Raw genomic sequence first — 56,373 nt, 5'->3', positions numbered from 1 at the left:
ATGCTGGAACGCCTCGGCCTGGAGCTCGCCCGCCTGGACACCGGCTTCGCCGCCACCGAGGTCAACGTGATCTCCAGCGGCCTGCACGGGCTGCGGATGGTCTTCGACGTCATGCCGACCGAGGGCGAGGAGGCGGTCGCCAACATCGCGGCCCGCCTGCACGCGTTGCCCACCGCGCTGCGGCAGTACCGCCGGACCCTTCTCGAGGGCGCCGAGAAGGACCTGGTTAGCGCCCGGGCCCAGTTGCTCGCCGTGGCCGAGCAGTGCGACGCCTGGACCGACCCGGCCCGCGACGACTTCTTCGGCGGGCTGGCCGGCCGGCTGACGGCGTCCGGCGCGCTGGCCACCGAACTGCGGCTCGGCGCGGAGGCGGCCCGGACCGCCACCGCCGAGTTCGGCGCGTTCCTCCGCGACGAGCTGGCTCCGCGCGGACGCGAGAAGGAGGCCGCCGGCCTGGAGCGCTACACCCTGGCCTCGCAGTATTTCCTCGGTGCCCGGGTGGACCTGCTGGAGACCTATCTCTGGGGCTTCGACGAGCTGGACCGGCTGGAGCGCGAGATGCGGGCGGTCTCCGCGGTGATCGCCGGGCCGGGGGCGGGCCTCGATCAGGCCGTCGCGACGCTGGACGCCGATCCGGCCCGCAACATCGCGGGCAAGGAGGCGTTCCGGGACTGGATGCAGGCGCTGTCGGACCGGGCGGTCAGCGAGCTGAACGGCACCCACTTCGACATCGAGCCGCCGGCCCGCAAGCTGGAGTGCTGCCTCACCCCGACCAGCGACGGCGGCATCTATTACACCGGGCCGAGCGAGGACTTCTCCCGTCCGGGGCGGATGTGGTGGGCGGTGCCGGAGGGCCAGGAGGTCTTCTCGACCTGGCGTGAGGTGACGACCGTCTATCACGAGGGCGTTCCCGGTCACCATCTGCAGGTCAGCCAGACCCTGCTGCGCGCCGACACGCTGAACCGGTGGCAGCGGCTGCTGTGCTGGTGCTCCGGGCACGGTGAGGGCTGGGCGCTGTACGCGGAACGCCTGATGGACGAGCTCGGCTACCTCATCGATCCGGGTGACCGGCTCGGCATGCTGGACGGGCAGGCGCTCCGCGCGGCGCGGGTGATCGTCGACATCGGCATGCACCTCGAACTGGAGATCCCGAAGGACAACCCGTTCGGCTTCCATCCGGGCGGCCGGTGGACGCCGGAGCTGGGCTGGGAGTTCCTGCGGGCGCACACCCGGATGCCCGAGGAGGTGCTCCGCTTCGAGTGGAAGCGGTACCTGGGCTGGCCCGGGCAGGCACCGTCATACAAGGTCGGCGAGCGGATCTGGATGCAGGCGCGGGACGAGGCGAAGCTTCGTAAAGGCAGTGATTTCGACCTCAAGACGTTCCACCGCGACGCCCTGAACCTGGGATCGCTGGGCCTCGACCCGCTCCGTAAGGCGCTGGCCCGAATTTGAGTCAATCAGCCTCTCCGTGCTGAAAACGGGACGGAGAGGCTTTCCGTTGCGTGTCGATGCTCTTGCTCTGCGTAGTTCTTTGTCTCTGTGCAATTACATCGACACGGAGCGTGAATGGCGGTTCGGCCAGATGTAACAAATCCGAAGTAGAAGTCATATTCACGTCCCGTCGCCTGCCGGATACGATCCACCGCGGCGCTCGCTCCTTTGTTCCGACAGCCGCGTGGACTGGGCCTTCCCCCCGATCACCCAGGCCCTGCGCAGCCGTACAGCCGAGTCGGCGGCGCCGCGTATCCCCCGATCAGCCGAGACAACTCTGACCCTTGGAAAGGGGTTTTCTGAGGTTCTCTCGGATAGATTGACCCGGATCGGTGCGCCCGCATGGCTACTGTCCGTAGCCCCCAATGGCCCATCGCGTGTGCATGGCGGAGGACGAAAGCAATGTCAGTCTCGGTGAACAGCCGGCGAACCCGTTTACGCTCCGCCATCGCGGTGGTGCTGACGGTTCTCGTCGTGCTGCCGACCGCAGCCCTGTTCCTGCGTGTTCTGGACGACAACTCGGAACAGCGCAACAACACGGAGCTGGCGCGCCAAGGCGTCGAGTACCTGTCCGGACTCGGCCCGCTGGTCAGCGCACTCGCCGAATCACAGTCCTCGGCCCTGCAGGGCGTCTACGCGGAGCCGGCCTCGCTGACCGCCGCCGTGGCGCGCGTGCAGGACCTCGACTCACGGCTGGGTGAGGACCTCGACACCACGCAGCGGTGGAACGGTCTGAAGGAGAAGATCGCGTCGCTGCCCAACGTCAAGGGCGACTCCGCGACCGTCTTCGAGGCCCACGTCGAGGCCGCCGACCTGACCCTGGAGCTGTACGGCGCGGTTCGCGAGAACTCCCTGCTGAACCGGGACGAGGCCAACGACATCTGGTACCTCCAGGAGGCCGTCGCGGTCGACATGCCGACGGCGGTGACCCGGTCGAGCCGGATGGGCGACATGGCGAGCCTGACCGCCGCCGCGCGGACCCGCCAGAAGGCCGCCCTGACCACCCAGTTCGGGCACGAGGTCCTGATGGTGCAGGAGGCCGCCGACGACCTGACCGACAACCTGCAGGCCGCGGCCAACGACACCACCAGCGCGACGCTGAGCGGCAACCTGGTCACCAACCTCGACGCGTTCCGGCGCGGCATCGAGGCCGCCAACCGTGGCGCCAACTTTGGTGGCCCGCCGAACGTGTCGGCGATGGTGACCGCGCAGAGCCAGCTCCAGACCGCTCTGCGGGCGCTCTCCGGCGTCGTGCTGACCGAGCTGGACGGCCTGCTCAGCGATCGCATCGACTCGCTCAACTACCGCCGGGCGGAGTCCTGGGGGCTGCTCGCCGTCGCGATCGCTTTGATCGCGGTGGCCACGTACTGGACGCGGGTCCGGGCCGCCGAGACCCGTGACTCGATCGCCGCCGGTAGCGACGCCCCGCGCGACGTCTCGGTGCAGAGCGACCGGGACCGCGACGGTGCCGGCGCCATCCCGGGTTCGCCCGGCGCCTACGGCGGCATCCCACACGACGCGGCCCGCCCGAACTACGGCGAGATCCCCAACTACGGTGGCGGCGCGACCCGGCAGGAGCGTTCCGGTGCTCTTCGGTAAGTTCCGCATCCTGGGCAAGCTCGCCCTGCTGGTGCTCGTGCCGCTGCTCGGTGTCGTCGGCCTCAGTGTGCCGGTCATCCTCGAGCGCATCGACGCCGCCCGCGCCGCCCAGGAAACCTCCGACACGGTCCAGATGGCCGCCCAGGTCAGCTCGGCGCTCATCGAGCTCCAGGAGGAACGGCTGCTCTCGGTCGGCTTCCTGCTGGGCCTGGTGGACCGCCCGACCCTGGTGGTGCAGAGCGCCGAGGCCGCCGACTCGGTGGCCGAGCTCGCCGACATGGAACAGGACGTCCCGCAGGAGCTGAGCCGGGCCATCGCCCGGGCCACGACGCTGGCCAGCACCCGGCAGAACGTGCTGAACCGGGCGGTGCAGCCGCCGACGGTCGTGGAGGACTTCACCGGCGTGATCACACCGCTGATCGACGGTCTGGGCCTGTCGGTCAGCGCCGACCTCACCACCGGCATCGGCCGTCAGGTCTACGCGCTGGATCGCGCCATGCGCTCCGACGACCTGATCAGCCAGGCGACCTGCCACCTGGCCGCCGCCGCGGTCACCGCAGCGGCCAACCCGCAGGGAGCGGGCCTGCTGCTGGGCGCCTTCAACGCGACGTTCAGCCAGATCCAGTCGATCATTCTGACGTCCCAGGTGTACTTCACCGACGCGCAGTACAGCCTCTACATCAACACCCAGGACGCGTTCGCCTTCCGGGTGGGCGCGCAGTTCCAGAGCACGCTGGCCGCGGACCCGATCCGGGCGCTGCGGTCGCTGGACATCAAGACGCTGTTCCCGTCGCTGCAGTCGGTGACGGTCCTGGGTAGCTTCGTCGAGAAGCGCGTGGCCCAGGACGTGAACAACTCGGTGACCGACAACCGGGAGAGCGCCGTCCGGCAGGCGCTCCTGATCGGTGGCGGCACCTTCCTGCTGCTGATCCTGGTGATCACGCTGAGCATCTTCATGGCCCGCGCGGTCGCCCGGCCGCTGCGCCGTCTGACCGTCTCCGCCGACCGCATCGCCCGGGCCGCCGAGTCCGAGCTCGAGCGCGTGGCCGACGACGAGCAGGAGGCCGCGGTACGACCGATCCGCCTCGACCCGGTCGACGTCGAGGCCCAGGACGAGATCGGCGACCTGGCCCGCGCGTTCGACCGCGTGCAGACCACCGCCGCCCGGCTGGTGGAACGCCAGGTGGCCGGCCGCCGTAACGTCGCCCAGATGTTCGGTCACGTCGGCCGGCGCACCCAGAACCTGGTCGGCCGCCAGCTGTCCCTGATCGACAGCCTGGAGCGCCGGGAGACCGACAGCGACCGCCTGCGCGAGCTCTACCGACTGGACCACATGTCCAGCCGTCTGCGCCGGAACGCGTCCGCGCTGGTCGTGCTCTCCGGTGGCGCCGGCGCGAACGAGCACATGGCGCCGCTGCCCCTGCAGGACGTCGTCCGTCTCGCCCTCGGTGAGATCGAGGACTACACCCGTGTCGAGGTGGAGGTGCCGGAGGACATCGTCGTGGTGCCGGCCGTCCTGGCCGACCTGACGCTGCTCCTCGCCGAGCTGCTGGAGAACGCCACGTCGTTCTCCCCGCCGCACACCAACGTCACCGTCACCGCCGACGAGCTGCGCGGCGGCGCCCGCCTCGCGATCATCGACCGGGGCCTCGGCCTGGCGCCCGAGCGTCTCGCCGAGGAGAACGCCCGGCTGACCCGCCGTGAGCGCCTGGACCTGGCGCCCACCGAGGTGCTCGGCCTGTTCGTGGTCGGCCGGCTCGCCCGCCGGCACGGCATCGAGGTCACCCTGACCGACACCCCCGACGGGGGTCTGACGGCCTGGATCGACCTCAACCCGTCGCACCTGATCGCCCGGGTGGAGAACCTCGCCGCGGTCCAGCCGCCCGGTTATCCGGCGGGTGTGCCGGCCGGCATGCCCACCTCGCCGGTCACGCCGCAGATCCACGCCTCGGACTACGCACCGGCCTACTCCGGCGCGCTGCGCGGCAACACCACCGAGATGGCGATCGCCAGTGCCGGGGTCCGCTCGGTGCCGGGCAGCCAGCAGCCGTTCGACCCGAACGTGCTGAGCCGCGCCACCCAGACCCTGGAGTCGGGCAACTCCTGGAACGCGTTCGCGCCGTCCGCCGCTCCGGCGACGGAGAGTGCGCCGGCCCCGGACCCGTACGCCGATCAGCCGGTCTACGACGCCGAGCCGGTCTGGTCACCGGGCCCCGCCTACCAGGAGCCCGCCGCGCCGCTCTACCCGCAGGCCGGTTCCTACGGCGAGCCGGCGGTCGCGCAGGACATGGGCATCCCGGTGGCCGGCCGGATCCCGGCCGCGCTGCCGGAACTCCCGTCCGCGCCGTCCGCGGGCAACGGCTGGAGTGCCGAGCCGTCGGCCGGCAACGGCTGGAGCGCCGAGCCGGTCCAGGCTTCCTGGGACACCCCGGTTCCGGTGGAGGCCCCGGCGACGCCGGCCGGCCGGTCCGAGGCACCGGTGATCCCGCAGCAGCGGACCGGCGACGACTACGGCTATCCGGCGGAGAGCACGGATTCGGCGCAGCGCCCGTCCACTGCGGCGCCGTTGCGCCGGCGGGTGCCGGGTAGCCAGTTGCCGGCCGAGGCCGGACCGCAGCAGCACGCCGTGGCGCCTTCGCAGGACGACGCGCTCGCTGCCCGGGCCGCGTTCGACGCCTTCGAGGCGGGTGTCAGCCGCGCGCAGTACGACGCCACCGACACCAGCGTCTCGATGCCGGCTCCGGTCAGCCCCTCGCAGTGGAGCACCCCGGCCCCGGAACCGGCCCGGTGGAACGTGCCGGAGCCGGCGCAGTGGAACGAACCGGCGCCGCCCACACCTCCCGCTCCGCCGGCATCGGCCGGTGGTGCCCCGTTGACCCGGCGCGTTCCCGGCGCAACCCTGCCGCGGGACGAGCCGCACCGTCCGACTCCGCCCCCGGCTCCGGCTCCGGCTCAGCTGGACCCGGAGGCCGCCCGAGCCCTGATGGATCAGTTCGAGTACGGAGTCGCGCTCGCACTGAATGAAAGTCAGCCACAACACGAGGGACAACCGCGATGACTTCCCCCTACTCCACCGCGCAAAGTCAGCTCAGCGCCGAAGCCAAGACCTTCAACTGGCTGCTGGACTCGTTCACCTCCGGTACAGCGGGCGTGATCGAGGCCATCGCGGTGTCCTCCGACGGTCTGCTGATGGCCATGTCGGCGATCAAGGACAGGCCCAACGCCGAGCGCCTCGCGGCGGTCGTGTCCGGCCTGACCAGCCTCGCCGGTGGCGCCGCCAGCTGGTACAGGCTGGGCGCCCTCAACCGGGTCATCATCGACATGGCTGACGGATATCTGCTGGTCACGGCGATCAGCGCCGGCTCGGTGCTCGGCGTCATCGCGGACCGCTCGGCCAACCTGGGCACCCTCGCGTACGAGATGACGCTCTTCGCCACCCGCGCCGGTGGCGCGCTCAGCCCGCGCCTGATCGCCGAGTTGAAGAACGCCGTCCAGCAATGACCTACCCGGACCCCGACGAACCGGTGCCTCCGGCGCGGCCCGGAGTCCGGCCCTTCCTGCAGTCCGGTCCGCAGCACTCGACCGGCGGTTACACCCCCACCGGGGAGAACCCGCCGGTCGAGCAGCCGACCAACAGTTTGCGCCCGTTCGTCATCACGTCCGGGCGAACCGATGGAGGCGACCCCGACATCGGTATGGAAACTCAGGTGACGGTGGTGCCCGGCGCCCCACCGTCGCGGTTGTCTCCGGAAACCAGGGCGATCGTGGCTCTCTGCGAGGAGAGTCCGATCTCGGTGGCCGAGATTTCCGCTCGGTTGCGCCTGCATCTGGGTGTCTGCCGAATCCTCGTCGGCGACCTGCGCGCCGCCGGCCAACTGGACGTCCACGTGCTGGACAACGACACACCTGACCCCGAGACCATCATGCGAGTGATCCGTGGACTTCGATCCATCAGCTGACCGCGTCGTCGGCACCGCGCGGGTGCCGGGAGGTACGGCGCCCAAGAAGGCGCCGGTCCCGGTAAAGATCATCGTGGCCGGCGGCTTCGGCGTCGGCAAGACCACGACGGTCGGCGCCATCTCCGAGATCGCGCCTCTCACCACCGAGGCCGAGATGACCTCGGAGTCGGTGGGCATCGACGACCCCGGCCAGCGGACCATGAAGACCGGCACCACAGTGGCGATGGACTTCGGTGTCCTGACCATCGACCAGACGCTGAAGCTGTACATCTTCGGGACGCCCGGTCAGACCCGGTTCGCCTTCATGTGGGACGACCTGGTGCGGGGTGCCCTCGGCGCCCTGGTGGTGGTGGACACCAACCGGATCGACGACTGCTATCCGGCGGTCGACTACTTCGAGCGGCAGGGGTTGCCGTTCGTGGTCGGGGTGAACACCTTCAACGGCCAGATGGGCTACAGCCTGGACGAAGTGCGCTGGGCTCTCGCAGTGCGGGAAGATGTACCGGTCATCTCGTTCGACGCCCGCTTCCGCGGATCCGTCCGGGACGCGCTGCTCGTGGTCCTGGACCAGGCACTCGACAAGGCGATCCGGATGAAGTCGTCGTAAGGTGTCGCATCGGGTCGCCCGGTGACGGTTTCCAAACCCGCACCGCTGAGTGCAGAGTGGGGATACCGGGCGACCGCGTGAGAAGAGGACGGTGACGTGCGAGGCGGACTGGACGACGCGCTCGACAAGCTCGCCCGGCGGGACGAGCTGCGGCGGCGCGCCACCGGCGACTCCCCCGGCACGCCGCCGGCGGTGACCGAGCTGGTCGAGGCGATCGCGGCCGTGGTCTCCCGCCACCCGCATCTGAACGTCACGGTCGGCGTCGAGGGCGCCGGTGACCCCACCCTGCTCCATTTCGCTTTCGCTGACGGCGTCGTGCAGGTGAGCGCGGACACCACGGTCGCGGCCCGGGCCACCGACGCCGCACCCCGGCACGCCGACTTCGAGATCGAGGTCGAGGAGCCGGTGGACGAGCAGCCGGCTGCGGCATATCAGCATCCCGATCCACCGCGGGGCAGTCACGACGACCAGGACCGGTTCGGGCCGACCGATCTCGGTTACGCCGAGCCGCCGACCGCGGAGCGGCCCTACGTCGCACCGGTTCCGCACGCGCAGAACGGTTACGACGCGGACCGGTTCCCCACTCCGCCGCAGGGCCAGCCCGCCTACGGCTATCCGGACGCGGCCCATCACCGGGAGCCGGGCACGGTCAACGGGCACTCGGCCCAGGAGCCGGGCACGCATCCGTTCGCGCCGACGCCTCCGCCGCCGGTCCCGCCGCAGACTTCTCCGGCGTACGCGCCACCAGCACCGCCGTACGCCGCGCCCCCTCCACCGCCTTACCAGGACCGGCCGGTCACGCCCCCGGTGCCTCCGTTCGCGGCGCCGCATGCCGAGCCGCAAGCCGCTTATGCCGAGCCGCAGCCGTCCTTTCCGGAGCCGCTCGCGCAGCCCATCCCGCTCAAGGTCGAGCGCCCGGAGGAGACCGAGCTGGCCGCTCGCCGGCTGGCGGCGATGCTTCGCGACAACCCCACCCTGCTGGACAACCCGCCTCAGTGATCCGGGCCCGGCCGCGTCGAAGTACCTCACGGTGAGTGTTCAACTACTCTGCGTAGATATTTGGATCCGCACCTTCTTACAGCCGCGCTAGTTACTCTCCGGGTTCGTTCGATTGCGGGCCGCATTTACTGCTCACTATCGCAAATCGGGCTAATGACGTCCGGTTTCGCCTGCTCAGTGCAGTCTGAGATGTCTGGGTTCGTCCGTTTGGCCAGGATCGGTCTCCGTTCCGCCTGCAGCCCTTGAGTCACGCTGGGTAGCTCCTTAATGTCCTAATAAGTCCAAGAGCTCGGGTCACCTCGCTGGCGGATCATCACGAACAGTGACTAGGGCGAGGAGGGCTGATGACGGCCTCGGAAAGCTGGCTCGTCGCGGTCGCCGGATATTCGATCCTGCTGGCCTGGCCGATCTCCACACTGGTGCTGGTGTGGTTCGCGGTCCGGTACGTCGGGACCCACCGCGCCAAAGTCGTCAACAAGGCGGTGGCCGGCGGCGACGCCCGCCCCCAGCACTTCTGGATCATCGTCCCGGCGCTGAACGAGGAAGCCGTCGTGGCGAACACGGTCAACGCGGCGCTCGCCCTGCGCGGCCCGGCCGGCACCCTGTCCCGGGTCATCGTGGTCGACGACGGCTCCGACGACCGGACACCCGAGGTGCTGGCGACCATCGACCACCCCCGGCTGCACATCATGCGCCGGGAGCTGCCGAACGCACGGCAGGGCAAGGGCGAGGCACTGAACGCGGCGTACCGCTACATCGCCGAGCGCACCGCCGAGGCCGGCATCAGCCCGGAGCGCGTGGTGCTCGGCATCATCGACGGTGACGGTCAGGGCAGCGAGAACATTTTGACCGAGGTCTCCCGCCTGACCCGGGACAGCCGGGTCGGCGCGGTCCAGGTGCAGGTCCGGATCCGCAACCGCAACAAGCTCCTCGGCGCGGTGCAGGACCTGGAGTTCGGTGCGATCGTCGACGCCTGCCAGAACCTGCGCGACGTCCTGGACACCGTCGGGCTCGGCGGCAACGGGCAGTTCAGCCGCCTCTCCACGCTCCTGGCCCTCGGCCCGGCGCCGTGGTCCAGCTGCCTGGTCGAGGACCTGGAGCTGGGGCTGCGGATGCACCTGAGCGGCGTGGCCATCCGATACACCTCCCGCTCGTCGGTCACCCAGCAGGCGGTGGTCGACATCCGCCGGCTCACCCGCCAGCGGACCCGGTGGGCGCAGGGCAACATGCAGTGCGCCCGGTACCTCGGCCGGCTCTTCTCCTCACCGCGGATCGCCCGGACCGCTCTGGTCGAGATGCTGCACTACCTGCTCTCCCCGTGGGCGAACGCGACGGTCACGGTCCTGCTGCTGGTGATGGGCGGCGCCGGTGCGCTCGGCCTGCTCGCGGGGCACCCGGTGCCGTTCCTGCCGACCTGGGCGGCCCTGGCCCAGAGCGCCGTCGTCTGGCTCACCGTGACCACGTTCCCCGGCCTGCTCTGGGCGCTGGTGCACCGTCACAAGCGCGGCGACGAGGCCATGCCCCGCATGTTGACCGCGGCTCTGGCGTACCCCGCCTTCCTGATCCTCGGTCTTGCCGCCACCTACCGCGCCCTCGGCCGCCAGGCCAGCGGCCGCCAGGCCTGGGCCAAGACCGAGCGTCTCGCCGAAGAACCGCTCCTGGAGCCGGTCCCCGCCTGATCCCGCAGGCGCTGCACCCCCACCACCCCCACCCCCACCCCCGAACAGAAGGCTCCCCCATGTCGCTTCGCGAAGTTCACCTCATCGGTGGCACCCGCCCCGAAGCCGTCAAACTGGCGCCCGTCGCCGTCGCCATGCGAGAGGCCGGCCTGCTCCAGCCGGTCCTGCTGGCCAGCGGGCAGCACCCGGCCATGGTGACCCAGGCGCTCGCCGCCTTCGGTCTCGAGCCGGACATCACCCTCACCGTGGAGCGGACGACCGGCGGCCAGGCCGAACTGCTCACCGCGATGATCCGCGAGCTGGACGAGCTCTGGTCGGTGCGCACCCCGGCCGCCGTGATCGTGCAGGGTGACACCACGACCAGCTTGGCCGGGGCGCTCGCCGCCTTCTGGCGCCGCATCCCGGTCGTACACCTGGAGGCCGGCCTGCGCTCCGGCGACCTGGAGTCGCCGTTCCCGGAGGAGGGCAACCGCCGCCTCGTCGCGCAGGTCGCCGCGCTGCACCTGGCGCCGACGCCGCTGGCCGCGATGAACCTGCTGGACGAGAAGATCAACCCCGCCGACGTGCTGATCACCGGAAACACCGTGGTCGACGCGACCCTGGCGGTGGCCGGCCGGAAGCTGCCGTTCGAGAACCCGGACGTCGCCGCCGCCCGGGCCGGCAGCACGAACCGGCTGATCCTGGTGACCGCCCACCGGCGGGAATCCTGGGGTGAGCCGTTGGACCGGATCCTCACCGCGGTCAAGGACCTGATCGCGCGATATCCGGACATCGAGGTGGTGCTCCCGAGCCACCCCAACCCGGCGGTCCGGGCGCAGGTCGACGCGGCGCTGTCCGGTACGGAACGGGTGACGGTCACCGACCCGCTGCCCTACCCGGACCTGTCCCGGCTGCTCTCCGAGGCCTACCTGGTGCTCACCGACTCGGGCGGGATCCAGGAGGAGGCGCCGTCGTTCGGGGTGCCGGCGCTGGTGCTGCGGGACGTCACCGAGCGGGTCGAGTCACTGCACGCCGGCTGCGCCAAGCTGGTCGGCTCGGACACCGCGCGGATCGTCGAGGAGGCGTCCGCGCTGCTCGACAGCCGGCTCCGCCGGGACGCGATGACCGCCGGCGGCAACCCGTACGGCGACGGACTCGCCGCCCGCCGGACCGCGCAGGCGACCGCCGCGCTGCTCGGACTCGCCGCTCTTCCCGACGCCATGCCCGTCACCCAGAACACCGCCCTCACGTCTGGAGCCGTCGCCTGATGCGTACCTCGAAGATGACCCGCCGCGCCCTGCTCGCCGTCGGCGCCTCGGCCGCCGCGGTCACCGCCGTCGGGCTGACCCAGGTCGAGGCCGACGCCGCCAGCAACGCCGCGGTCGCACCCACCGCGCTGAAGACCGGCAAGGCCGCACCCGGCGGCGGCACCGCGAAGACCCTCGTGCTCTACGACACCACCAGCGAGTACGGCTGGATGGGTGAGGTCTACGCCACCCAGACCGCGAACCTGGCCTCACACTTCGGCTCCTGGACGGCGGCGCCGGTGGCCGGATACAAGGCGGGCGACCTGAACGCGTACACCGCGGTCGTCTACATCGGCTCGACCTACGACGAGCCGCTGCCCGACACGTTCCTGACCGACGTGATGGCCACCGGCAAGCCGGTCGTCTGGATCTACGACAACATCTGGCAGCTCGCCGCGAAGGACGGCTTCACCGCGAAGTACGGCTTCGCCAGCGGGACGTTCGACCTGGCCGACGTCTCCGAGGTGGGTTACAAGGGCCGGCGGCTGACCCGCAGCGCGGACAACAAGGCCGGTATCATGAACCTGCCGGTCAGCGACGCCGCCAAGGTCACCGCACTGGCCGACGCGGTGCGTGCGGACGGCACCACGTTCCCGTGGGCGGTCCGGTCCGGCAACATCACCTACATCGGTGAGATCCCGTTCTCGTACGTCGGTCACGACGACCGCTACCTGGTCTTCGCCGACCTGCTCTTCGACGCTCTCGCCCCGAAGACCCCGGAACGGCACCGCGCCCTGATCCGCCTGGAGGACGTCGGACCGGACGCCGACCCCGCGCAGCTGCGGGCGATCGCCGATTACCTGTACGCGGAGAAGGTCCCGTTCAGCGTGGCCGTCTACCCGCGGTACCGGGACCCGAAGGGCGTCGACAACAGCGGCAAGGCCCAGGACTACACCCTGGCGACGAAGCCGCAGGTGGTGGCCGCGCTCAGGTACATGCAGTCCAAGGGCGGCACGCTGCTCATGCACGGGTACACGCACCAGCTCAACGCGGTGAACAACCCGTACGACGGCAAGAGCGGCAACGACTTCGAGTTCTACTCGGCGCACGTGAACGAGAAGGACTACGTGATCTACGACGGCCCGGTGCCCGGCGACTCGGCTGCCTGGGCCACCGGCCGGATGATCGCGGCCGGCGCCATCTTCCTCGCCACCGGCCTGGGCGCACCGAAGATCTTCGAGTTCCCGCACTACGCGGCCAGCCCGGCCGACTACCAGGCGGCGCACGCCCTGTTCGGCAAGCGGTACGACCGGGGGCTGTACTTCCCCGGCGTGCTGACCGGCGGCAAGTACGACTACAGCCGCCAGTTCGGGCAGTTCTTCCCGTACACGGTCCGCGATGTGTACGGCTCCGCCGTGGTGCCGGAGAACATCGGCAACGTCGAGCCCGAGGCGTTCAACAACCACCCGGTCCGGCTCCCCGCCGACCTGGTCGCCTCGGCCAAGCGCAACCTGGTCGTCCGGGACGGCGTGGCCAGCTGCTTCTACCACCCGTACCTCGGCACCGAGCACCTGAAGGATCTCGTCACCGGGATCAAGGGCGCCGGTTACACGTTCGTCAGCGCCGACTCGATGCTCAACGGCTGACAGTCCGTGGTGAAGAGGCCGCCATCTCCGTTAAAGAGAGAACTGTGGATGTAGTGGATTACTGGGTCCGGTCCTGGACCACGGACGACCTGCCCGCGGCCCGCCGGCTGCTCACCCCGGACGTCGAGACCGAGTGGAACTTCGACGCCCCGGTCGACGACGAGGAGCTGCTCCAGGTGCTGCACCGGGTGGCCGCCTTCGCCGACCGAGTCACCGTGGTGGCGCGTACCGACGCGGTGGACGGCGCCGCACTGATCTACGACCTGGTGGGGCCGTTCGGCGCGGCCCGGCTGGTCGAGTTCCTCCTGGTCGAGCAGAACCGGATCACCGAGGTCCGGCACGTCTACGACGTGACCGCGATCGACCGCTACTTCCCCGGCCTTTACGCCAACTGACCGATCCGGTGTGTGAACTTCGGGTGCGTATCGCACCCGAAGTTCACACACCTGTCGGGTTGTCAGGCGGGGAGCGTGCGGTCCAGCAGGGCGAACAGCGCAGACCAGTGCCGTCGCTCGGCGGCCTCGTCGTACTGGGCGGTATCGGCCATCGTGAAACCGTGCGGCGCGCCCTCGTACAGCTCGGAGGTGTGCGCGACGCCGGCCGACGCCAGGGTGGACTCCAGCGTCCTGACGTGCTCAGCGGTCATCGAGCCGTCGTTGTCGGCGTGTCCGAAATAGACCTCGCCGGTCAGCTTCTCCACCCCCAGGTGCGGGCTGTCCGGTTGATCGGTGACCACGCCACCGGCGTGGAAGCTCGCCAGCGCCGCCACCCGCTCCGGTTGCGCGGCCGCCGCCACCAGCGCGTTGCGGCCACCCATGCAATAGCCGAACAGGCCCGCCGGCCCGCCGGCGACGCCCTCCTGCGCGGCGAGGAAGTCCAGATAGGCGCCGGTGTCGGCGGCCACCCGGCCGGCTGTGAGCTGCTTCACCAGCGGCACCAGCCGGTTGAACGCGGCGGACCGCCGATCCGCGTCGGTCAACTCGACGGCCTCCACCAGCGGGCTGCGGGCGCCGCGATAGAACAGGTTGGGCACGAGGACGGCGTAACCGCGCTCGGCGACCCGGTCGGCCATCTCCCGCAGCCGGGGCCGGAGACCGAAGACATCCATGAACATCACCAGGCCGGGGACCGGGCCCGGGCCGTCCGGCTTCACCAGGTACGCGTCAGCCGTACCGTCCGCGGCCGGCACGTCGATCTCGGTTTTCTGCATTACCGCACCTCCGGCGCCGTCAACTGATGATCACCGGGACCGTAGCACCGGGAGATCGGATCTCCCGCGGGAGTCGTATCCTGTGGCGCATGGCCACCCGGCTGCGCGCGGACGCCCGACGGAATCGAGCCGCACTGCTCGAGTCCGCCCGGGAAGTCTTCGCCGAGCAAGGCCTGGACGCGTCGCTGGACGAGATCGCCCGCCGCGCCGGGGTGGGCAACGCCACCCTCTACCGCCGCTTCCCCAGCCGCCGGCACCTGATCGCCGAGGTCTTCGCGAGCCACATGACCGCCGCGGTCCGCCTCGCCGAGCAGGCGCTCGATCACCCCGACCCGTGGGCCGCGTTCGTCGGCTACCTCACCCGGGTCTGCGAGTTGCAGGCGACCGACCGGGGGCTCGCCGAGCTGCTGGTGACCACCGCTTTCGACGATGACGAACGGCTGGCCGCGCTGCGTACCACCGCGCAACAGCGGGCCGTGGACGTGCTCACCCGTGCGCAGCGGGCAGGCCGGCTGCGTGCCGATTTCACCCGGTACGACCTGGGGCTGCTGATGATGGCGAACGCGGGGGTGGCGCAGCACTCCCGTGATCCGTACGCCTGGCGCCGTCAGCTGACCCTGATCCTCGGCGGCCTCGCCACCCGCTGACCCCGACCGGCGTGGTGCCTTGGGGTGCGCGGCGCGCCCTGAATCACCACACTGGCTGGGCTCAGGCGAACTTGCGGCCGGCCTCGGCGAGCGCCTGGCGGGCCATGTCCAGGTAGGACGTTTCGTTGGGGTGTTCGAGCCACACGTTCAACGCCACCCGCAGGGCGGCAAGAAAGGTCGCGGCGAGCAGCTTCGCTCGTACGCCATGGGGGTCGGCAGTTGAGCCGAGACGCACCGCGACCTCCTCGCCCAGCTCGCGCTCCATCGCGGCGAAGCTCTGGGCCTGCGCCGCGGCCAGCGACGGATGCCGGCGGAGCAGGCGGGTCTGGGTCACCCACTGCGGGTTGAGATCGCCGAGCTGGCCGTAGAACTCCGCCGCGGCCGCGCTCAGCGCCACCCACGGCGTCTCCTCCGCCGGGCGCGCGCGGACCTTGTCGATCAGCAGGCGGGTCCGGATGCGGTCGCCGTGGAAGAGCGCTTCCTCCTTGTTGGCGAAGTAGTTCGAGAAGGTGCGCCGGGAGACACCCGCGCGGTCCGCGATCGCCTCGACGGTGATCCGGTCCGGCCCGAGCTCGGTGGCCAGCCGGACTGCCGCCTCGTGCAGGGCCTGGCGGGTGGCTGCCTTCTTCCGCTCGCGGAGGCCCGGCTCGCTGCTCGGCTCGGTGGTCGGCGCGCTCATGAGGTGAGCCTACCGGCGTGTGATTCAGTTCCCAATGAGAAAACTTGCGCAGTGGGCAACGTCGGCAGATAGTTGTGTGCAGCAAGCATCACTGGGAGGAAGCCATGCCGGACGAACGCCCGCTCGTAGCGGCGATGCATGAGGTCCTCAAGGCTGTCCGCCTGCTCAAGCAGAACCGCGCCGGCCCATCGGCACCACTGCCGGTCGGCGCGGCCGGCGTCCTCTCCGCCATCCGCAACCGCGAGCGCACCGGCCCGTGCCACGTCAAGGAACTGGCCGAGGAGCACGCGCTCGACCCCTCCACGATCAGCCGAACCGTCGCCGCGCTGGTCCGTGCCGGACTCGTCGCCCGCTCCGCGGACCCGGACGACGGACGGGCCAGCATCCTGTACCTCACCGACGACGGTCGCTCGGTGCTCGACAGCGTGCAGCAGCAGTACCAGGACCTGCTGAACTCCGCGCTCCGCGACTGGAGCCCGGCGGAGCTCACCGAGTTCACCGCGGCGCTGCACCGCTTCGCCCGCGACCTGATCGACCAGACCACCCCCACGCCCAGCTTGGAGGCCGCGCGATGAGCGCCCCGACCACCACCCGCGCCGAACCCGGCGCGATGTCACACCGCGAGATCATGGAGGCGCTCTCCGGCCTCCTGCTCGTGCTCTTCGTCGCGATGGCCAGCTCCACCATCGTCTCCACCGCGCTGCCCAGGATCATCGGCGACCTCAACGGCAGCCAGACCCAGTACACCTGGGTGATCACCGCGACCCTGCTCACGGCCACCGCCACCACCCCGATCTGGGGCAAGCTCTCCGACCTCTACAGCAAGAAGCTGCTGGTCCAGCTCTCCATCATCCTGTTCGTGATCGGATCGCTGGCGGCCGGCCTCACCCAGAACACCGAGCAGCTCATCGCCGCCCGCGCCTTCCAGGGCCTGGGCATGGGCGGTGTGCAGGCGCTGGTGCAGGTCGCCATCGCCGCGATGATCCCGCCGCGGGAGCGCGGCCGCTACAACGGGTACCTCGGTGGCGTGATGGCCCTGGCCACCGTCGGCGGACCGCTGCTCGGCGGCGTCATCGTGGACACCTCCTGGCTGGGCTGGCGCTGGTGCTTCTTCATCGGCGCGCCGTTCGCCGTGATCGCTCTGGCCGTCCTGCAGAAGACCCTGCACCTGCCGGTGATGCGCCGGGAGAACGTCCAGATCGACTACTTCGGCGCCACACTGATCGCGGCCGGCGTCAGCGTGATCCTGGTCTGGATCTCCTTCGTCGACGACGCGTTCGCCTGGCTGTCCTGGCAGACCTTCGCCATGGTCGGCGCCGGCGCGGTGCTGCTCGCCCTCGCCGTGTGGGTCGAGTCCCGGGTGGCGGAGCCGGTCGTGCCGCTGCCGATCGTCCGCGAACGGACCACGGCGCTGGCCATCATCGGCAGCCTTGCGGTCGGCATGGCGATGTTCGGCGGCGCCGTCTTCCTCGGCCAGTACTTCCAGATCGGCCGGGGGTACAGCCCGACCGAGGCGGGCCTGCTGACCATCCCGATGATGGCCGGTGTCCTGGTCTCCTCAACCATCGCCGGACGGCTGATCACCAAGAGCGGCATGATCAAGCCGTACGTGGTGGCCGGCACGATCATCCTGGTCGCCGGGTTCGGCGCGCTCTCCGTGCTCGACCACGAGACGCCGCTCTGGTACGTCGGTGTCGGGATGGCCATGGTCGGTGTCGGTGTCGGCCTCTCCATGCAGAACCTGGTGCTCGCGGTGCAGAACACCGTGTCGCTGCGGGACATCGGCGCGGCGAGCTCGACGGTCGCCTTCTTCCGGTCCCTCGGTGGAACCATCGGCGTCTCGGTGCTCGGCGCCGTCCTGGCCCGGCAGGTCACCGACCAGATCACCCACGATCTGGCCGCGGCCGGGGTGCCCGCCTCCGGCAGCGCCGGCAGCACCCTCAACCTCAGCGCCCTGCCGGACGCCGTGCAGCACATCGTCCGGGCCGCGTACGGCGACGCCACCGGGCACATCTTTCTGATCTCGGCGGGCATCGCGGTGGTCGGCGTGATCGCGGCGATCGCGATGAAGCCCACGAAGCTGCGGGACACGGTCGACCTGGCCCCGCCGTCGAAGGAACACGCCTTCGCGGAGTGAGGGTTCCTTCCTCTACCGGCGCCCGGATCCGTGGATCCGGGCGCCGTTTCCCTCATCTCCGGCCCCGTCGGGTCGATCCTCACGCCGACAGGGGAGAGGAGAACCGCGTTGGACGGGCTCGCTGACGACATTGAGGCGCTCTCGGCCGCACTCCTCGCGATCGAGGACGAGCGGTCGTGGGACGCCGAGGTGGAACTGGCACGTTCCCTCGAGATCGAGCGTACCGCCCTCGCCCTCGGTGACGGCCTCCTCGTCGCCCGCGCACAGCTCTGCCAGGCCAACATGCGACTGCGATCGGGTGACGTGGCCGGTGCCGCGGCACAGATCTGGCGGGTGCACCAGTGGGCGGTGAGCCACGACGAGCGGTGCCTGCTGGCGCGTACGCACCTGGTCTGGTCCAACATTCACCAGCACATGAGCGACGCCGAGCAGGCCCTGGAGCACGCGGTGCTCGCGGTCGAGCTGCTCGACGAGACGGCGACCACGCACATGCGCATCTGGCACCGCACCAAGCTGGCCGACGCGCTGTGGGCGGCCGGCTCGATGGACGCCGCCCGCATCCGGTACAGGCAGGCCGAGCAACTGGCCGTCGAGTCCGGGTCGCCGGCGCTGTTGTGCCTGCTCAACAACTACGCGTACACCGAGTTCGACACCGGCAACCAGTCCCGCGCCGAGGAGGTGGCGGCCCGCCTGCTGCGACTCGCCGACGAGCGCGGCGAGCTGCTGGAGCCGGCGTACCTCGACACCATCGGCTGGATCCAGATCGGCAACGAACGGTACGCCGAGGCCGAGGCCACCATGCACCTCTGCCTCGAGCGGTACGCGACGGGACGGTACGACAACGCCGACGCGATGCCGATGTACCTGCTCACGCTGGCCCGGGCGCAGCGCGGACTGTGCGCGTACGAGCGGGCGCAGGCGAGCCTCGACGAGTCCCGCCGCCTCTGTCTCGAGCGCGACCTCGGCGATCTGCTGGTCCGGGTGCACGAGGAGCAGGCGGAGATGCACGCCGCACGGGGTGAGTTCGCCGAGGCGTTCGAGGTGCACAAGATCTTCTTTGCCGCCTACCAGACCCGGCACTCGGTGCAGCGGGAGGCTCGGACGCGTACCCGTCAGGCGATGTTCGAGACGGCCGAGGCCCGGCAGGAGGCCGAACGCTTCCGCGAGCAGGCCCGCCGTGACCCGCTGACCGGCCTGCACAACCGCCGGTACGTCGACGAGCGGCTGCCCGCACTGATCGACTCGGACCCGGCGCTGACCGTCGCCCTGGTCGACCTCGACCACTTCAAACAGGTCAACGACCGGCTCTCGCACAACGTCGGCGACCAGGTCCTGGTCCTCGTCGCCGACCTGCTCTCCCGCGAGATGGCGATGGTCTGCCCGGACGGCTTCGTAGCTCGGCTGGGTGGCGAGGAGTTCCTGATCGTGCTGCCGGACACCGCCAAGGCGACCGCCGCCGCGCTGCTCGACGGTATCCGCCGGGTGATTCGCGGACACGACTGGACGCCGATCACCCGTGGCCTACCGGTCACGGTGAGTATCGGTGTGGCCGCCTCAGGCGAGGTTCCCGGCGCCACCCAACCGGCCCTTCTGTCCACTGCGGACAGTCGTCTGTACGCTGCCAAGCACGCCGGACGTGATCGCGTCGTGTCGGCGGCGGACCAGCACGCCGGCCGCCGCGGTTACACCCAGCACGCCTCGGCTGCCTGACCTGCGCTTCGATTCGGTCGCCGGGGCTTAAGCCGGTCAATCGTTCCGGCTAGGCTGGACGGGCTGACGATGATCGGCACGCCGGGTCGAGGTCCAAGGAGGCGGTCGTGGCACAGAGCAGGGGTAAGCCCGCGAGTGAGGTTGCGCCCCCTGGCGTCAACATCAACGTGCCGCACTCCGCCCGCATCTACGACTACTGGCTCAGCGGCAAGGACAACTTCGCCGTCGACCGGGCCGTCGGCGACGCGATGCTCCAGGCTATCCCCACTCTGCGATACATGGCCGCGGAAAACCGGAAGTTCGTCCACCGGGTGGCCCGCGACCTGGTCGAGCAGGAGGGCATCACCCAGTTCCTCGACATCGGCACCGGCATCCCGACCCGGCCCAACCTGCACGAGGTGGCACAGAAGATCGACCCGAAGATCCGGGTGGTCTATGTGGACAACGACCCGATCGTGCTGGTCCACGCCCGCGCCCTGATGATGAGCCACCCCGAGGGCCGCAGTGAATACATCTCGGCCGACATCCGGGACCCCTCCTCGATCCTGCGCGACCGGGCCCTGCTCGACACGCTGGACCTCAGCAAGCCCGTCGGGCTGACGCTGATCGCGATCCTGATGCTGCTCGCCGACGAGGACGACCCGTGGGCGAAAGTCGCCGAGCTGCGGGATGCGCTGCCGTCCGGGAGCTGCCTGGCGATCACCCACCCGACGGCCGACTTCAACCCGGCCGAGGTGGACGCGGCGGTCGGCGCGGCCACCGGGGCGGGGATGACGCTGGTCGCCCGGTCGGAAGAGGCGGTGACCCGGTTCTTCGGCGACTGGGAGATCCTCGAGCCCGGGGTGGTGCCGGTGTCCAACTGGCGGCCGGACGACCCGACTGTCGACCCCAAGGCCGCCTATTACTGGGCCGGCGTCGCGCGGAAGCCCTGACCAGCTCCGATAAAGATCGCCCCGCCGGTTTGCCGCCGGCGGGGCGATCTTTCTGCGGAAGAAAGGCTTAAGGACCGGGTGGTCGGCTCGGCACGGGGAACCGAACCGCCCACCCGGCGTCAGACGGGCGTGCTGCGCAACACCCGCAGGCGCGGGCGCTTGCTTGCCGGCGGCACGGGAAGACGTCCCGCCCGGATCAGCATCTCGCGCACCGCGACCTCACGTCCGGCCCGATCGACGACGACGGCACGGACACCGAACCAGGTGTCGTCCTCGTGCGGGATCGGGTTGGCCCAGTCCACTCGCACCAGCCGGAGCCGGATGGGCCCCACGCCGTAGCAGTAGTCCGACTCGGCGAACTCGTACACCGGCCAGCGCGGTCCACTCGGCCGTAACACACGGTCACGAACTCGTGGCGCGGAGGCGCTCCATCGCGCACGTGCCGAAGAGGGTCCGGCGGACCGCGGACCACGACAGCGGACGAGCTCACTCACGCGCGTCGGACTCACCCTCCTCGGCAGGCGGCTCGGGGGCTTGCGCCCCGCCGGGCCGGCTCAATGCATAGCGAACACCACCGAATCGCTGCGAGACCGCACTGGCCCGGGCAGATGCCGCGATCACCTCATCAGTGACCGGTTCATCCCGATAAACCAGCGGCGGGTTTCCCCGGCGCGGGCTCTCGCCCGCACCGGGGTCACTCGGATCCGGTAATTCGGGGCCGATGTTGGGAATCGACATGCTCGCCACCTCTCGCTCGGACGCCCCCGCCAAGGAGCCTCGCGCCGAGGCCGCAGACGTCGCTCCGCGACCGACCCGTCACCCAAAGCTGTCACCCTCCGTGACCCCTTTGGGAGTCTCACGTGCGTTATCATGCTCAGAATCCCGTGACTACGCAAGGCCAGATGCACGTGCATTTGCATCGCCGCCCCAAATAGGCACGAGGGGACAACCATCCCGGGTCGATCGGCGATCCGGGGCATACCAAGGGAGCTTGGAATGACCTACGTGGTCAACGGCATGCCCGCCGGCCAGCTGCTGGGAGTGACCTGGCAGAAGAGCGGTCGCAGCAACCCGAGTGGCAACTGCGTGGAGTGCGCCGTCCTGCCCAGCGGCGACGTCGCCGTGCGCAACTCCCGGGACCCCGAGGGCGCTGCGCTGATCTACACCCGCGCCGAGATCGAGGCGTTCCTGGGTGGCGTCCGCGACGGGGACTTCGACAACCTGATCGCCTGATCGCAGCCCGGTTCGCCGGCTCGACACAGCTTTATATACGCACCACGACGATCCGGCCGGGCGTGCGCCTGGGCGACAGCGCCGTCAGGCCGGACGTCCCACCTCGTGCAGCAGCTTGCCGAGGATCTCCGGCGTGTGATTCGGCGGCTCAGCGTCGATACACACCCGCTCCATCGCCATCGCGTAATGATCGACGTCCTCGCGCTTGTCCAGGTAGATGGCGCTGGTGAGCTGCTCGACATAGACGACGTCGGGCAGCTCGGGCTCGGGGAACCGCAGAATCGCGAACGGACCGCCGGCGGCTGCGTGGCCGCCGGCGTGGAACGGGATGATCTGCAGGCGGACGCTCGGCATTTTCGAGGCCTCGATCAGCGCCTCGATCTGCTGGCGCATCACGTCCACCCCGCCGATCGGCCGGCGCAGCACCGCCTCGTCGATGACGGCCCAGAGCTGCGGGGCCCCCGGACGGGTGAGAATCTGCTGCCGGTGCTTGCGGACCTCGACGCGCCGGTTGATCTCCTCGGCGCTGGCGCCCGCGTGACCCAGCATGATCACGGCCCGCGCGTACTCCGGGGTCTGCAGCAGGCCCGGGACGAACTGGATCTCGTAGGTCCGGATCAGCGTCGCGGCCGCTTCCAACCCCAGGTACGACTGGAACCAGCCGGGAAGGACATCGCTGAAGTGATGCCACCAGCCCGGGTTGTTGGCCTGACGGGCGAGCCCGATGAGCGCCTCACGCTCGTCGTCGTCCGCCACGCCGTACATGGTCAACAGGTCCGCGACGTCGCGTTCCTTGAAGCTGACCCGGCCGAGCTCCATCCGGCTGATCTTCGAACCCGAGGCGCGGATCTCGTACCCCGCGGCTTCCCGGGTGATCCCCCTCGACTCCCGCAGCTTCCGAAGCTGGGAGCCGAGCAGGATACGCAGCACGGTTGGGCCGCCGCCCGGCGCCTCCTCCTGCGAACCCGCGCTCACCTGACTCCTCGTCGCTGCTCTGTGACTGCCCGATGTGGTCCTACGCATCCTAGAGCGGAGATCGCACACTACGAAACCAGCCGCTTCGGTCGACCCGCGCGGATGCGCGCGCCGGATGCACGTGCATCCGGCCTTGCGAACGCACTTGATGACGAGCATGATAGCTGACAGACACGTACCGCTTGCTAACACAGCGTGCCGAAAAGATGGTCTGCTCGGCCGATGCCTCAGTGAGCGGCACCAGTTCATTCCCCCGACGCCCGCCTCATGCGCAAGGAGGCACCACATGTCGAACCTGATGGCGTCCACGCCGACCGTCACCCCGCCGCAGCGCGACCCCGCCGATGTGGCGCCGTCCGAGAGCTACCGGCCGTCGGATCCGGTGTGGGTGTATAGGAACGGCTGGCGTGCCGGAGTCATCGAGGCGTCCTCACCCCGCGCCGTCACGGTGACCTACCGGCCGGGCACCAACCGGGGCACCGGCGTCGACACGTTCACCGCGCCCTATGTGACGTCCCGCACCGACATGGACCCCGCACTCGACCACCGCGGGCTGTACCTCGTTCGCCGGGGCCCGCTGGCATGACCGGGGCTGTCACCGTCTCCGCCATCGTCGGCCTGCTCAGCCTGTTCGCCGGCGTCGCCCTCGGGTGGTACCTGCGGCGCACCAACGACTGGTGCCCCGCCTGCGGCGAACAACTCACCTGCGGCGCGTGCCCGACCAACGCGGCCTGGCGTGAACAGCCGGCCACCGCCGGCCACCGCTGAACGACTGTTTTCCCAACCCCGATCCTGGGTACGCGCCACGCGCCCGCTAGACGAGTGTGAGGTGACGCCGTGCTCGAACCGCGCGAAGATCAGGCCTTCCGCGGCGTGATAGCCGACCTGCTCATCGACGATGCTCAGTTCGCCCGGCGCATCAACCGCCTCGGCCGCCCACCGCTGCGGTGGGACGCCCTGGCGGCCCTCCTGTGGGTGGCGGCGCCGCTCTGCGTCATCTTCGGCGGCTGGACCGGAGTGATCTATGCGGTGATGGCGGCCGGGTACGGCACCCACCTGATCCGCAAGCGGCAGCGCTGGGCCGCCGCCGCAACGAAGCTCGGCGCCGGCTCTTAACGCCACCGGTCCCCGGTGAGACGTTCATAGACCTCGACGTACCGGTTCCGGGTCGCCTCGACCACCTCGTCCGGCACCTCCGGCCCCGGAGGCGTCCGATCCCAGTCGACGCGGCCCGACCAGTCCCGCAGGAACTGCTTGTCCAAATACCGCGGCACACTGCCCGGCCGCCACTCGTCGGCCGCCCAGAACCGCGACGAATCCGGCGTCAGCACCTCATCGCCGAGGGTCAGCCGCCCACCCGCGAACCCCAGCTCGATCTTCGTGTCCGCGATGATGATCCCCTTGGCGGCCGCGATCTCCGACCCCCGCCGATAGACCTCCAGCGTGACCCGGCGCAGCTCCTCAGCCAGCTCCTTACCCACCCGCTCCTGAGTCTCCTCGAACGTCAACGGCTGGTCGTGCCCACCACCCACCGGCTCCTTGGTCGACGGCGTGAAGATCGGCTCAGGGAGCTGGGAGGCCTCGACGAGCCCGGGGGGCAGCGCGTTGCCCGACACCGCACCGTCCCGCTGGTAATCCGCGAGACCGGAGCCGGCCAGATAACCCCGCGCGATGCACTCCACCATGACCATCTCCAGCCGCCGGCAGCGGATGGCCCGACCGGCCCACTCCTGCGGCACATCGGTGGCCGAGATGACGTGGTTCGGCACGACGTCGGCAAGCTGGTCGAACCACCAGAGGGAGAGCTGGGTGAGGATCTTGCCCTTGTCCGGGATCGGCGTGGGCAGGATGACGTCATAGATCGAGATCCGGTCGGAGGTGACCAGGATCAGGTCATCGCCGTCGGCGTAGACGTCCCGGACCTTGCCGGAGTGCAGGAGCTCCACTTGTGTCCTTCCACGCAGACGCGATCGCAGCGTTGTCACCCTAGAACACCGAGTTTCTCACCGGCTTTCCGCTCGTCGACCGTCCGATCACCCGGTAGAGCGCTCAAGCCTCCGGCCGGCTAACGTTACGGGGTGGTCGACAAGCTTGTGCCCAGCTCAACCGGCGTATCGGCACGGATGAGCAGGCAGAAGCGCCGCGACACCGAGCCGGAGATGGCCATCCGGAGATTGCTGCATGCAGCCGGCTTCCGATACCGAGTGGCGTGGCGGATACCGGGCATGGCGCGTCGTACTGTCGATATCGCCTTCACCCGGGCCAAACTTGCCGTCTTCGTCGACGGCTGCTTCTGGCATTCCTGCCCTCGGCACGGGACGAGCCCGGCGTCCAACGGCGCCTGGTGGGCCGAAAAACTCGAGACCAATCGGCGACGTGACATCACGACGGACGAGCACCTCACCGCGTTGGGTTGGTCAGTGCTTCGCATTTGGGAGCACGAAGTTCCGGCCGATGCGGTGGACCGGATCACCGGAGAGTTACGGACGGCCATGGGCTCGTACACCCACGGCGTGCCGGCCACCCGGGCCACCCATGAGGATCTATCATGAGCCACCGGCCGAATGCCGACCCGCTCTTGAACGGCAGCCCCGCCAGGAGGAAGAAATTGACGGTCGAGCCGATGAATGACAGCGCTTCTCCGGACGAGGCGAAGAAGCTGCGACTGATCGATCTCTTTGCCGGCTGCGGGGGCTTGACCTCAGGATTCCTCGATACCGGTAGTTACCGTGCGGTCGGCGCCGTCGAGCAGGATCATGCCGCGGCATCGACGTACGCTGCGAATTTCGGCGCCGATCACATGTTCCAGGGCGATATCGAGAAATGGGTCGACAGCGGTTCGGTGCCGGCTGCCGACGTCGTTGTCGGCGGGCCTCCGTGTCAAGGCTTCTCGACTTTGGGACGACGCGACCCCAACGATCCACGAAATCTGCTGTGGAACATGTACGTCGACGTACTCGTCAAAAGCGGCCCGAGGGCCTTCTTGCTCGAGAACGTTCCGCAGTTCGGCAAGTCACCGGAATTCGAGTTGCTCAAGGCCGAGACCACCGAGGGTCGGCTGCAGAATTATCACCTTCGGCAGGCGGTCGTGCGCGCCACGGACTACGGTGCCGCTCAGTTGCGCAAACGGTTCATCGTGATCGGGACGCGGAAGGACTTCCCGGCCATCGAGATCCCTGTTCCGAAATGTGCTCCGGCGCAATGGCGCACCGTGCGCGACGCCATCGAGGACCTCGAGCACAGCGTGGATCCCGGCAACACCGAGTTGCCGGACAGCACGACCATGTTCTTCGGCAAGTCGCTTCCCGGCCGCTTCAAAGCTTCCGACCTCGATCTTGCGCGGACCTATCGTCAAGTAACCATCGACCGGATGAACAACATCCCGGAGGGCGGCGATCGGCGCAGCCTGCCCGCTCATCTGATGGCAAAGTGCTGGGTAGGCCGTACCGCCGGCATGGACGTGATGGCCCGACTGCGGTGGGACCGACCTTCCGTGACCATCCGCACGGAGTTCTTCAAGCCGGAGAAGGGGCGCTATCTGCACCCCGTTCAGAACCGGACGATCAGCCACCACGAGGCAGCACGCCTACAGGGATTCAGCGACACTTTCGAGTGGTGCGGCACCAAGAACGACATCGCTCGGCAGATCGGCAATGCGGTGCCGGTGCCGCTCGCCAGAGAGATGGCCGCTCACATCGCCGCGAGGATCAACCGGTAGGGCTGAGCGGTACGGCGGCTCCGTCATCGGGACGGAGCAGGCGAACGCTGTCCGTGCAGAGCTTGCGGCACAACATGTCGACCTGGCCGTCGTCGAGAGCGCGGACGTCGATGAAGGCCAGGTAGCGCCGCAGGCGCCTACTGACGTCGCGGATCACCGATCGGCGCGGCACTCCGGCCGGCAGGTCGATGATCGCGCCGGCCACCGCGGCGACGAGGCGGCGATCACCGCCGATGCTGCGGCGTTCCAGCAGCTGATTCAGGTCGCTCTCGGACAACGCGCCCAGCAACGACTCCCGACCCTCGAACACCACAGCCTGCCACCAGAGGCGGGCCCAGGTGTGTCGGGTGAGGTCGGTGGCGAGCCATCGTTCCTTGTTGTCGACACCGAAGCGCCACTCGGTGAGATGCGGGAGCGCAACCAATGACATGAATGACCACAGGCCCCGATTTCCTGCCTCGGACCAGGACAGGTCCATGGCCGCGCGAACGAGTGATGCTGCGGCACGGTCGAAGGCGATGCGGTGTTCCGCCGTGGCGATGGACGGAAAACCGAAGCCCTGGGCGAGCTTTTCCATCGTCGTGGTCAGTTCCGCTATCCGGCGGGCGGAGACGCGAGAGCCGACCGGGGCCCACAGTTGGAACTCATGAGCAGGCGCCGGAACGGGCTGTTTTCCCTCGGCCACCTCGGCATACAGGGCCGATGCGACTGCCTCGGGCAGGTACGGCCAGAGTTCGGTCACTGGAACACCCGTCCCTTACCGCCGGCCCGGACGGCACCGGCGAGTGCAGTACGGAAATCCGCCAACTCCTGCGGTGTCGACGGTGCCCGAAGCGGGAGCCGGGACGATCGGAGGATCCGGGAGAGGACGTCTCCGACCGAGTCGGGCGGCCATTCCACCCGCTCGTCAAGGTCTTCCCGGAGGTGCACCGCGATCTCCAGCAACAGTTCCGCGACACCCGACTCGAGCTCGTCCAAGAGAGCCTGCTGACGTCGGTCCTTGGCACCGCGGGCCACGGCTTTGCTGAGCTCCCCGTCCCGCTTGTTGATCAATATCCGAAAAGTGCCGTAGAACGCCGCCGACAGATCGGTACTCGTCTCGAGGTGCCAGGCGGCGTCAGGCGACAACCGGGTTCCCGCGAAGTCGATCTCGTGCACCGGGAACATCGAGGCCGAGCTGTCCAATGTCACCTGGTACGCGTGCTCCGACAGCACCGATCCCGGGATCCACGCCACTCCGGGGACGTACGACGTCGGCGGACGAACCATGCTGATCGTGCTCCGAAGACGGAGAACGCCGGAGATTCGTTCGCCGGACAACACGGCATGGGCAACCGCCGATCCGTCCTGGCCGAAGCCGGCGAGCGGCGCGGCATCGGTCATGCTCGTCGTCGAGCTGGTCCAGGAGACGGCCAGAGCAACGTGGGTGAGGTCGAGGCCGGTCTCGTTCCGAAGACGCTCGACATTCAGCCGCACCCTGCGGGCCACCTCGAGGTCGGTCCCCGGGTCCCAGCCGTCGATCTCGTCGGGCAACGTGATCCAGTCCTGGCCGTCGCGCAGTTGCCAAGGCTCCCAGACAACCGTCCCCGGAGCCGGGACCAGGTAGGGAAGGATGTCAGCCATTGTTGATCACCTGCCCGATCCGGAATCGGACGACCGCGTCAGGAACATGATCGGCCAGTACGTACCACTCCGACTCGCCACCCGCGGAGAGCACGATCTCGGGTCCGCGAACGACCGTCGCTCCGTCTCCTGACTGCCACTGGATGACCCCGGGGGCGGCCATGCCCGCAGGCGGCTCGGTCTCCCTGCCGCCGCCTTCGACGATCACGTCGACATCGGCGGTCAGGGTCCGTTCGGTCGTCGCCGCCGGCGCCCGCACGACCGCAACGAGGTACGGGCGGCCCTCGTGAAGGTGCAGTCGCGGGGAGCCCACCAACCGCGCCCGACCACCGCGTGAAGTCTTGGAACCTCGGCCTGCACCACCGGATTCACCCGACCTGTCGACGTCCCCACCGTCGGATCTGTGTCCGTCGCCGCCGTCGTCCGGATCCGCACCGCCGTCGCCGTTCATCAGCCGTGGCGGAATCACGGATCCGAGCCGCGCCGCCAACTGCCCCAGACCTTTCCCTCCGGAACCACCCGAGTGTGCCGCGAATCCGAAGCGTTCGTCGATGTGCTTCATCAGGAACGTCCGTAGTCCCTGCACCACGCCACGAGCCGCACCGCTGAGTCCCTTGGAGACCCAGTCGTCGTGGGTGGGCGGTTCGGCGGACGCGAACAACTCGTCAGCGTCCTCGGACGCCCGGAACACGCCCGCGTAGGAAAGCAACGTGTCCGGGTGCGGCGGTCCTTCGAAGTAATCCACCACCAGCTCGGCCACACGCATGCGCGCGATGTGCCGACTCGGTCCCGTGAACGGACGAGCTGCCGTCACGAACTCACGACGGCTGATCCGGTCGGCTGGTCCGAGAGCGAATGCCACCGATCCGGCATTCTTCGGTGGCACAGTTCGCGAGTAGCTGTCCCCACCTCCTCGCCTGATCTCCGTCAGCGCCTCGACGAACGGCGCGAGATCCTCGACCTTCTCCGGTGATTCGACCGGAATGCGACGACCTTCCACACCCACCGAGAAGCGCATCCGCATACCGTCGCGGTCGGGGACCATCTTCGGCCAGAGGTGCCAGAGGATCGACGACGTCAGGAACGTCGCGGCTTCGTGCGGAGATCTCTCGCGCATCTCACCGTCAAAACCGATGGAACCGAGATCGGCACCGAGCATGACGATGTCCGTGCCGGTACGGCCGTCCGCGAATTCAGGCAGGCCCAACCTGCGGGCAAGATCAGCAGCCCCGTCACCGACCACCGGGTCCGGCACGCCGTCCGATCCGACATCTCCCCACCAGTGGCGACCGGTGTAGCGACGGTCGCCCTGGTACCAACTGTGGCCGAGCGCCGCGCCCATCAGGCGACGAGAGTCCGGTCCTGCCGAGACCGTTCGGGTGTTCACCAGGATGGCACCGACCCGGCTCAGCCGATAGAAAATCCCCTTGCCGAATCCGTACGTCCCACCCCCGAACTCATGGTCGCTCGGCTCACCGACATTGCGCAGGAACTGCACGAAGTCGGCCTTCTCGCCGGCATCCGCCTTCACCCCCGCACGCAGAGGGCCGCCGAGACCCACGGTGTTGCGATCCGAGACGACCAGCACGACAGCGCCGGGCCGGAGGACGTCATCGATCTCCACCTTGGATTCCACCGGCGGCCCGGGCAACAGCAGATCGCGCCACAGCACGGCATCCTTCCCGAGAACCCGGATGTCGATGTCGAAGTCGACCGCCTGCCCGGGTATCCGGGCGTCCCAACTGTTCTGTGCCGCCTCTCGAACGAGAACGGTCAGCGGGTCGAGTGCCGGTCGACCGAGTTGCTTGACGATCCCCTCGGCGGCGGCGGAGCCCTCCGGCGCGAAGGGTTGTGACCACCATTGGACGCTCATCGAGTCGATTCCACCGCTGCTTCGTTCAACGACGCTCCTGTCACGTACGGCAGAAGCGCTCCCAGTTCCAGCTGATATTGGAGGTGACCGGCGCCTGACGGCAACCGTCCATCGGTCAGTGATGAGGCGACGAGTCGGGGAACCGCGCCTACCACCGGAACGATGAGCACCTCGTCGACCGCGAAGGTGTCGCTGTCGGGCCTGTCCGGATCGGATCGCCATCCGGCCGCCGCGAGGAGAGGCTCCAACCTCGGACGTCCCGCCGCGGGAATGGGCAGCTCCTCGACAAGATCGCCGATGGTCCGACCGTCCGGGTCGTCGACGACTCGGACCAGCACCAGATCCAAGGCCCGTTCGTCGTGGACATCGAGTTGAGCGAGTCCGTGAATCACCACCGAATCGGTGGAGGAGCCGAGCCCTTTCACCTCCAGACACCGCGACGGGGCCTCGAAGTCGTGCGGCTCGTCGAGAGGGCCACGCCATGCCTCGATCGGCAGGTCCGATGCCGCGGTCAGTAGCGCCGCCAGAACGGTGAGTTCAGCGAACAAGCCTAGCTTCGCCTGCCTCGACAGGCCACGGGTCAGCGCGCTCCGGAACAAGCGTCGCCACCGCGCCACGGCCTCGATCGCCGCGGAGCCCGGCCGGGACGAGCCCGCCACCGCGTCCAGGACATCGCCCAACACCTCGTCGAACTGGTCGAAGAGTTCGACGTCGGTACATGTCACGTCGAGATACGTCGCCACCGCACCGCCGAATACGAGGCGCCGGACCGCGGTGCCGAGGACAGCCGGGCGCGGATCCACCACCAACGACTCGCCGCCCACCGGGACCAGCAGATGACGCGCCCCGGTACGGTCGACCGCTGCTCGGCACGGGCCGGCGTCGGCACGGACCGTGAGCGGGAAGGACGCGAGTTCCTCGGCCTTGGGTCGGCCGAGGACCGCCCACGCACGATCCAGCTCACCGAGATCCCGTGCGGTCACGCCAACCCTTCGGTGTCGACGTCCAGCGCCTCGTCGAGGTTCTCACTCTCGACGTCGGAGAGGTCGACTGCGACGTGGCTGGCCTGGATCCGGCGCTTGGTGGAGGGATCGCCCGGGAACGTGATGCCCATGCCCACCACGGGAGCCACCGCACCGAGCGCGACCCGACGTGTGGCCGACCGACTGTCCGGCTCGCTGACCGGGTCGACGAGGTACAGGACCAACAGCCCTCGGTCGCTGTTCACCTTGTCGGCATTGCGCAGCTTGACGAGGTCGTCCTCGCTCTTCTGCCGGGCCTGCGCCACCGTCAGCCCAAGGTCGAGTGCGCGGTCCTGCTTGCTCATGAGGGTCTTGATGTCAGCACGGTCGGCATGGTGGTCATCGAGACGGGAGCGGATCGCGTACGTGATGTCTAGACCCCCGAACCGGGTTTGAGATCCTTCACCGATCACCACGGCCACGGACCAGGTCGCCAGGCTCGGCGGGTCGTCAGCGAGCCGACTGTCGATGTATTTGATCATCATGGCTCGGTCCAGGTCGGGTGAGTCCTCATGCACCTGGTATCGCCCGAGGAACGTTTTGATCACCGAAACCGGAACATTGCGGATGAGGCGCGCGGTGCTCAACGGCTCCTCGTCGCCGTGACGCGCTGCCTCCTGCACGAGGTTCTCGGCAGCCTGAAGATTCGCTTCGAGCCACTCCTTGTCACGATGCAGGAAGTATCGCGTCTGCAGCCTTCGGCCGGCGTACGAGATGTAGGCGGGCTGCGCCGCCCCCATCTTCGCGGTGATCCGTAGCGAGGGATGCGTCCGGATCCGCACCGCCACCTGCGAGGGCGTCAAGTTCTCCCGCTGATACCTGTCGATGTCGTCGCGCATCTCGTGCTCGACGGTGGCCAGATGCCGGAACGCGTCCTCCAGGCTCGGTGTCATCCAGATCCGCGGAAGATCCTCGTAGCCCGTGCGGTATCCGAACCAGCGACCCATCTGGAGCAGCGTGTCGTAGGCTGTAGCACCTCGGACGAAGAAACTCACCACCAGACCTTCCAGGGTGAGGCCACGGGACAGGGTGTTGCCTCCGACCGCGATCGCAACCACCGAGGGCTCCGAATAGTCGAGACGGTCCTGACTTCGGTAGTTGTCGAGAACCACCCTGGTGTCCGTCACCACTCCGGCCAGATGCTTGAGCAACTCGTCGAAGGAGTCCTGCGTTCTGCCGAAGTCCTCCGCCGGCACCCGGGCGGACTCCTCCTCCCACAGCGCACGCCACTTGTCCAGGACGGCCTCCTCGTTCGCGGCCAGTTCCTCGAGCGCCTTCCTCCGCAGGTACTCGAGCGGATCCCGATAGCTCTCGTGGACCGCGATCTTCACGGAGGTGTGGATCAACATGGTGCTGTGGCCCGTGTCATGTCGCGCCCGACGTGCCGCCGTTGCCAACCAGAACCAGTGGACTGCCTTGACCAACTCGTCGATCAGCGTTGGGGTGAAACCTTCGGCGGGTTCCTTGCCGCCCGGCCGCAGCAGTGGGACGTCGTCCTCCTGAACGGTTCGAACCATGTCGTACCCGTCCAGCGGCTCCTTCGCCGCCGCGTCCTCCTCCCACTCGACCGCGTATCGGCCGAAGATCTTCTCCGGTCCGAAGTACCCGTCCGGGCGGGGCAGGTTCAGGATGAAGGACTTCGGATAAAGATCATCCTGCGCGGGGTCGATGAAGACGTTGGCGAACGGCGTTGCCGTGTACCCGACGTACGTGCATTTCGGCATGAGCCCGAGAAGCTTCAGGATCAACGGGTTGATCCGGCCGGTCGCGACGGACGCTTGATCCGCCTCATCGTCGATCACCAGCGCCGGCGCCGACTCCAATGCTTTGCGAGCATTGGGCGCACCCAGCCATTTGATCAGCTTGGTCAGTACGGCGACATTCTTCTTCACCACCACCAGAACGGGCTTGTCGAGATTGAGGATCGACGCGGCACCGTGCGTCGGACTCACGAAGTCCTGGTCCACCGACGTCATCGGGATCCAGTCGTCCGGATTCAGATCCTTCAAGTACTCGTCGAGGCGGACCTGGGTCTGGCGCCGAAGGCCGTTATGGATACCGGAGAGCACGATGACCAGTCGGTATTGAACGTCCGCCGACTTCGCGACGACAGCGGTGAAGTTTGTGGTCTTGCCGCTCTGCACGTACCCCACAACCAGGCCCTTGGCGTTCCAGGAGTTCTGGTCCGGCCTGGGCGTGTGTGCCACCACCGTGCTGGAGGAGCGATCAACCGATCCGATCCGGTCCTCGTCCCAGCCCTCGTTTCTGAACTGTTCCGCGAGCGCAGGCCAGAATCGATCGGCATCCACCGGTCCGCTGTACCAGTCGTCCGATCCCGCCGTGATGACCGCGGGACCGCCGGCCTGCACCTTCGCCTTGTCGGCAAGAAACTGCTGCCGGTACCCGTCCACGGTGTCGGACGACAATGCGTCGCTGAACCTTGACACGGCCGCATCGACGCCGTACCTACGCGCCCAGTCCGCGAACACGGTGTAGAACCCGCCCAATGTTCTGCCCCCTCGACCTGTTCGTGCCCTGAACCTATCGGAGCGAAGTCCGCTTCCCGCGCTGAACTCACCGCCCTTGTGGCCCGACCACCGAGATGTTGGAGAGCGGCAAATCGATCAGTGAGACGAAAGAGCCGTCCGGCCACATTTCGTGGCCGGACGGCTCTTTCGTATTGCCTGAGTCAAGCGGGCTGCGGCACCGACCGGCCCAGAACGAAGCTCCAGCTCAACGACCGGCCCCTGACGCGCACCAGCGCAACCGCCCCCGCAACCGCGGCCACCGTGGTGATCCCACCAGCCACCAGCAGCGCTTCCCGGGCACCCAGGGTGTCGCACATCCATCCCACCGCCGGCGCGCCCACGATCCCCGACAGCGAGGACACGATGCCCACCGTCGCGAGCACCCGGCCACGCATCTCTTCGCGCGTGTCCAGCTGGATGCGTGTCGAGGCCACGGTGTCGAACACGACCGCACCGGCGGCGATCGGCAGAATCAGCGCGGCGAAGCCCAGCACGTCGGGTGCCAGCCCTGAGCAGAACTGGAGCACGCTGATCAGGAGGCCGGTGCCCAGCAGCACCCGCAGCGTCGACCGGCCGGTGCCGGCGAGCAGCAGGCCGCCCGCCACCGCCCCGACGGCGAAGACCGTCGACAGCAGACCGTAGGAGCCGGACGATCCTTCCAGCGGGCCGGCCACCATCGCGGCCATCGACACCTGGTAGTTGCGGCCCAGCGACCCCAGCACGAACGACAGCCCGAGAACGATCAGCACGACCGGCTGCCGCACCAGGTAGCGCAGGCCTGCGAGCACGCCGCCTTCGGACGACGAGGGTGATGCCAGGTCGCGCATCTCGCCGGTGCGCATCGCCATCAGCGAGAAGATCACCGCCAGGTACGACAGCGCGTTGATCAGGAACAGCACGGTCGGGCCGGTGATGCCGATCAGCACGCCACCCAGCGCCATCCCGCCGATGCGGCCCGCCGAGCTGAGCACGGACCCGAGGGCCAGCGCCGAACTCAGGGCCTCGCGTGGCACCAGCGACGACCCGAACCGCCCGAGCACCGGGCCCTCGAACGAGCCGATCACGCCGGAGGCCAGCGCCACGCCGTAGATCAGCCAGTTGCCGGAGAGCGGCAGGATCAGCGCCAGCGCCAGCAGGGCGCGCAGCACCTGGCAGCCGATCAGCAGCGGGCGGGCCGGGAGCCGGTCGGCGAGGGCGCCGCCCCAGCTGCCGAGCAGCAGCACGGGCAGTGACTGGAGCATGACGACCGCGCCCATGGCGGTGGCCGAGCCGGTGGCGGACAGGATCAGCCAGTTCAGCGCCAGCACCTGCATCCAGGTTCCGCTGACGGAGACCAGGTCGGCGGCCGCCCACAGGCGGTAGTTGCGCTCTTTCAGCGGCGCGAACATCGGGGCCAAGGCGGCGGCACCTCCAGCAGAGAAGTGACGCCGGCTCTCGGCGTCGCCACTCTGTTCGGGCAGGTCACCGCGGCTGCTTCGGCCGGTCGGCCGGGAACACCGCAACCGCAACCGGGCCAGTTGCGGCAGGGCCGGGGCAGCGGACCACCACGGGCGTACGCCGAAACGGTCCCGTCGCTACGACAGCGGAAGCGCGCTGTAAAGAGTGAACAGCGAATGTCACACCCGTTACTCAAGACTCGCGTCGATGTGACGTGCATAGGTATCGTGCCCCGCGTCCAGATTGATCACGGGGGTGCAACATGCTGGGCAAATCGTCCTCAGTCAGGCAGAGGCGCTGGGGCGGGACCGTCGCCGGCGTGCTCGCGCTGCTCGGCGCGACTGTCGTGACCATGCAGGCGAGCGCCGACATCCTGGACAGCTCGGGATGCGCACGCGGCCGGGTGCTGAACGTCGTGGCGCACCAGGACGACGACCTGCTGTTCATGAACCCGGACATCCAGCGCGACATCGACGCGCAGCGGTGCACGCTGACCGTCTTCGTGACCGCCGGTGACGCCGGCGCCGGTGAGGGTTACTGGCGCGAACGGGAGAAGGGCCCGCGGGCGGCGTACGCGCTGATGGCCGACGTCGACGACGACTGGAACTCGCGCACGGTCACGTTCGGGCAGGGCAACGGCCGGGCCGGGTACGACGTCCGGTACGAGTCCCTCGTCGATCGCCCGGACGTCGCGCTGGTCCACCTGCGCGCGCCGGACGGTGGCGGTGGCGGCTTCCCGGTCAACAACGGCGAGAGTCTGAACGAGCTCTACGAGGGCAAACTCACCGAGATCCACTCCGTGGACGGGGCCAACACGTACACCCGGGCCGGTCTCACCGAGTTGCTGCTCGACATCATGCAGACGTTCCAGCCGGACACCATCCAGACCCTGGACTACTCCGACAAGAACCGCAGCGCCGACCACAGCGATCACCGCACGACGGCGTACATGACCTTCGACGCGCATCTGCGATACCGGACACCGCACCGGATCAGCGCCTATATGGCCTATGCCGTGGCGGAGCTGCCGACGAACGTGTTCTACACGGTCGAGGACCGCAAGATGGACATCTTCATGGCCTACGCGGAACACGACGCGAAGGTGTGCCAGACCACCGGGGCGTGCCTCAACGGCGCGTACGACATCCGCTCCTTCCGCCGCTACCGCAACGCCACCGAGCAGGGCGGCGCGCTGAACATCGCGCCGCTCGCCGCGCTCTCCGCCTCGTCGCAGAACGTCACGGCGACGCAGACCGTGGGCAAGGCGGTCAACGGGTCGGCCGAGGGGGCGCCGATCTCGGCGAAGGACGAGTGGGTGACGGCCAAGGGCAAGGCGGGCAGCTGGATCCACGCCCGCTGGCTGAACGCGCAGACCGTCGACAAGGTCGTGCTCTACGACCGGCCGAACAGCAACGACCAGATCACCGCCGGCACGTTGTCGTTCAGCGACGGCACCTCGATCAAGGTCGGCGCGCTGCCGAACAACGGTGAGGCGAAGGTCGTGTCGTTCCCGCCGAAGCGGCTGTGGAGCATGCGGTTCACCGCCACCGCGGTCAGCGCGACCACACGCAACGCCGGCCTCACCGAGATCCAGGCGTACGCGACGACGGTGGCGCCGCAGGCCGTCGTCACCGCCTCCACGCAGAACACGGCCGCCAGCCAGCACGCCGTCCGGGCCGTCGACGGCTACACCACCGGGGCGGGCATCGGCAGCAACCGGGAATGGGCGACGGTCCGCGGCAAGGCGGGCAGCTGGCTGAAGCTGGCCTGGGACAAGCCGCAGTCGATCACCAAGGTCGTCCTGCACGACCGGCCGAACGGCAACGACCAGATCACCGGCGGCACGCTGACGTTCAGCGACGGCAGCAAGGTGAACGTGCCGGCGCTGCCGAACAACGGCGCCGCGTACACGCTGACCTTCCCCAAGCGGACCGTCACCGCGCTCACCTTCACGGTCACCAAGGTCAGCGCGACGACCGGCAACGTCGGTCTCGCCGAGATCCAGGTCGAGGTTGCCCGATGAGGCGCAACCGGCGGCACCTGAGGATCGCGGCGTTCACCGCGGTGGCGCTGGCCTTCGCGGGCGTGACGATCCCGGCGGTCGCGGAGACCGAACCGGACGTCCGCCTGATCGTCGGCCTCGAGCCGGCGCAACGGGACGACACAGCCGAACAGCTGACCGACGAGGGGTACGACCTCGAAGGCTCGCAACAGCTGGAGAAGATCGGCGCGCACACGCTCGAGGTGCCGGAGGACGAGGCTGCCCGGATCGCGGCGAAGCTGCGCGCCGAGGAGGGCGTCAACTTCGTGCAGCTGGACCGGCGGGTGACAGTCCTGGCCGACACGACCGAGCAGCCGACGGACCCGCCCACGGAGGAACCGGCCGAGCAGCCTACTGAGGAACCGGCCGAGCAGCCCACGGAGGAACCGGCCGAAGAAGAGCCGGCCCAGCAGCACGACCCCCTCGCCCAACTGGGCATCCCCGCCGCTCTCAAGACCGCGACCACCTGGTCCCCGGCGATGATCGCCGTCGTCGACACCGGCGTGACCCCGGCCGGCAACCTGGTCAACGCCGTCCTTCCCGGCGCCAACGTCATCGAGAACGCCCCCGATCCGGCCGACGCCCGCGACGACCATCCCGCCGGCCACGGCACTGCTGTCGCCTCACTGGTCCGGTCCGCCTGCCCGGCCTGCCGGATCCTTCCGGTCAAGGCCGTCGACAAGCGCGGCACCGCCTTCGACAGCGAGGTCGCCGCCGGCATCACCTACGCCGCCGACCGGGGTGCCCGCATCATCAACCTCTCGTTCGGCGCGCCGGATCAGACCGGCGACCCGAACGCCGCCGCCGTCCTCCGGTCCGCTATCGGCTACGCCCGCGCCAAGGGCGCGATCGTGCTGGCCAGCGTCGGGAACGACGACCGCGGCAACGTGAAGTACTACCCGGCCGCGAACGCCGGCGTCCTGGCCGTCGGCGGCACCGACGCGGACGGGAAGCGGCACGCCGCCTCGAACTACGGCGCGAGCTGGGTGGATCTGGCCGCGCCGCACTGCGCCACCGCCTCCACCGTGACCGGTGGCACGGCGGCGGTCTGCGGCACCTCGTTCGCCACCGCCCTCGCCTCGGGCGTCGCCGGTCTGGTCAAGTCGCGGACGGCGGCGGCCAACCAGTGGAGTCTGGAGAACGCGCTGACCACCACGGCGCTCGCGCCGGCGGCCGCGGATCGGTGGCTGGCGTTCGGCGAGATCCGGGCCGACCGCGCAGTGACCAAGGTGGACACCGCCAGGCCGGTGATCGGCGCCGTGACGCCCGCCTATCTGGCGCGGTTCCGCGGCACGGTGACGGTCACCGCGGACCGGGTCACCGACGCCGGCGGTTCCGGGCTGACCCACGCCCAGCTCTTCGCCGATGGACGGCTCATCGGCACGGACTACTCCGCCCCGTACGCGATCCGGTATCCGAGCGGCGCGCTGAATCGTACGGTCACGTTGCAGTGGAAGGTTTTCGACCGGGCCGGCAACGTGGGCCTGTTCAACCGCAACGTGATCGCCGACAACCTGGCGCCGGCCCTGACCTGGACGTCGGGTCCGAAGAACCGGGCCAAGGTGAAGGGCACCGTGAAGGTGACGGCGCGGGCGAGCGACCCGTCCGGTATCGACCGGGTCGAACTCTGGATCAACGGGAAGCTGGTCCAGTGGGACCGGACCGCCGGTTACGCCTTCTCGATCCGGACCGCGAAGTACGGGAAGACCATCAAGGTGCAGGTGCGCGCCCGCGACAAGGTGGGCAACCTCCGCTACCTGGCGACCCGCACGTGGCGGCGATGATCACGGGGCGTAGGCCACCAGCAGGCTCCCGATCACCTGGTGGATCCGGCCGCCGGTGACCACGACGCGGCCGCCGAAGACGGGACCCGCCACGGTGCCGTCGGCTGCGGACAGGACCGCGCCGCCCGCGTACAGCAGGCCCCCGGCCCGGACCGGCTGGGTCGCCTCCGCGCCCAGCTGAGTGATCCACAATCGCTTGCCGGTGGCGGCGTCCAGCGCCTCGACACCGCGCCCCTCGGCACGGTAGACGCGCCGCCCGTCGGCCGCGATCAGCTCGCCGGCCTTGCCGGTCGCCGTCCAGACCACCGCGCCGGTCGCCGCGTCCAGCGCGACCAGGCCGGTGTCGGGGCCTGCCGGAGAGGTGACGTAGAACCGATCCGCGCGTGGGCTCGCCGCCTGAGCAGTCCAGGCCCCCTTGCGGGTCCACCGGACAGCGCCGGTGCCGATGTCGACCGCCGAACTGTCGCCCGCCGGCACGCCGAACCCGTCGGTCCGGTGGATCAGCAGGATCCCGTTGGCCGAGACAGCGCCGGCGGCGAAGTTCGGCTTCCGCCACAGCTGCCGGCCGTCCCGCACCCGATAGGCGACGACCGCGTCCTCGTCCGACGGCGACGTCCCGGAGATCACCACGACGCCCTTGTCGACCACGACGGAGTGCACCGGCATGTCCGAAGCCACCGTCCAGCGTGTCCGGCCGGTGGTCACGTCGAGGGCGGTGAGCAGGCCGTTCGGGTCGCTCTGGGAGTTGCAGTCGCCGTTCGCCGCGATCAGCAGACCGTCGCTCACGGCCAGCACCGGCGTCTCGTTGTCCAAGATGTCCGGCCAGCTGAAACGCCAGCCGAGCCGGCCGTCGGCGACCGCGTGGGCGGAGATCCCGAGCTGGTCGGTCGCGAAGACCCGCCCGCCGGCGATCACCGGCGCGGACGTCCCGGAGCAGCTCGCGTCGCTCCGGCGCAGGTTCACCGACCATTTCTTGCCGAGCCGGCGGATGCTGCCCGCGTTGATCACGGACTCCGCCGGGTTGTAGTAGCTGTCCTCCGCGTCGTAGCCCGGGTGGTCCCAGAGGGCCGCCGGCGCCGCGGTGGCCGGCGTCGCTGCCGCGCCGGCAGCGATCGTCAGGGACAGGAACACCGCGGTGGTACGGGTGGATGCAGTCACGTTCGTAAGGTATTCCGGTCAAAGCACCCGATACCTGGATATCCGGTTATTGCACGAGAACAGGGCGACCCGCGGTTTCCCTCGCGGATCGCCCTGTCTGCCCGGAGGTCAGCTGTTGAGCAGTTTCAACATCTGCTGCACCTGATCGGCGCGGGACTGCTTGACCCGCTCGGCGTACGACTTGGCCAGGTCGTTGCTGCCCTTGTCCAGCTCCAGGCCGGCCATCTCGATCGCGTTGTGCTGGTGCGCCAGGAAGAGGTTGAGGAAGGCGGTCTCGAACTTCTTCGGCCCGATCGTGCGCAGCGCCTCGATCTCCTCGTCACCGGTGCTGGGCATCCCGCCGTGGTCGGCGTGCAGACTGACCCGCTTGTCGACGGTGGTCTGCTTGCCCCACTCGGTGAGCCAGTTCTTCATCATGCCGACCTCGTCGGACTGGGTGGCCTGCACGGCCTTCGCCAGGTCGACGACCTCGGGGCGCTGCGCCCGCTCGGCGGCGATCTCCACCATCGTCAGGCCCTGCTCCTGGTTGTCCACCAGCATCTGCAGGAACATCACGTCGGTGTCGTTGTAGGTGGACCCCGCGCTGATCTCCGAGACGTTCTTGACGTTCTGGGTCTGCGCGGTCTCGGCCTTCGGTGCCGCGGTGTCCTTGCTGGTGTCGGTACCGCACGCCGCGAGCAGGAACGGCGCGGCCAGCGCGACCGCTACGAACCGGCGCTTCACAGCGGCAGCCAGAGGGCGAGCGTCCAGATGGACGGCTCCCAGCTGCGGATCGACGAGTGCGCCTGGCGGCACTCGTACGTCACACCCTGGAAGGTCACCTTGTCCCCGACCTTGTACGCCACTCCCGGCGCCCACTGCTGGCCGGCTCCCGTGCCCGGGTTCGACGTGGCGGTCGGCGCGGTCGTCGCGGTCGGCGCTGCCGTGGTGGGGGCGGTCGTCGGGGCCTTGGTCGGGGCGGTCGTCGGCGCCTTGGTCGGGGCGGTGGTGGGTGCCTTGGTCGGCGGCGTCGTGGCGTTGCCGCCACCACCACCGATGTTGAGGTCCACGCAGCTGTAGAAGGCCATCGGGGTGTCGCCGATGTTCCAGACCGCGAGCACGGTCTTCTTGCCGGAGAAGCCGCTCACGTCGACCCGGTGCGAGACGGTCGCGTTCGGGATCTGGTTCTTGTCGTCGAACGAGGCGATCTGCTTGCCGTCGATCGAGTACGTCCAGGTGGCGGTGCGGTGCCGGGCGGTCAGCACCCAGTTGAAAGTGGCCGTGTTGCCGACGGTCGCGGCCGGCCAGTTCCGGGATTCGTCGTTGAGCACCGAGAAGGCGCTGTTCCCACCGTTGCACTGGGTGGAGCCCTTCGGGGCCTCGACGCTCTGCGGCTCGAACTGGATGGCCCCGCAGTTCGCCACCGTGCCGGCCGCGCAGAGCGCCTGGCGGCTGGGCGGCGAGGAGACATATCCGTGCGCCAGGGCCGGGGACGACGCGACGACCAAGCTCGATGCGACCATCCCGAGGGTAGCCAGCGGGTAGGTGATCTTCCTGCGCATGTCAGCTCTCCAGACATCTCGTCCTGGCGGTTGTTACGAGCCGGAACGCTATGGGGAGCTGCCATAAGGGAGCCTTAAAGCGACCGAAAACCCTTATGAAACCGCACGGCGGCCGCGGCGCTGCGGCGTTTCCGAGGGCTCGGGCGCGGCGTGCATCAGGAGGCCGACGCGCGCGCCGCCGAGCGGGCTGCGGTCGATGACCAGTTGCCCGCGAACAGTCTCGGCAGCACGGCGGACGATGTCCAGACCCAGCCCGGTCGAGCCGGCACCGCTGAACCCCCGCCGCACCGCGCTCGCCGGGTCCGCGATGCCCGGGCCGGCGTCGTCGACGAGCAGGCCGCTGGCCGAGACCAGCACCCGGAACGCCACCCCGTCCGGGGTGTGCGAGAAGACGTTGCCCAGCATGGCGTCCACCACGAGGATCACCTCGCTGCGCGGCATCGGCACCATCACCGGTTCGTTGCCGCCGACCACCTCCCAGGGTCGCTCCTGGTCCTCGGCCAGCACCGACCAGAACGCCAGCCGGTCGGCGAGCACCTCGACCAGGTCGCACTGCTCCGTGCCGCGCTTCTCGATGCTGCCCAGCCGGGCACCCGTGATGATCGCCTCGAGCTCCTCGTCGAGCAGGTCACAGGCCTGCTGCATCCGTTCCGCGATCGGGCCGGGCGGCATCGCCTCCACGTCGAGCCGCAGACCCGTCAAGGGCGTACGCAAGCGGTGTGAAAGATCGGCGGCAAGCTCGCGCTCGCGGTCGAGGAGCCGGCGCAGATCGTCGGCCATCGTGTTGAAGTCGCGGGCCGCGTCGCGCAGCTCACGCGGGCCGGTCGGGGTGATCCGCTCGTTGAGCTCGCCACCGCCGAGGCGGCGCGTCGCCGCCGCGAGCTGGCGGGTGGACCGCACCAGCTGGCTGCCGAGCCGGTCGGCCAGCAATGTCGAACCGCCGACCAGGATGATCGCGAGCCCACCGAGGGCGAGCCAGGCGGTCCGCACCCCGCGCCGCGTCTCCTCCTGCGGGACGAAGACCTCGACCACGACGGTACGACCATCGGTCATGACCGTGGGCTGGAGGTATGCGATGCCACCGGGCGCCTCAGCGGTCGCCGAACGCCGTTCCTGCAACGCCCGCCGCACCGTGGCATCGGTGAGGTGCGAAACCCCGATCGGGTCCAGCTCGGGCAGGTGCACGGCCATCTGGCCGGCACTGCCGGCCGTGGTGCTGGCCACCGCGTTGGTCAGGTTCACCAGGTCGCTGTCCACGCCCAGCACGGTCACCATCGAGGTGGCCTGCTGCCGCGCCTCCGAGATGGCCCGGTCATAGGCGATCTGCCGGGTGGCCACGGCGAGCGGCACGAGAAACGCCAGCGCCACCATCGACGTGATGGCCAGCGCCAGCCGGTTCAGCGCCCACCTCACTGCGGATCGACCATCATGACGCCCACCCCTCGGACGGTGTGCAGGAAACGGGGCTTGGCGGCCGTCTCGCCGAGCTTGCGGCGCAGCCAGGAGATGTGCACGTCGATCGTCTGTTCCTCGCCGATCCGGGCCTGTTGCCAGACCTGGTTCATCAGCTCCCGCCGGCTGATCACCTGACCGACGCGCTCGGCCAGGTAGGCCAGAACGTCGAACTCCCGCCGGGTCAGCTGCAGCGGCTCACCGCGCAACTCCACCCGGCGCTGCCTCGGCATGATCACCAGCTCACCCACCGTGATGGTGTTGGGCTGCTGCTCCTGGGTGCTCCGGGCCCGGCGCAGCACCGCCGAGATGCGGGCCAGGATGTGCCCGCCGGAGAACGGTTTGGTCACGTAGTCGTCGGCGCCGGCCTGGAGCAGCGCGATGATGTCCGCCTCGGACCGGCGGGCGGTCGCCACGATCACCGGGACGTCGGAGACCGTACGCATCATCCGCAGCGCGTCGGTGCCGTCGATGTCGGGCAGCCCGAGGTCGAGGATGACCAGGTCGGGACGCTCCTGAGTGACGATCCGCAACGCGGCGGCAGCCTGCCCCACCGGGCGCACGACGTGCCCGGCGTCGGTCAGCGCACGGGTCAGCGCCGCCGTGATGATGCGGTCGTCCTCGACCAACAGGATCAACGCCATGGCGCAAACAATAGGGGCAGGTGAGAAGATGCCATCGTGCGATCTTCCAGGTGGCTGCCGATAGCCGGGTGGTGTGTGGCCACGGCGACCAGCATCGTGCTCGCCTCGTTCGCGCTGTCCCCGGTTCTCAACGCGGCCCGTGCCGAGAGCGGCGCCCTGCCCGACCTCGACCAACTGCCGCCCGCCCAGGTCGCGGTCACCACGACCAGCTCACCGACCCCGCCGCCGGCCGCGCCGGAGCGTCCCGAGCCGACCGGGGACTCGCCCGGGACACCGGGCCCGAAGCCGACGAGGACGCCCCGGAAGCCGACGTCGAAACCGGCCACCACCGCCCCCGCGACGACCGCGCCGGCCGCGACCACGACGCCGCCGACGACGACCGAGAACGGGTGGACGGTCACCAGGGGTGACGACGGTGTTAAGACGTATGTGCGGACGTTCCGCTGCGACGGCGGGCAGGCGGTCATCAGGATGACCGACCGCGGCACGGTCGCCCTCGTCACCGCGACGCCGGCGGACGGCTACAGCGTGCAGAAGCAGGGCTCGGACACGAACCTCGCCATCTATTTCACGTCCACCGCGCGCAGCTTCGTCATCCACGCGCAGTGGCACAACGGCGAGCCACTCGTCGACGTCACCGAGATCGGCGCCTGACCGGTCCCGCGGGCCGGTCAGCGTCGCCGGCGGGTCGCACGGGGACCAACGCCGCCGACGTGTCCATGCCGGACCTCGGGCCCGGGCGGACGAGGCGGGCCCCGGGACGTTTACCGGACCGGCACCGGGTACATCAACATCTGGACGCTCACGTTCTGAGCACGCGCCCGGACCAAGAGTGCCGTCACGGCGGCATTCCAGGTCCGGGCTCTTGTGAACGATCACCACATCATCACAGTTGATCGCCGGCCCCGCCGTTGCGGCCGATCCGGCCCTAAAGTGCCTGCCAAGCCAGCGGGGCAGAAGGGATGTGCGGTGACCTACAGCGCTTTCGGCACGATGGTTCCCGGCCGTCCCACCGGTGTCCTGGCCGACGTCTGGGGACGCTCGGCGGTGCGGGACGTGCTCCTGGTCGCCGGTGCCGCGGCCGCGGTTGGCGCCGCCGCCCAGATCGCCCTCCCGGTGCCCGGCTCGCCCGTGCCGATCACCGGGCAGACCTTCGCGGTGCTGCTCGCCGGCGCCGCACTCGGCGCGAGCCGGGGCGCGGCCGGCATGCTGCTGTACGCGGTGGCCGGCGCGCTCGGCGTGCCCTGGTTCGCCGGCGGGGAGTCCGGCTGGCCCGCCGCCACCGGCGGTTATCTGCTCGGGTTCATCCTGGCCGCGGCGCTCACCGGTCAGCTCGCCGCGCTCGGCGCGGACCGCAGGCCGGGGCTGAGCGTCGTGCTGATGGTCGCCGGAAACGCCTTGATCTATCTGATCGGCGTGCCCTGGCTCGCCTTCGCCACCGGCATGGACCTGCCGTCCGCGCTGGCCAACGGGTTCGTCCCGTACGTGCTCGGCGACGTTCTGAAGACGGCGCTGGCGGCGGCTCTGCTGCCCTGCGCCTGGCTGCTGGTCAACCGTCGCATGAACGACGACAGTCACCGCATCTAGGCCGCACCACGCGTCCACAGGCGGAACACACAGGCTGTGGATAACTCGAACGCCTGTGCGAAGATCTCGGGATGCCCGAGTTGCGTCCCGAGTACCCGATCCTGACCGAGCGGCTGTCGCTGCGCCCGCTGACCACGGCCGACGTGGAGGCCATGCTCGCCTACCGGAGCCGGCCCGACGTCTGCCGGTACGTGCCGTTCGAGCCGATGACCCGCGAGGTCGTCGAGGAACGCCTTCGCGGCATCTGGGCCACCACGGCCGTCACCGACGAGGGACAGGCTCTGGGGCTCGGCGTGGAGCTGCGGGCCACCGGGGAGCTGGTCGGTGACGTGCTGCTCTTCTGGCACAGCAGGGAGCACCTCGGTGGCGAGATCGGTTACGTGTTCAACCCGGATTTCGCCGGTCACGGGTACGCGACCGAGGCCGCCCGGGAGATGCTTCGGCTGGGTTTCCGCGAGTTGGGCCTGCACCGGATCGTGGCCCGCGTCGACGAGCGCAACCAGGCCTCGGCGAACGTGGCCCGGCGACTCGGGATGCGCCAGGAGGCCCGGCTCGTCGAGAACGAGATGTTCAAGGGCGAGTGGAGCAACGAGCTGCAGTTCGGGATGCTGGCGGCCGAGTTCACAATGCCCTGATGATGCGGGGCAGCCCGATCCGGGTGCGGACGCCGGGCGAGTAATGCACCAGCGGGGCGCCGTGCGGCTCGGGCAGTCCGGCCGCACGGGTCAGGTCCTCGCGCAGTTCCAGCAGCTCGGCCCGGTGCAGCGGCCACGCCGGATGCCAGACGTCGGCCGTGACCAGGCGTCCCGCATGCCTGGTGTAGAGCCGGTGGCGCGCGGTGAGGAAGTGGTCGAGCTCGCCGAGACCGGCCTCGGGAATCTCGGCCCCGGACCGCACGCTGATCCGGTACCCGGCGCCACGTGGCTCCAGATGGCGGCTGCCCTGATAGGTGGTGACGTCGCCGTCGCGGCGCAGGGACATCCGGGCCCAGCGATAGGGCAGGCCCAATCCGGCGCGAGCCGCGGCCACCGCCGCCAGGCGGGCGGCGTCGAGCGAGAAGAACCAGATCCCCGGCACGCCGTCCGGGCCGGTCACGTACGTGCGCACGTTGGTCTCCGGGAAACGTGACAGCCAGGGCAGCTCGGGCAGTTTCGGCGGCCTGACCTCGCACATCAGGAACGGGATCAGCCCGACCCAGGCATCGCCGTCGATGGTGTGCGGGGCCAGCCCGGCGGGAAGCAGGGGCCGCAACGCCTCGGCCGGATAGCGCCAGTGCAGGAAGGTCAGCTGCCGCCACTGCTGAATCATCATGGCGGTCCGGATCTCGGCCATCGGCGGAGCGAGCATGCGCCAAGTGTGCATCGAAGACCGAACGGCCGATGGTGCCTCGTCCGAATGGATGATCATGGTGATATTGATCACCTGCGAACATTGCGCCCGGTGGAGACTTGATCACGCTCCGGAGGCTGGCATGGCGGACTGGCGTTACGGATCACCCGACTGGCACACCCCGGTGCAGGGGCCACCGCCGGAGTGGCCGCCGCGCGCCGAGGTCCCCCGCACCATGCCGACGTCCCGTCCGCGGCACGCCGCGCCGGAGGACGCGCGGGTGGACCGGCGCACGCTTCGCGGCTTCTTCCGGCGTCCCGACGCTGACCGGCGCAACTGGCTGCTGCTGATCCCGATCGTGGTGCCCCTGACGCCGTGGATCTACAACAGCTTCGAGCCGACCTTCCTCGGGCTGCCGTTCTTCTACTGGAGCCAGCTGGGATTCGCGTTCCTGGCCAGCTCGGTCATCGCGTACGTGCATCTGAAGGCGCGCTGACATGCCCGACATGGACGCCCAGGCGGTACAGCTCACCGTCTTCGCGCTGATCTTCGGTGTGGTCGCGGTGATGGGCTTCGCGGCTTCCCGGTGGCGGCGCCCGAACGACCTGCACAGCCTCGAGGAGTGGGGGCTCGGCGGGCGGGCGTTCGGCAACTGGGTGACGTTCTTCCTGCTCAGCGGCGACGTCTACACGGCATACACGTTCGTCGCGGTGCCCACCCTGGTGTACGGCCTGGGCGCCGCCGGCTTCTTCCCGGTGCCGTTCCTGGTGATCGTCTACCCGATGCTCTTCGTGGTGCTGGCCCGGTTCTGGTCGGTCTGCCATGTGCACGGTTTCGTGACACCGGCCGAGTTCGTCCGGGCGCGGTTCGGCTCCCGTGAACTGGGCACGCTGATCGCGGTGCTGGGGATCGTCGCCACCATGCCGTACATCGCCCTCCAGCTGATCGGCATCGAAGCGGTCTTCGAGGTGATGGGTCTGCCCAAGGGCTGGCCGTTGACGGTGGCGTTCGTGGTGCTCGCGCTCTACACGTTCAGCTCCGGGCTGCGCGGGCCGGCTCTCGTCTCGATCGTCAAGGACGCCCTGATCCTCTGGGCGGTGCTCTCCGTCGTGATGATCGTGTCGATGATGCCGGGCGGGTGGGACACCGTGTTCCGGGTGGCGCAGGACAAGTTCACGGCCACCCCGCGGACCGACGACGGGCTGCTGCTCGCACCGCAGAGCCAGCTCAACTACGTCACGCTCGCGCTGGGCTCGGCGGTCGCGCTGTTCCTCTACCCCCACACGCTGACCGGGGTGCTGGCCTCACGGAACCGGGGCACGCTGCGACGGAACCTGGCCGTGCTGCCGATCTACACGCTCACGCTGGGCATCCTGATGCTGGTCGGGTTCGCCGCGATCTACAGCGACACCCAGGCCGTCGGCGGGAACAGCAACACGGTCGTACCGCAGTGGTTCGCCGAGAATGCGCCGGCCTGGGGCGCCGGCATGGTCTTCGCGGCGATCGGCGTCGGCGCCATGGTGCCGGCGGCGATCATGTCGATCGCCGCGGCGAACCTGTTCACCCGGGACATCTACCGCGAGTACTTCCGGCCCGGCGCCTCCGCCAAGGAGGAGACGTACGTCAGCAAGACCGTCTCGCTCACGGTGAAGTTCGGCGCCCTTCTGGTGATCCTGCTGCTCAACACGCAGTTCGCGATCGACCTCCAGCTCATCGGCGGAGTCGTGATCATGCAGACGCTGCCCGCCGTGGCGCTCGGCCTCTACACCAACTGGTTCCACCGGTGGGCGCTGGCCGGCGGGATCGGCGCCGGGCTGCTCGTCGGCATGGTCATGCTCTATCAGGTGCCGAAATACGGCGGCGCGGACGGCCGGACCGTGGTGCGGGAGCACTTCGGCGGGTCGGCCTGGCCGTTGGACACCATCGGCATCGACAGCGACGCCAGCATCTACGTCGGCATCGTGGCGCTGGCGGTGAACCTGATCGTCACGTTCGTGACCACGCCGATCTTCCGGGGACTCGGCGTCCCGGACGGTCCCGACGCCACTCTGGACAACGACTACGTGGCCGACGAGGGCGACCCGACGGTACGCCGGATGACCGAGATCCTGGACGGCGACCCGGTGCGCGAACCCGCGCCCGAACCGGTGTCGTTCTTCGAGCCGGTCCGCCGGCGCTAGATGTCGAGGCCTTCCTCGATGCGCTTCAGCTGGTGCCGGGCGAGCGCGAGGTTCGCCCGGTCCTTGTTCAGCGCCAGATAAAGGAAGAGACCCTGCCCCGACCGCCCGGTCAGCGGACGGATCAGGTGGTACTGCGTCTCGAGGCTCACCAGCATGTCCTCGATGCTCTCGTGCAGGCTGAGCATTTCCATGGTGCGCAGCTTCGCCCGGATCACCTCGGTGTTCACCGCGGCCGCCACGGTCAGGTCGAAGTCCCTGGTCCCGCCCGCGATACCCAGCGCCATCCCGCTCGATCGGTCGACGAGCGCGACGCCGATGGCGCCGTCGATCTGCATCGCGTCCTTGAGGGCTACATCCATGTCCGGCATTGCGTTTCCTCCCCGGCTGATCCGTCTGATTCCAGCCTCGCCGACCCCTCGGGATTCGGGTCGCACCGGCTGTCCGATCAGGACGGGGCGGGCCGTGGGAATTTTTACTGTGTGCGGAGCGATTGCGGATTTCTGCAACTCCGAAATTGCTCATCTGCCGTAACCGCGTCACGTCCACCGCGTTGAGTCGCGGAGAGCCCTATCGGAGGGACGCGCGCCGTGTCAGTGCCGCTGTACCAGGCGAAGGCCGAGATGTTCCGGACCCTCGGTCATCCGGTACGGATCCGCGTGCTGGAACTGCTGCAGGACGGCGCGAGACCGGTCCGCGACCTGCTCGCCGAGATCGACGTGGAGGCCTCGAACCTCTCGCAGCAGCTCGCGGTGCTGCGCCGGGCCGGCATCGTGACCTCGTTCCGGGACGGCGCACTGGTGATGTACGCGCTGAGCACCCCGGATGTCGCCGACCTGCTCGCGGCAGGCCGGCGCATCCTCGGGGCGGTTCTCACCGACCGTGACGGGCTCCTGGTGGAGCTGCGCGGGACAGACGCTAGGGCCCGGCCACGTTCTCGCAGTTGAGGGCGGTGTCGCCGGTCCACAGTTCACAGCCGTCGGTGTCCGGCCCGCCGTCGAGCTGTTCCGCTGCACCGTCCTCGTCGCCGCCGTCGAGGAAGTCGTCGCCGGCCTCGCCGAACAGCAGGTCCGTGCCCGGGCCGCCGAACAGATAATCGGCTCCCGCACCGCCGCGGAGCGTGTCGTTGCCCGGTCCGCCGTCGAGGCTGTGGTCACCCGGTCCGCCGGAGAGCTTGTCGTTGCCGCCCCCGCCCCAGATGCGTTCGACGTCGGTGGCGATGGTGTCGCCCTCACCCTTGGCGCCGTCGTCGCCCTTGACCCCGTCCGCGTCGGCGACCAGGTCCTCGGAGTACTGGGTGTACGACACGAGGTCCTGTTCGCGACCGGCGCCACCGGAGTAGTAGTCGGCGCCCTTGGCGTTGCCGTTGATGGCGTCGGCGTCGATGAAGTCGGGACCCGCGCCGCCGTACACCCGGTCGTTGCCGTCCTCAGGATGCAGCTCGTCGCGGCCGTCGCCGCCGGAAAGGAAGTCGTCGCCCGCGCTGCCGTCGATGTAGTCGTCGCCGGCGCCGCCCCAGACGGAGTCGTTGCCGTCCTCGCCGATCAGCCAGTCCCGCTCGGCCCCACCGTCGATGACGTCGTTGCCGCCGGCGCCGAAGATCTCGTCCTTGCCCCCGGCGCCGTAGATCCGGTCCACGCCGTCGCCACCCCAGATGGTGTCCTTGGCAGCGTCGCCGTAGATCGTGTTGGTGCCGGTCCAGCCCCAGATGTGGTCCTCGCCGCCGCCGCCGTGGATCCGGTCGGAGCCGGTCCAGCCGTGCAGTTTGTCGTTGCCCGAGCCGCCGATGACCACATCGTTGCCGGTGCCGCCGTCCGCGTACGTCGCCAGGCCGGTGTTGTTGCGGATCGAGTCGTTGCGGTCGTAGGTGTAGACCCGCACCAGTTTCGGCGCCTTGCCGGTGCGGCACCGGACCTTGGTCTTGTCGCCCTTGACCTTCTTGCAGCCCTTGCCGGCCTTGACGGCCACCCGGTCGTCGATGGTGACGGTGTTCCCGGACCGGGTCACCACGACCTGGTTCTGCGCCTTCTTGGCGGCCTTGTACTGCACCGTGCTCACACCAGCGGTGGCCACTGCGGTGGTGGCGGCCTGTGCGGGTGCGCCGGCGAGCAGGCCGGCCGAGACGGTGGTGAGCAGGATGACAGCGAGATGCGTGGAGCGTCGCATGATTCTCCCCCGTGGATCCGCCGGCGGACGCCGCGCGGATCATGAGCATAGGGCTCGATGCGGTCCGAACTGGATCGTCCGAAAGGGCCGACCGGCCCCGCACTGCCTTGACGGCGTGGAGACAGTGCGGGAGCCGGCCGGCTGACCGGGGCCGATCCGCGTGATCGCCGTTGACCGTGGCGGCCGGACCCGGAGCAGGGGGTCAGATCGTGCGGTACCCGGCGATCGTCGCGGCCAGGATCTCCTGGCCGGGGCGACCCCAGAGCTCCTCGTTCATCACCTCGACCTCGATCGGACCGGTATAACCGGCCTTCTCGACAGCGGAGTGGAAGGCGCGCATGTCGATGCATCCGTCACCGGGCAGACCGCGCCCGGTGAGGACACCGGCCGGCAGCGGGGTGATCCAGTCGGCGAGCTGGTAGATCGCGATCCGCTCGCCGGCTCGGGCGATCTTGTCGAGCGCGGTGTCGTCCCACCACAGGTGGTACGTGTCGACGGTGACGCCGACCTGACCGGCGGGATGCTGCTCGGCGATCGCCATCGCCTGGTCCCAGGTGTTGATCACGCAGCGGTCGGCGGCGTACATCGGGTGCAGCGGCTCGATCGCGAGGGTCACCCCGGCGGCGGCCGCGTGCGGCACCAGCTGCGCGATCGCGTCGGCCACGTGGGCACGGGCGCCGGCTATGTCCTTCGAGCCCGCCGGCAGGCCACCGGAGACCAGCACCAGCACCGGCGCGCCGAGGGCGGCGGCCTCGTCGACGGCCCGGCGGTTGTCGTCGAACCAATCCGGCGCCTGGAAGAAGCCGCTGCGGCAGAGCGAGGTCACGGTGAGGCCGGCGTCGTGCACCAGTGCGGCGGAGCGCTCCAGGCCGTACTCCGCGACCGGCTCCCGCCAGAGCGCCAGCTGCTCGACGCCGGCCCTGGTCAGACCGTCGACCAGCTCGGGCAGGGCCCAGTGCTTGGCGGTGATCTGGTTGAACGAGAACCGCTTCATCCGGCCATCACCTCGAAGAATCGGTTGGCCCGGTGCGCCGCGAGGTCCGGGTCGGGAAGAAGGCCGGCGGCGTCGGCCAACTCGATCAGCGTTGCGAAGTGCGGCACCGAACGGCCGGACTGGAGGCCACCGACCATGGTGAAGTGGTCCTGGTGCCCGGCGAGCCAGGCCAGGAAGACGATGCCGGTCTTGTAATAGAAGGTCGGCGTCGTGAAGATGTGCCGGGACAGCGGCACGGTCGGCGCGAAGACCCGGTCGTACTCGGCCAGGTCGTCCCGGTCCAGCGCGGCGAGGGCGGCCGCGGCGGCCGGCGCGATCGCGGCGAAGATGCCGAGCAGCGCGTCGGAATAGCCCTGCTCGTCGCCGCGGATCAGCTCGGGATAGTTGAAGTCGTCGCCGGTGTAGAGCCGTACCCCCGCCGGGAGGCGGCGGCGCAGCCGGATCTCGTGGGCCGCGTCCAGCAGCGAGATCTTGATCCCGTCCACCCGGGCCGGATTGCTGTTGACCAGCTCCAGCACGGTCTCGGTGGCCTTGTCTACGTCGGTGGAGCCCCAGTAACCCTCCAGCGCGGGGTCGAAGGCGGTGCCGAGCCAGTGCAGCACGACCGGCTTGTCCGACCGGGTTAGCAGGTCGCGGTAGATGGCGAGGTAGTCGTCGGCGTCGCGGGCGGCGGCCGCCAGATGGCGACTGCACATCAGGACCGGCACGGCGCCGGCTTCGGCGACATCGGACAGCTGTTGGTCGTACGCCCGAAGCACCTGATCGAGAGTGGCTTGACCAGGGGGAAGCTGGTCCGTCGCGACTCCCGCGACGATGCGGCCGCCGACCGCCCGGGCCTCCGCCGCGCTGCGCCGGATCAGCTCTCTGGTCGCCGTGTAATCGAGCCCCATCCCGCGCTGCGCGGTGTCCATCGCCTCGGCCACCCCGAAGCCGTGCGACCAGAGGTGATGCCGGAACCGCAGGGTGGCGTCCCAGTCCAGGACGGCCGGGGCGCCCGGCGCGTTCTCCGCCCGGGGGTCGGCGACGACGTGGGCCGCGGCGTACGCGATCCGGCTGGCCGGCGGATTGTCCGGTTTCGCCCAGCCGCCATCCGCGGAGAGGGTGAGCTGCCGCCCGCCGGGCAGGTCGACCGTCGCCATGTCAGGCGTTCCCCAGCTCGATGCGGCCGCCGTCGCGGGCCGACTTCAGGCCCGCCTCGGCCAGGCGCACGCCCCGGGCGCCGGACGCGAAGTCCCAGTGGAACGCCTCGCCGGCCACCACGTGCCGCAGGAACGCTTCCCACTGCACCTTGAAGCCGTTGTCGAACTCCTCATTGTCGGGCACCTCGGTCCACTGGTCACGGAACGACGTGCCGGACAGCGGCAGGTCCGGGTTCCACACCGGCTTCGGCGTGGTCGCCCGGTGCTGGATCTTGCAGCCGCGCAGGCCGGCGACGGCGCTGCCCTCGGTGCCGTCGACCTGGAACTCGACCAGTTCGTCCCGGTTGACCCGGACGGTCCACGAGGAGTTCAGCTGGGCCACGATGCCGCCCTCGAGCTCGAAGATCGCGTACGCGGCGTCGTCGGCGTCGGCCACGTACTCCTCGCCGCGCTCGTCCACCCGCTTGGTGATGTGCGTGGCGGTGGTGCACTGCACCGAGCGCACCGCGCCGAACAGCTCCTCCAGCACGTAGTTCCAGTGCGGGAACATGTCCATCACGATGCCGCCGCCGTCGGCCAGCCGATAGTTCCACGACGGGCGCTGGGCGACCTGCCAGTCCCCCTCGAAGACCCAGTAACCGAACTCGCCGCGCACCGACAGGATCTGCCCGAAGAAGCCGCCGTCGATCAGCCGTTTCAGCTTGCGCAGCCCCGGCAGGAACAGCTTGTCCTGCACCACGCCGCTGCGGATCCCGGCCGAGTCGGCCAGCTCGGCCAGCTCCTCGGCGGCCGCCGAGCTCTCGGCCAGCGGCTTCTCGGTGTAGACGTGCTTGCCGGCCGCGATGGCCTGGCGGATCGCCTTCTCCCGCTGCGCGGTCACCTGGGCGTCGAAGTAGATCTCGACGTCGGGCCGGGACAGCGCCGCGTCCAGGTCGGTCGTCCACTCGGTCAGCCCGTGCCGGGCCGCGATCGCGGCCAGCTTGTCCGGGTCGCGGCCGACCAGGATCAGCTCGGGCCAGATGTGCCCGCCACCGGCGAGCGGGACGCCACCCTGCTCGCGGATGGCGAGCAGCGAGCGGACCAGGTGCTGCCGATAGCCCATCCGGCCGGTCACCCCGTTGATGACGATGCCGATGGATCTGCGCGCTGCCATGTGGAACTCCTCCGGGCGGTTACGAGGAAAGCGCTTTCCTCCTGCTGGCAGCGTAGGGTGCGGAATGCGGTCCGGACAAGGGCGGCCTAGGTTCCGAAACGCCACCACGGGCGCCTGGCGGTGGCGGCGGCGGGCCCGGAAACGCCAGGAGCAGGGACGACGCCGGGATCCGGGGCGGTGAGCCAGGCCAGAAAGCACGGCCGGCAGAGATCGGGAGCGGTCCACTCCGCGAACAGGTCGGGCGCGGGTGGCGGGTCGCCCCGATATCCGGGCAGCGGTGTCGTGCTCATCCCCCACGCCGGATGCAGCAGCCCCAGCGGCTCGCCGGTGACGCGGCGGCCGCACTCCGTGTCCTGCCCGGCCCAGCGGCACAGATGACGCACGCCGTCCACGTCCGGGATCAAGTCGTACTGCTCCTGCAGGCGCAGGGCGTAGTGGCCGGAGAGCGGGCCGAGCAGCTGAGCGCGGGCGGGACAGTACAGCGCGTGCCAGACGCCGGGGCCCGGCTCCCGTTCGATCCGGACCAGCACCAGATCGCCGGCCGGTGACAGAGGCGCCTCGGGGAAGGACGGGAGACGGTCGCCGACAGGTTCCGCGCGATAGCAGGTTTCGCCGCTGGGCAGCGTCTCACCGGGACGGCACACCTCGGGGTACAGGCCACTCAGGACGGCCTCGACGACGGTGCTGTACTGCGCGTACCGGACGGTGCCGTCGGGGAACGTGACGGTCGCCAGCCAGGTGCCCACCCGGCCCTACCGCACTCTGCTCAGGAAGCGGTGACCCACGTCGGTCACGTCGGCGGCGGTCCACTCCAGAGCCGCGGCCGCCACGGTGACCTCGGTGAACGCGACGCCCGGCACCTCGGTGTCCCGCCAGCCACCGGCGAACCACGTCCGCTCCTGCTCGGCGAGCGCGAGCGCGGCCTCGTCCAGCTGCCCTGCCGGGAACGGCAGATAGAGCCGGAACTGATGGGTGTGCGGCGGGTGCGGCAGCAACCGCGCGCCGGGCAGCCCGGACAGCGCGGCGGCGACGGTGTGGGCATGGCGCACATAATCCGGGATCCGCGGCAGCTCGCGATCCAGACCGGCCGTCGCGAGCAGCACGGCCGGCCATTGCTGGAAGACGTTGCCGCCGTAACGGTGCCGCCAGGACCGGGCGAACGCGGCCAGAGCGGTGGTCCCGGCGAGAGCCGCGCCGCTGATGCCGTCGACGGTCTTGTAGAACGAGACGTACGAGCTGTCGGCCAGCGCCGCGATCTCGGGCAACGGCCGGCCGAGGTGCGGCGCCGACTCCCAGATCCGGGCGCCGTCGAAGTGCACCCGCGCGCCGGCCGCCCGTGCCGCCGCGCAGGCCTCGGTCAGCTCGTCCCAGGTGGGCAGCACGAAGCCGGCATCCCGCAGCGGCAGCTCGAACACCACGGTGCCGACCGGCTCGTCGAGCGCGGCGAGGTCGGCCGCGGTCGGGTTGCGCGCCGCGGCCGTGGACGGGACCGCCCGCAGCCGGCTCAGGTCGGCGTACGCGTGCCGTTCGTGCACCTCCTGGTGCCCGAGCGGATGCAGGGCGACGGCCCGGCTGCCGGTGATCTCGGCGCCGTGGCGGAGCGCCACCTGCTGAGCCATGGTGCCGGTGGGGAAGAAGACAGCCGCCTCGGTGCCGAGCAACTCGGCGATCCGGCTCTCCAGGGCGGCGACCGGTCCGTCCCCGTAGAAGTCCGGCAGAGCGTCCAGGCCGTCCGCTTCGCTGAGCTCGGCGAGCCGCTCCCGCATCGTCATCGGGCGTACGCCGGAGAGAAGCCGGTCGCAGGCGCGCATCGCGGCCAAGCGGCGCAGTCGTGGGTTGTCCGGCATCACCGGATGATCGCAGACCCGGCGCGCCGGCGCAGACCGCCGCCGATCCAACGTGGGGACTTGCGGTCAGCTACGCACCCCGACTCCCCACGCTGAAGTTGCCGACGCGGGGGTCAGGCGGCGGTGACCAGGTCGTCGGGGTAGGCGGCGGCCAGGTCCTGGAAGACGGCGCCGTTGAGGCGGAAGGCCAGCTGCGCCTCGGCGACGGCCACCGCGAGCTGGTCCTCGGGCAGGGTGAGGGCGTCCAGCTTCACGCGGTACGCCGTCTTGTACGCGCGCAGGTCGTCGATCTGGTCGAAGCGGTAGAACGCCGTGCCGGCCGCGCCCAGCCCGTACTTCTCGGTGAGGGTCCGGGCGATCAGCTGCCCACCGGACAGGTCGCCGAGGTATCGGACGTAGTGATGGGCGATGAAGTGGGCCGGCGAGGTCCG

General features: G+C 69.5%; 56 protein-coding genes (2 of these 56 running past the window's edge). 30 read left to right on the top strand and 26 right to left on the bottom strand.

What is annotated here, in order from left to right; translation table 11 throughout:
- The 11 genes from AC0NH5_RS22820 to AC0NH5_RS22770 all read left to right on the top strand — a co-directional run.
- Positions 1-1,452, top strand: partial view of a DUF885 domain-containing protein gene (locus tag AC0NH5_RS22820; RefSeq protein ID WP_474407117.1) — the 3' portion only. 219 nt of this gene lie to the left of the window's left edge; only the last 1,452 of its 1,671 coding nucleotides appear in the window; its start codon lies beyond the left edge, outside the window; the stop codon is at positions 1,450-1,452.
- A 441-nt stretch (positions 1,453-1,893) separates the two neighbouring features.
- Entirely contained in the window at positions 1,894-3,090 is a 1,197-nt protein-coding gene (locus AC0NH5_RS22815; protein WP_474407115.1) for a hypothetical protein, read from the top strand.
- Positions 3,077-6,148 carry a sensor histidine kinase gene (locus tag AC0NH5_RS22810; RefSeq protein ID WP_474407113.1) on the top strand — a complete coding sequence of 1,024 codons (3,072 nt, stop codon included), beginning with the start codon at positions 3,077-3,079 and terminating at the stop codon, positions 6,146-6,148. The genes AC0NH5_RS22815 and AC0NH5_RS22810 overlap by 14 nt, the downstream gene beginning before the upstream one ends.
- Entirely contained in the window at positions 6,145-6,591 is a 447-nt protein-coding gene (locus AC0NH5_RS22805; RefSeq protein WP_188120236.1) for a roadblock/LC7 domain-containing protein, read from the top strand. The genes AC0NH5_RS22810 and AC0NH5_RS22805 overlap by 4 nt, the downstream gene beginning before the upstream one ends.
- Complete coding sequence (locus tag AC0NH5_RS22800) at positions 6,588-7,049, top strand: DUF742 domain-containing protein (protein WP_474407110.1); 462 nt, start codon at positions 6,588-6,590, stop codon at positions 7,047-7,049. Before AC0NH5_RS22805 ends, AC0NH5_RS22800 begins: the two co-directional genes overlap by 4 nt.
- Complete coding sequence (locus AC0NH5_RS22795) at positions 7,027-7,656, top strand: GTP-binding protein (RefSeq protein WP_474407108.1); 630 nt, start codon at positions 7,027-7,029, stop codon at positions 7,654-7,656. The genes AC0NH5_RS22800 and AC0NH5_RS22795 overlap by 23 nt, the downstream gene beginning before the upstream one ends.
- 96 nt (positions 7,657-7,752) lie before the next feature.
- Entirely contained in the window at positions 7,753-8,655 is a 903-nt protein-coding gene (locus tag AC0NH5_RS22790) for a hypothetical protein (protein ID WP_474407106.1), read from the top strand.
- 344 nt (positions 8,656-8,999) lie between these two features.
- Positions 9,000-10,334 carry a glycosyltransferase gene (locus tag AC0NH5_RS22785; RefSeq protein ID WP_474407104.1) on the top strand — a complete coding sequence of 445 codons (1,335 nt, stop codon included), beginning with the start codon at positions 9,000-9,002 and terminating at the stop codon, positions 10,332-10,334.
- Positions 10,335-10,393: 59 nt separating this feature from the next.
- Positions 10,394-11,581 (top strand): non-hydrolyzing UDP-N-acetylglucosamine 2-epimerase, encoded by a 1,188-nt coding sequence (gene wecB, locus AC0NH5_RS22780; protein ID WP_474407102.1) that lies wholly within the window; start codon positions 10,394-10,396, stop codon positions 11,579-11,581.
- Positions 11,581-13,206: a DUF2334 domain-containing protein gene (locus tag AC0NH5_RS22775; protein ID WP_474407099.1), complete on the top strand. Its 1,626-nt coding sequence runs from the start codon at positions 11,581-11,583 to the stop codon at positions 13,204-13,206. Before wecB ends, AC0NH5_RS22775 begins: the two co-directional genes overlap by 1 nt.
- 44 nt (positions 13,207-13,250) lie before the next feature.
- Complete coding sequence (locus tag AC0NH5_RS22770; protein WP_474407098.1) at positions 13,251-13,601, top strand: hypothetical protein; 351 nt, start codon at positions 13,251-13,253, stop codon at positions 13,599-13,601.
- A 62-nt stretch (positions 13,602-13,663) separates the two neighbouring features.
- On the opposite strand, the gene AC0NH5_RS22765 is transcribed toward AC0NH5_RS22770, so the two are convergent.
- The gene (locus AC0NH5_RS22765) at positions 13,664-14,416 is read right to left on the bottom strand and encodes a dienelactone hydrolase family protein (protein ID WP_474407095.1); all 753 of its coding nucleotides are present in this window, start codon (positions 14,414-14,416) and stop codon (positions 13,664-13,666) included.
- Between the two features lie 89 nt (positions 14,417-14,505).
- Between AC0NH5_RS22765 and AC0NH5_RS22760 the strand changes: the two genes are divergently transcribed.
- Positions 14,506-15,063: a TetR/AcrR family transcriptional regulator gene (locus AC0NH5_RS22760; protein WP_474407093.1), complete on the top strand. Its 558-nt coding sequence runs from the start codon at positions 14,506-14,508 to the stop codon at positions 15,061-15,063.
- Between the two features lie 61 nt (positions 15,064-15,124).
- Here the strand turns inward: AC0NH5_RS22760 and AC0NH5_RS22755 are convergent, their stop codons facing one another.
- Positions 15,125-15,742: a TetR/AcrR family transcriptional regulator gene (locus tag AC0NH5_RS22755; RefSeq protein ID WP_474407090.1), complete on the bottom strand. Its 618-nt coding sequence runs from the start codon at positions 15,740-15,742 to the stop codon at positions 15,125-15,127.
- A gap of 104 nt (positions 15,743-15,846) precedes the next feature.
- Here AC0NH5_RS22755 and AC0NH5_RS22750 point away from each other — a divergent pair, with 104 nt between their 5' ends.
- The 4 genes from AC0NH5_RS22750 to AC0NH5_RS22735 all read left to right on the top strand — a co-directional run bounded on the left by AC0NH5_RS22750 (position 15,847) and on the right by AC0NH5_RS22735 (position 20,521).
- Positions 15,847-16,317, top strand: a complete 471-nt coding sequence (locus AC0NH5_RS22750) for a MarR family winged helix-turn-helix transcriptional regulator (RefSeq protein WP_474407088.1) — start codon at positions 15,847-15,849, stop codon at positions 16,315-16,317.
- A complete protein-coding gene (locus tag AC0NH5_RS22745; protein WP_474407086.1) occupies positions 16,314-17,879 on the top strand; it encodes an MDR family MFS transporter in 1,566 nt (521 codons plus the stop codon). Before AC0NH5_RS22750 ends, AC0NH5_RS22745 begins: the two co-directional genes overlap by 4 nt.
- 108 nt (positions 17,880-17,987) lie before the next feature.
- Complete coding sequence (locus AC0NH5_RS22740; protein WP_474407084.1) at positions 17,988-19,589, top strand: GGDEF domain-containing protein; 1,602 nt, start codon at positions 17,988-17,990, stop codon at positions 19,587-19,589.
- Between the two features lie 107 nt (positions 19,590-19,696).
- Positions 19,697-20,521, top strand: a complete 825-nt coding sequence (locus AC0NH5_RS22735) for an SAM-dependent methyltransferase (RefSeq protein WP_474407081.1) — start codon at positions 19,697-19,699, stop codon at positions 20,519-20,521.
- Between the two features lie 119 nt (positions 20,522-20,640).
- Here AC0NH5_RS22735 and AC0NH5_RS22730 read toward each other — a convergent pair whose 3' ends face one another.
- Positions 20,641-20,889, bottom strand: a complete 249-nt coding sequence (locus AC0NH5_RS22730) for a hypothetical protein (RefSeq protein WP_474407079.1) — start codon at positions 20,887-20,889, stop codon at positions 20,641-20,643.
- A gap of 118 nt (positions 20,890-21,007) precedes the next feature.
- Positions 21,008-21,259 (bottom strand): hypothetical protein, encoded by a 252-nt coding sequence (locus AC0NH5_RS22725; RefSeq protein ID WP_474407077.1) that lies wholly within the window; start codon positions 21,257-21,259, stop codon positions 21,008-21,010.
- A 258-nt stretch (positions 21,260-21,517) separates the two neighbouring features.
- Between AC0NH5_RS22725 and AC0NH5_RS22720 the strand changes: the two genes are divergently transcribed.
- Positions 21,518-21,754 (top strand): DUF397 domain-containing protein, encoded by a 237-nt coding sequence (locus tag AC0NH5_RS22720; RefSeq protein ID WP_474407075.1) that lies wholly within the window; start codon positions 21,518-21,520, stop codon positions 21,752-21,754.
- Positions 21,755-21,838: 84 nt separating this feature from the next.
- On the opposite strand, the gene AC0NH5_RS22715 is transcribed toward AC0NH5_RS22720, so the two are convergent.
- Complete coding sequence (locus tag AC0NH5_RS22715) at positions 21,839-22,729, bottom strand: helix-turn-helix domain-containing protein (RefSeq protein ID WP_474407072.1); 891 nt, start codon at positions 22,727-22,729, stop codon at positions 21,839-21,841.
- A gap of 286 nt (positions 22,730-23,015) precedes the next feature.
- On the opposite strand from AC0NH5_RS22715, the gene AC0NH5_RS22710 reads away from it, so the two are divergent.
- The 3 genes from AC0NH5_RS22710 to AC0NH5_RS22700 all read left to right on the top strand — a co-directional run bounded on the left by AC0NH5_RS22710 (position 23,016) and on the right by AC0NH5_RS22700 (position 23,845).
- Positions 23,016-23,315 carry a hypothetical protein gene (locus tag AC0NH5_RS22710; protein WP_474407069.1) on the top strand — a complete coding sequence of 100 codons (300 nt, stop codon included), beginning with the start codon at positions 23,016-23,018 and terminating at the stop codon, positions 23,313-23,315.
- Positions 23,312-23,497, top strand: coding sequence for a hypothetical protein (locus tag AC0NH5_RS22705; protein ID WP_474407067.1), 186 nt, complete (start codon positions 23,312-23,314; stop codon positions 23,495-23,497). Before AC0NH5_RS22710 ends, AC0NH5_RS22705 begins: the two co-directional genes overlap by 4 nt.
- 69 nt (positions 23,498-23,566) lie before the next feature.
- Complete coding sequence (locus AC0NH5_RS22700; RefSeq protein WP_474407065.1) at positions 23,567-23,845, top strand: DUF3040 domain-containing protein; 279 nt, start codon at positions 23,567-23,569, stop codon at positions 23,843-23,845.
- On the opposite strand, the gene AC0NH5_RS22695 is transcribed toward AC0NH5_RS22700, so the two are convergent.
- Entirely contained in the window at positions 23,842-24,675 is an 834-nt protein-coding gene (locus AC0NH5_RS22695; RefSeq protein ID WP_474407063.1) for a phosphoribosylaminoimidazolesuccinocarboxamide synthase, read from the bottom strand. The two genes, AC0NH5_RS22700 and AC0NH5_RS22695, sit on opposite strands and share 4 nt — an antisense overlap.
- A 132-nt stretch (positions 24,676-24,807) precedes the next feature.
- Here AC0NH5_RS22695 and AC0NH5_RS22690 point away from each other — a divergent pair, with 132 nt between their 5' ends.
- Together AC0NH5_RS22690 and AC0NH5_RS22685 are read left to right on the top strand one after the other, a co-directional pair.
- Positions 24,808-25,281, top strand: a complete 474-nt coding sequence (locus AC0NH5_RS22690) for a very short patch repair endonuclease (protein ID WP_474407061.1) — start codon at positions 24,808-24,810, stop codon at positions 25,279-25,281.
- Complete coding sequence (locus AC0NH5_RS22685) at positions 25,278-26,447, top strand: DNA cytosine methyltransferase (protein ID WP_474407059.1); 1,170 nt, start codon at positions 25,278-25,280, stop codon at positions 26,445-26,447. Before AC0NH5_RS22690 ends, AC0NH5_RS22685 begins: the two co-directional genes overlap by 4 nt.
- Here AC0NH5_RS22685 and AC0NH5_RS22680 read toward each other — a convergent pair.
- From AC0NH5_RS22680 to AC0NH5_RS22655, 6 genes are all read right to left on the bottom strand, one after another.
- On the bottom strand, positions 26,437-27,189 hold the full coding sequence (locus AC0NH5_RS22680; RefSeq protein ID WP_474407057.1) for a DUF6339 family protein: 753 nt from the start codon (positions 27,187-27,189) through the stop codon (positions 26,437-26,439). The two genes, AC0NH5_RS22685 and AC0NH5_RS22680, sit on opposite strands and share 11 nt — an antisense overlap.
- Complete coding sequence (locus tag AC0NH5_RS22675) at positions 27,186-28,070, bottom strand: hypothetical protein (protein ID WP_474407054.1); 885 nt, start codon at positions 28,068-28,070, stop codon at positions 27,186-27,188. Before AC0NH5_RS22675 ends, AC0NH5_RS22680 begins: the two co-directional genes overlap by 4 nt.
- A complete protein-coding gene (locus AC0NH5_RS22670; RefSeq protein ID WP_474407052.1) occupies positions 28,063-29,943 on the bottom strand; it encodes a hypothetical protein in 1,881 nt (626 codons plus the stop codon). The genes AC0NH5_RS22675 and AC0NH5_RS22670 overlap by 8 nt, the downstream gene beginning before the upstream one ends.
- On the bottom strand, positions 29,940-30,926 hold the full coding sequence (locus AC0NH5_RS22665) for a PD-(D/E)XK motif protein (protein WP_474407050.1): 987 nt from the start codon (positions 30,924-30,926) through the stop codon (positions 29,940-29,942). The genes AC0NH5_RS22670 and AC0NH5_RS22665 overlap by 4 nt, the downstream gene beginning before the upstream one ends.
- Positions 30,923-33,454: a Z1 domain-containing protein gene (locus tag AC0NH5_RS22660; protein WP_474407047.1), complete on the bottom strand. Its 2,532-nt coding sequence runs from the start codon at positions 33,452-33,454 to the stop codon at positions 30,923-30,925. The genes AC0NH5_RS22665 and AC0NH5_RS22660 overlap by 4 nt, the downstream gene beginning before the upstream one ends.
- A 200-nt stretch (positions 33,455-33,654) precedes the next feature.
- A complete protein-coding gene (locus AC0NH5_RS22655) occupies positions 33,655-34,881 on the bottom strand; it encodes an MFS transporter (RefSeq protein ID WP_474407157.1) in 1,227 nt (408 codons plus the stop codon).
- Between the two features lie 368 nt (positions 34,882-35,249).
- On the opposite strand from AC0NH5_RS22655, the gene AC0NH5_RS22650 reads away from it, so the two are divergent.
- Both AC0NH5_RS22650 and AC0NH5_RS22645 read left to right on the top strand, forming a co-directional pair.
- Entirely contained in the window at positions 35,250-36,953 is a 1,704-nt protein-coding gene (locus AC0NH5_RS22650) for a PIG-L family deacetylase (RefSeq protein ID WP_474407045.1), read from the top strand.
- Positions 36,950-38,755 carry a S8 family serine peptidase gene (locus AC0NH5_RS22645; RefSeq protein ID WP_474407042.1) on the top strand — a complete coding sequence of 602 codons (1,806 nt, stop codon included), beginning with the start codon at positions 36,950-36,952 and terminating at the stop codon, positions 38,753-38,755. The genes AC0NH5_RS22650 and AC0NH5_RS22645 overlap by 4 nt, the downstream gene beginning before the upstream one ends.
- Here the strand turns inward: AC0NH5_RS22645 and AC0NH5_RS22640 are convergent, their stop codons facing one another.
- The 5 genes from AC0NH5_RS22640 to AC0NH5_RS22620 all read right to left on the bottom strand — a co-directional run bounded on the left by AC0NH5_RS22640 (position 38,756) and on the right by AC0NH5_RS22620 (position 43,550).
- Positions 38,756-39,913, bottom strand: coding sequence for an outer membrane protein assembly factor BamB family protein (locus tag AC0NH5_RS22640; protein ID WP_474407039.1), 1,158 nt, complete (start codon positions 39,911-39,913; stop codon positions 38,756-38,758).
- Between the two features lie 108 nt (positions 39,914-40,021).
- Positions 40,022-40,636, bottom strand: coding sequence for a DUF305 domain-containing protein (locus AC0NH5_RS22635; protein ID WP_474407037.1), 615 nt, complete (start codon positions 40,634-40,636; stop codon positions 40,022-40,024).
- The gene (locus AC0NH5_RS22630; protein ID WP_474407035.1) at positions 40,633-41,454 is read right to left on the bottom strand and encodes a lytic polysaccharide monooxygenase; all 822 of its coding nucleotides are present in this window, start codon (positions 41,452-41,454) and stop codon (positions 40,633-40,635) included. Before AC0NH5_RS22630 ends, AC0NH5_RS22635 begins: the two co-directional genes overlap by 4 nt.
- A gap of 93 nt (positions 41,455-41,547) precedes the next feature.
- Complete coding sequence (locus tag AC0NH5_RS22625) at positions 41,548-42,867, bottom strand: HAMP domain-containing protein (protein WP_474407033.1); 1,320 nt, start codon at positions 42,865-42,867, stop codon at positions 41,548-41,550.
- A complete protein-coding gene (locus tag AC0NH5_RS22620) occupies positions 42,864-43,550 on the bottom strand; it encodes a response regulator transcription factor (RefSeq protein ID WP_474407031.1) in 687 nt (228 codons plus the stop codon). The genes AC0NH5_RS22625 and AC0NH5_RS22620 overlap by 4 nt, the downstream gene beginning before the upstream one ends.
- A 36-nt stretch (positions 43,551-43,586) precedes the next feature.
- Between AC0NH5_RS22620 and AC0NH5_RS22615 the strand changes: the two genes are divergently transcribed.
- The 3 genes from AC0NH5_RS22615 (at position 43,587) to AC0NH5_RS22605 (ending at position 45,772) form a co-directional block, all read left to right on the top strand.
- On the top strand, positions 43,587-44,204 hold the full coding sequence (locus AC0NH5_RS22615; RefSeq protein ID WP_474407028.1) for a DNA mismatch repair protein MutL: 618 nt from the start codon (positions 43,587-43,589) through the stop codon (positions 44,202-44,204).
- 339 nt (positions 44,205-44,543) lie between these two features.
- A complete protein-coding gene (locus AC0NH5_RS22610; protein WP_474407154.1) occupies positions 44,544-45,137 on the top strand; it encodes a biotin transporter BioY in 594 nt (197 codons plus the stop codon).
- A gap of 71 nt (positions 45,138-45,208) precedes the next feature.
- Positions 45,209-45,772 carry a GNAT family N-acetyltransferase gene (locus AC0NH5_RS22605; protein WP_474407025.1) on the top strand — a complete coding sequence of 188 codons (564 nt, stop codon included), beginning with the start codon at positions 45,209-45,211 and terminating at the stop codon, positions 45,770-45,772.
- On the opposite strand, the gene AC0NH5_RS22600 is transcribed toward AC0NH5_RS22605, so the two are convergent.
- Positions 45,759-46,484 (bottom strand): YqjF family protein, encoded by a 726-nt coding sequence (locus AC0NH5_RS22600; protein WP_474407022.1) that lies wholly within the window; start codon positions 46,482-46,484, stop codon positions 45,759-45,761. The genes AC0NH5_RS22605 and AC0NH5_RS22600 overlap by 14 nt on opposite strands.
- A 124-nt stretch (positions 46,485-46,608) precedes the next feature.
- Between AC0NH5_RS22600 and AC0NH5_RS22595 the strand changes: the two genes are divergently transcribed.
- Both AC0NH5_RS22595 and AC0NH5_RS22590 read left to right on the top strand, forming a co-directional pair.
- Entirely contained in the window at positions 46,609-46,962 is a 354-nt protein-coding gene (locus AC0NH5_RS22595; protein WP_474407019.1) for a DUF3311 domain-containing protein, read from the top strand.
- Positions 46,963-46,972: 10 nt separating this feature from the next.
- Positions 46,973-48,646 (top strand): sodium:solute symporter family protein, encoded by a 1,674-nt coding sequence (locus tag AC0NH5_RS22590; RefSeq protein ID WP_474407152.1) that lies wholly within the window; start codon positions 46,973-46,975, stop codon positions 48,644-48,646.
- On the opposite strand, the gene AC0NH5_RS22585 is transcribed toward AC0NH5_RS22590, so the two are convergent.
- The gene (locus AC0NH5_RS22585) at positions 48,643-49,014 is read right to left on the bottom strand and encodes a hypothetical protein (RefSeq protein ID WP_474407017.1); all 372 of its coding nucleotides are present in this window, start codon (positions 49,012-49,014) and stop codon (positions 48,643-48,645) included. The two genes, AC0NH5_RS22590 and AC0NH5_RS22585, sit on opposite strands and share 4 nt — an antisense overlap.
- Positions 49,015-49,233: 219 nt before the next feature.
- Between AC0NH5_RS22585 and AC0NH5_RS22580 the strand changes: the two genes are divergently transcribed.
- The gene (locus AC0NH5_RS22580) at positions 49,234-49,590 is read left to right on the top strand and encodes an ArsR/SmtB family transcription factor (RefSeq protein WP_474407015.1); all 357 of its coding nucleotides are present in this window, start codon (positions 49,234-49,236) and stop codon (positions 49,588-49,590) included.
- Here AC0NH5_RS22580 and AC0NH5_RS22575 read toward each other — a convergent pair.
- From AC0NH5_RS22575 to AC0NH5_RS22545, 7 genes are all read right to left on the bottom strand, one after another.
- A complete protein-coding gene (locus AC0NH5_RS22575; protein ID WP_474407012.1) occupies positions 49,562-50,809 on the bottom strand; it encodes a calcium-binding protein in 1,248 nt (415 codons plus the stop codon). The genes AC0NH5_RS22580 and AC0NH5_RS22575 overlap by 29 nt on opposite strands.
- Positions 50,810-51,011: 202 nt before the next feature.
- Positions 51,012-51,803 (bottom strand): sugar phosphate isomerase/epimerase family protein, encoded by a 792-nt coding sequence (locus AC0NH5_RS22570; protein WP_474407009.1) that lies wholly within the window; start codon positions 51,801-51,803, stop codon positions 51,012-51,014.
- The gene (locus AC0NH5_RS22565) at positions 51,800-52,942 is read right to left on the bottom strand and encodes a dihydrodipicolinate synthase family protein (RefSeq protein ID WP_474407006.1); all 1,143 of its coding nucleotides are present in this window, start codon (positions 52,940-52,942) and stop codon (positions 51,800-51,802) included. Before AC0NH5_RS22565 ends, AC0NH5_RS22570 begins: the two co-directional genes overlap by 4 nt.
- Before the next feature lies 1 nt (position 52,943).
- Positions 52,944-54,095, bottom strand: coding sequence for a Gfo/Idh/MocA family protein (locus AC0NH5_RS22560; protein ID WP_474407004.1), 1,152 nt, complete (start codon positions 54,093-54,095; stop codon positions 52,944-52,946).
- Positions 54,096-54,181: 86 nt separating this feature from the next.
- Positions 54,182-54,841, bottom strand: coding sequence for a hypothetical protein (locus tag AC0NH5_RS22555; protein WP_474407002.1), 660 nt, complete (start codon positions 54,839-54,841; stop codon positions 54,182-54,184).
- A 6-nt stretch (positions 54,842-54,847) separates the two neighbouring features.
- The gene (locus tag AC0NH5_RS22550; protein ID WP_474407000.1) at positions 54,848-55,942 is read right to left on the bottom strand and encodes a threonine aldolase family protein; all 1,095 of its coding nucleotides are present in this window, start codon (positions 55,940-55,942) and stop codon (positions 54,848-54,850) included.
- A gap of 113 nt (positions 55,943-56,055) precedes the next feature.
- Positions 56,056-56,373, bottom strand: the final stretch of a protein-coding gene (locus tag AC0NH5_RS22545) for a biliverdin-producing heme oxygenase (RefSeq protein WP_474406998.1). 336 nt of this gene lie beyond the right edge of the window; 318 of the gene's 654 nt are visible here — the last part of the coding sequence; its start codon lies beyond the right edge, outside the window; it ends in the stop codon at positions 56,056-56,058.

This window comes from Actinoplanes sp. 13 (assembly GCF_056134165.1).
The sequence above is the reverse complement of the archived record's forward strand: the minus strand, read 5'-3'. Positions and strand labels throughout refer to the sequence as shown.

What these genes read in the sequence shown, in the direction of transcription:
- AC0NH5_RS22815 (WP_474407115.1), top strand. Translation starts at nt 1,894, where the DNA reads ATGTCAGTCTCGGTGAACAGCCGGCGAACCCGTTTACGCTCCGCCATC.
- AC0NH5_RS22805 (WP_188120236.1), top strand. Translation starts at nt 6,145, where the DNA reads ATGACTTCCCCCTACTCCACCGCGCAAAGTCAGCTCAGCGCCGAAGCC.
- AC0NH5_RS22800 (WP_474407110.1), top strand. Translation starts at nt 6,588, where the DNA reads ATGACCTACCCGGACCCCGACGAACCGGTGCCTCCGGCGCGGCCCGGA.
- AC0NH5_RS22785 (WP_474407104.1), top strand. Translation starts at nt 9,000, where the DNA reads ATGACGGCCTCGGAAAGCTGGCTCGTCGCGGTCGCCGGATATTCGATC.
- wecB (WP_474407102.1), top strand. Translation starts at nt 10,394, where the DNA reads ATGTCGCTTCGCGAAGTTCACCTCATCGGTGGCACCCGCCCCGAAGCC.
- AC0NH5_RS22775 (WP_474407099.1), top strand. Translation starts at nt 11,581, where the DNA reads ATGCGTACCTCGAAGATGACCCGCCGCGCCCTGCTCGCCGTCGGCGCC.
- AC0NH5_RS22765 (WP_474407095.1), bottom strand. Translation starts at nt 14,416, where the DNA reads ATGCAGAAAACCGAGATCGACGTGCCGGCCGCGGACGGTACGGCTGAC.
- AC0NH5_RS22760 (WP_474407093.1), top strand. Translation starts at nt 14,506, where the DNA reads ATGGCCACCCGGCTGCGCGCGGACGCCCGACGGAATCGAGCCGCACTG.
- AC0NH5_RS22755 (WP_474407090.1), bottom strand. Translation starts at nt 15,742, where the DNA reads ATGAGCGCGCCGACCACCGAGCCGAGCAGCGAGCCGGGCCTCCGCGAG.
- AC0NH5_RS22750 (WP_474407088.1), top strand. Translation starts at nt 15,847, where the DNA reads ATGCCGGACGAACGCCCGCTCGTAGCGGCGATGCATGAGGTCCTCAAG.
- AC0NH5_RS22745 (WP_474407086.1), top strand. Translation starts at nt 16,314, where the DNA reads ATGAGCGCCCCGACCACCACCCGCGCCGAACCCGGCGCGATGTCACAC.
- AC0NH5_RS22725 (WP_474407077.1), bottom strand. Translation starts at nt 21,259, where the DNA reads ATGTCGATTCCCAACATCGGCCCCGAATTACCGGATCCGAGTGACCCC.
- AC0NH5_RS22720 (WP_474407075.1), top strand. Translation starts at nt 21,518, where the DNA reads ATGACCTACGTGGTCAACGGCATGCCCGCCGGCCAGCTGCTGGGAGTG.
- AC0NH5_RS22710 (WP_474407069.1), top strand. Translation starts at nt 23,016, where the DNA reads ATGTCGAACCTGATGGCGTCCACGCCGACCGTCACCCCGCCGCAGCGC.
- AC0NH5_RS22705 (WP_474407067.1), top strand. Translation starts at nt 23,312, where the DNA reads ATGACCGGGGCTGTCACCGTCTCCGCCATCGTCGGCCTGCTCAGCCTG.
- AC0NH5_RS22685 (WP_474407059.1), top strand. Translation starts at nt 25,278, where the DNA reads ATGAGCCACCGGCCGAATGCCGACCCGCTCTTGAACGGCAGCCCCGCC.
- AC0NH5_RS22675 (WP_474407054.1), bottom strand. Translation starts at nt 28,070, where the DNA reads ATGGCTGACATCCTTCCCTACCTGGTCCCGGCTCCGGGGACGGTTGTC.
- AC0NH5_RS22670 (WP_474407052.1), bottom strand. Translation starts at nt 29,943, where the DNA reads ATGAGCGTCCAATGGTGGTCACAACCCTTCGCGCCGGAGGGCTCCGCC.
- AC0NH5_RS22655 (WP_474407157.1), bottom strand. Translation starts at nt 34,881, where the DNA reads ATGTTCGCGCCGCTGAAAGAGCGCAACTACCGCCTGTGGGCGGCCGCC.
- AC0NH5_RS22645 (WP_474407042.1), top strand. Translation starts at nt 36,950, where the DNA reads ATGAGGCGCAACCGGCGGCACCTGAGGATCGCGGCGTTCACCGCGGTG.
- AC0NH5_RS22630 (WP_474407035.1), bottom strand. Translation starts at nt 41,454, where the DNA reads ATGCGCAGGAAGATCACCTACCCGCTGGCTACCCTCGGGATGGTCGCA.
- AC0NH5_RS22620 (WP_474407031.1), bottom strand. Translation starts at nt 43,550, where the DNA reads ATGGCGTTGATCCTGTTGGTCGAGGACGACCGCATCATCACGGCGGCG.
- AC0NH5_RS22610 (WP_474407154.1), top strand. Translation starts at nt 44,544, where the DNA reads ATGGTTCCCGGCCGTCCCACCGGTGTCCTGGCCGACGTCTGGGGACGC.
- AC0NH5_RS22605 (WP_474407025.1), top strand. Translation starts at nt 45,209, where the DNA reads ATGCCCGAGTTGCGTCCCGAGTACCCGATCCTGACCGAGCGGCTGTCG.
- AC0NH5_RS22600 (WP_474407022.1), bottom strand. Translation starts at nt 46,484, where the DNA reads ATGCTCGCTCCGCCGATGGCCGAGATCCGGACCGCCATGATGATTCAG.
- AC0NH5_RS22595 (WP_474407019.1), top strand. Translation starts at nt 46,609, where the DNA reads ATGGCGGACTGGCGTTACGGATCACCCGACTGGCACACCCCGGTGCAG.
- AC0NH5_RS22590 (WP_474407152.1), top strand. Translation starts at nt 46,973, where the DNA reads ATGGACGCCCAGGCGGTACAGCTCACCGTCTTCGCGCTGATCTTCGGT.
- AC0NH5_RS22585 (WP_474407017.1), bottom strand. Translation starts at nt 49,014, where the DNA reads ATGCCGGACATGGATGTAGCCCTCAAGGACGCGATGCAGATCGACGGC.
- AC0NH5_RS22575 (WP_474407012.1), bottom strand. Translation starts at nt 50,809, where the DNA reads ATGCGACGCTCCACGCATCTCGCTGTCATCCTGCTCACCACCGTCTCG.
- AC0NH5_RS22570 (WP_474407009.1), bottom strand. Translation starts at nt 51,803, where the DNA reads ATGAAGCGGTTCTCGTTCAACCAGATCACCGCCAAGCACTGGGCCCTG.
- AC0NH5_RS22565 (WP_474407006.1), bottom strand. Translation starts at nt 52,942, where the DNA reads ATGGCGACGGTCGACCTGCCCGGCGGGCGGCAGCTCACCCTCTCCGCG.
- AC0NH5_RS22560 (WP_474407004.1), bottom strand. Translation starts at nt 54,095, where the DNA reads ATGGCAGCGCGCAGATCCATCGGCATCGTCATCAACGGGGTGACCGGC.
- AC0NH5_RS22550 (WP_474407000.1), bottom strand. Translation starts at nt 55,942, where the DNA reads ATGCCGGACAACCCACGACTGCGCCGCTTGGCCGCGATGCGCGCCTGC.